Origin of the sequence: Streptomyces sp. NPDC005784 (genome assembly GCF_042871525.1) — a bacterium.
Lineage (GTDB): Bacteria > Actinomycetota > Actinomycetes > Streptomycetales > Streptomycetaceae > Streptomyces.
The window spans coordinates 1-57,671 of sequence record NZ_JBIAIQ010000031.1 but is presented as its reverse complement, the minus strand read 5'-3'; the positions used below and the strand labels follow the sequence as shown (position 1 = coordinate 57,671).

The 57,671-nt window shown below is 70.7% G+C and carries 47 protein-coding genes, 1 tRNA gene and 1 rRNA gene (1 of these 49 running past the window's edge); 17 read left to right on the top strand and 32 right to left on the bottom strand.

The window, feature by feature from the left end:
* The 6 genes from hflX to miaA form a co-directional block, all read right to left on the bottom strand.
* Positions 1-243: the beginning of a GTPase HflX gene (hflX, locus tag ACFYR3_RS34345; protein WP_355850195.1), read on the bottom strand. The gene continues 1,254 nt to the left of window position 1, outside the view; 243 of the gene's 1,497 nt are visible here — the first part of the coding sequence; its start codon is at positions 241-243; the stop codon falls past the left edge of the window.
* Positions 244-510: 267 nt separating this feature from the next.
* Positions 511-2,007 carry a M1 family metallopeptidase gene (locus ACFYR3_RS34340; protein ID WP_389285818.1) on the bottom strand — a complete coding sequence of 499 codons (1,497 nt, stop codon included), beginning with the start codon at positions 2,005-2,007 and terminating at the stop codon, positions 511-513.
* Positions 2,008-2,550: 543 nt separating this feature from the next.
* On the bottom strand, positions 2,551-4,746 hold the full coding sequence (locus ACFYR3_RS34335; RefSeq protein ID WP_356784444.1) for an HD domain-containing protein: 2,196 nt from the start codon (positions 4,744-4,746) through the stop codon (positions 2,551-2,553).
* Between the two features lie 242 nt (positions 4,747-4,988).
* On the bottom strand, positions 4,989-5,858 hold the full coding sequence (gene dapF / locus ACFYR3_RS34330) for a diaminopimelate epimerase (RefSeq protein WP_355850186.1): 870 nt from the start codon (positions 5,856-5,858) through the stop codon (positions 4,989-4,991).
* A 144-nt stretch (positions 5,859-6,002) separates the two neighbouring features.
* On the bottom strand, positions 6,003-6,557 hold the full coding sequence (locus ACFYR3_RS34325) for a hypothetical protein (protein WP_355850286.1): 555 nt from the start codon (positions 6,555-6,557) through the stop codon (positions 6,003-6,005).
* 107 nt (positions 6,558-6,664) lie between these two features.
* Positions 6,665-7,603, bottom strand: coding sequence for a tRNA (adenosine(37)-N6)-dimethylallyltransferase MiaA (gene miaA, locus ACFYR3_RS34320; protein WP_355850183.1), 939 nt, complete (start codon positions 7,601-7,603; stop codon positions 6,665-6,667).
* A 182-nt stretch (positions 7,604-7,785) separates the two neighbouring features.
* On the opposite strand from miaA, the gene ACFYR3_RS34315 reads away from it, so the two are divergent.
* Together ACFYR3_RS34315 and ACFYR3_RS34310 are read left to right on the top strand one after the other, a co-directional pair.
* Positions 7,786-8,097, top strand: a complete 312-nt coding sequence (locus ACFYR3_RS34315) for a hypothetical protein (RefSeq protein ID WP_389285815.1) — start codon at positions 7,786-7,788, stop codon at positions 8,095-8,097.
* Positions 8,098-8,121: 24 nt separating this feature from the next.
* A complete protein-coding gene (locus tag ACFYR3_RS34310) occupies positions 8,122-8,385 on the top strand; it encodes an antitoxin (RefSeq protein ID WP_355850177.1) in 264 nt (87 codons plus the stop codon).
* A gap of 376 nt (positions 8,386-8,761) precedes the next feature.
* Here ACFYR3_RS34310 and ACFYR3_RS34305 read toward each other — a convergent pair whose 3' ends face one another.
* From ACFYR3_RS34305 to ACFYR3_RS34290, 4 genes are all read right to left on the bottom strand, one after another.
* Positions 8,762-9,532, bottom strand: a complete 771-nt coding sequence (locus ACFYR3_RS34305) for a class III extradiol dioxygenase subunit B-like domain-containing protein (protein ID WP_389285813.1) — start codon at positions 9,530-9,532, stop codon at positions 8,762-8,764.
* A 171-nt stretch (positions 9,533-9,703) separates the two neighbouring features.
* Complete coding sequence (gene miaB / locus ACFYR3_RS34300) at positions 9,704-11,230, bottom strand: tRNA (N6-isopentenyl adenosine(37)-C2)-methylthiotransferase MiaB (protein WP_355850171.1); 1,527 nt, start codon at positions 11,228-11,230, stop codon at positions 9,704-9,706.
* Positions 11,231-11,363: 133 nt separating this feature from the next.
* Complete coding sequence (locus ACFYR3_RS34295) at positions 11,364-12,242, bottom strand: alpha/beta fold hydrolase (RefSeq protein WP_355850168.1); 879 nt, start codon at positions 12,240-12,242, stop codon at positions 11,364-11,366.
* 80 nt (positions 12,243-12,322) lie between these two features.
* Positions 12,323-12,796, bottom strand: coding sequence for a MazG nucleotide pyrophosphohydrolase domain-containing protein (locus ACFYR3_RS34290; protein ID WP_355850165.1), 474 nt, complete (start codon positions 12,794-12,796; stop codon positions 12,323-12,325).
* An 82-nt stretch (positions 12,797-12,878) separates the two neighbouring features.
* Here ACFYR3_RS34290 and ACFYR3_RS34285 point away from each other — a divergent pair, with 82 nt between their 5' ends.
* Positions 12,879-13,877, top strand: coding sequence for a TAXI family TRAP transporter solute-binding subunit (locus ACFYR3_RS34285; protein WP_355850162.1), 999 nt, complete (start codon positions 12,879-12,881; stop codon positions 13,875-13,877).
* Between the two features lie 180 nt (positions 13,878-14,057).
* Here ACFYR3_RS34285 and ACFYR3_RS34280 read toward each other — a convergent pair whose 3' ends face one another.
* Complete coding sequence (locus ACFYR3_RS34280; RefSeq protein ID WP_355850159.1) at positions 14,058-15,464, bottom strand: HAMP domain-containing sensor histidine kinase; 1,407 nt, start codon at positions 15,462-15,464, stop codon at positions 14,058-14,060.
* A gap of 9 nt (positions 15,465-15,473) precedes the next feature.
* On the bottom strand, positions 15,474-16,160 hold the full coding sequence (locus tag ACFYR3_RS34275) for a response regulator transcription factor (RefSeq protein ID WP_355850156.1): 687 nt from the start codon (positions 16,158-16,160) through the stop codon (positions 15,474-15,476).
* A gap of 285 nt (positions 16,161-16,445) precedes the next feature.
* Here ACFYR3_RS34275 and ACFYR3_RS34270 point away from each other — a divergent pair, with 285 nt between their 5' ends.
* The 8 genes from ACFYR3_RS34270 to ACFYR3_RS34235 all read left to right on the top strand — a co-directional run bounded on the left by ACFYR3_RS34270 (position 16,446) and on the right by ACFYR3_RS34235 (position 23,185).
* Positions 16,446-17,222 carry an amino acid ABC transporter ATP-binding protein gene (locus ACFYR3_RS34270; protein WP_355850153.1) on the top strand — a complete coding sequence of 259 codons (777 nt, stop codon included), beginning with the start codon at positions 16,446-16,448 and terminating at the stop codon, positions 17,220-17,222.
* A 103-nt stretch (positions 17,223-17,325) separates the two neighbouring features.
* Positions 17,326-18,168, top strand: a complete 843-nt coding sequence (locus ACFYR3_RS34265; RefSeq protein ID WP_355850149.1) for a glutamate ABC transporter substrate-binding protein — start codon at positions 17,326-17,328, stop codon at positions 18,166-18,168.
* Between the two features lie 187 nt (positions 18,169-18,355).
* Positions 18,356-19,024 (top strand): amino acid ABC transporter permease, encoded by a 669-nt coding sequence (locus ACFYR3_RS34260; protein WP_355850283.1) that lies wholly within the window; start codon positions 18,356-18,358, stop codon positions 19,022-19,024.
* The gene (locus ACFYR3_RS34255; RefSeq protein ID WP_389285809.1) at positions 19,021-19,914 is read left to right on the top strand and encodes an amino acid ABC transporter permease; all 894 of its coding nucleotides are present in this window, start codon (positions 19,021-19,023) and stop codon (positions 19,912-19,914) included. The genes ACFYR3_RS34260 and ACFYR3_RS34255 overlap by 4 nt, the downstream gene beginning before the upstream one ends.
* Before the next feature lie 198 nt (positions 19,915-20,112).
* Positions 20,113-21,882 (top strand): FAD-dependent monooxygenase, encoded by a 1,770-nt coding sequence (locus tag ACFYR3_RS34250; RefSeq protein ID WP_355850143.1) that lies wholly within the window; start codon positions 20,113-20,115, stop codon positions 21,880-21,882.
* A 149-nt stretch (positions 21,883-22,031) separates the two neighbouring features.
* Positions 22,032-22,118, top strand: coding sequence for a putative leader peptide (locus ACFYR3_RS34245; RefSeq protein ID WP_355850280.1), 87 nt, complete (start codon positions 22,032-22,034; stop codon positions 22,116-22,118).
* A gap of 186 nt (positions 22,119-22,304) precedes the next feature.
* The gene (locus ACFYR3_RS34240; RefSeq protein ID WP_389285857.1) at positions 22,305-22,778 is read left to right on the top strand and encodes a cysteine dioxygenase; all 474 of its coding nucleotides are present in this window, start codon (positions 22,305-22,307) and stop codon (positions 22,776-22,778) included.
* The gene (locus ACFYR3_RS34235; RefSeq protein WP_356784431.1) at positions 22,775-23,185 is read left to right on the top strand and encodes a rhodanese-like domain-containing protein; all 411 of its coding nucleotides are present in this window, start codon (positions 22,775-22,777) and stop codon (positions 23,183-23,185) included. Before ACFYR3_RS34240 ends, ACFYR3_RS34235 begins: the two co-directional genes overlap by 4 nt.
* Positions 23,186-23,542: 357 nt before the next feature.
* Here the strand turns inward: ACFYR3_RS34235 and recX are convergent, their stop codons facing one another.
* Both recX and recA read right to left on the bottom strand, forming a co-directional pair.
* Positions 23,543-24,475 carry a recombination regulator RecX gene (gene recX, locus ACFYR3_RS34230; RefSeq protein WP_356784429.1) on the bottom strand — a complete coding sequence of 311 codons (933 nt, stop codon included), beginning with the start codon at positions 24,473-24,475 and terminating at the stop codon, positions 23,543-23,545.
* A gap of 3 nt (positions 24,476-24,478) precedes the next feature.
* Positions 24,479-25,603 carry a recombinase RecA gene (recA, locus tag ACFYR3_RS34225; protein ID WP_355850131.1) on the bottom strand — a complete coding sequence of 375 codons (1,125 nt, stop codon included), beginning with the start codon at positions 25,601-25,603 and terminating at the stop codon, positions 24,479-24,481.
* A 390-nt stretch (positions 25,604-25,993) separates the two neighbouring features.
* On the opposite strand from recA, the gene ACFYR3_RS34220 reads away from it, so the two are divergent.
* A complete protein-coding gene (locus ACFYR3_RS34220; RefSeq protein WP_356784428.1) occupies positions 25,994-26,773 on the top strand; it encodes a hypothetical protein in 780 nt (259 codons plus the stop codon).
* A 19-nt stretch (positions 26,774-26,792) separates the two neighbouring features.
* Here ACFYR3_RS34220 and ACFYR3_RS34215 read toward each other — a convergent pair whose 3' ends face one another.
* Both ACFYR3_RS34215 and ACFYR3_RS34210 read right to left on the bottom strand, forming a co-directional pair.
* Positions 26,793-28,004, bottom strand: a complete 1,212-nt coding sequence (locus ACFYR3_RS34215; RefSeq protein ID WP_389285806.1) for an AI-2E family transporter — start codon at positions 28,002-28,004, stop codon at positions 26,793-26,795.
* Positions 28,005-28,064: 60 nt separating this feature from the next.
* On the bottom strand, positions 28,065-28,259 hold the full coding sequence (locus ACFYR3_RS34210) for a DUF3046 domain-containing protein (protein WP_266763371.1): 195 nt from the start codon (positions 28,257-28,259) through the stop codon (positions 28,065-28,067).
* A gap of 80 nt (positions 28,260-28,339) precedes the next feature.
* Between ACFYR3_RS34210 and ACFYR3_RS34205 the strand changes: the two genes are divergently transcribed.
* Complete coding sequence (locus ACFYR3_RS34205; RefSeq protein WP_355850124.1) at positions 28,340-29,293, top strand: hypothetical protein; 954 nt, start codon at positions 28,340-28,342, stop codon at positions 29,291-29,293.
* 88 nt (positions 29,294-29,381) lie between these two features.
* Here ACFYR3_RS34205 and ACFYR3_RS34200 read toward each other — a convergent pair whose 3' ends face one another.
* The 3 genes from ACFYR3_RS34200 to ACFYR3_RS34190 all read right to left on the bottom strand — a co-directional run bounded on the left by ACFYR3_RS34200 (position 29,382) and on the right by ACFYR3_RS34190 (position 31,378).
* On the bottom strand, positions 29,382-29,690 hold the full coding sequence (locus tag ACFYR3_RS34200) for an AzlD domain-containing protein (protein WP_355850121.1): 309 nt from the start codon (positions 29,688-29,690) through the stop codon (positions 29,382-29,384).
* 82 nt (positions 29,691-29,772) lie between these two features.
* Entirely contained in the window at positions 29,773-30,513 is a 741-nt protein-coding gene (locus ACFYR3_RS34195; protein ID WP_389285804.1) for an AzlC family ABC transporter permease, read from the bottom strand.
* Entirely contained in the window at positions 30,476-31,378 is a 903-nt protein-coding gene (locus tag ACFYR3_RS34190; RefSeq protein WP_389285802.1) for an AraC family ligand binding domain-containing protein, read from the bottom strand. Before ACFYR3_RS34190 ends, ACFYR3_RS34195 begins: the two co-directional genes overlap by 38 nt.
* A 161-nt stretch (positions 31,379-31,539) precedes the next feature.
* On the opposite strand from ACFYR3_RS34190, the gene ACFYR3_RS34185 reads away from it, so the two are divergent.
* The 3 genes from ACFYR3_RS34185 to ACFYR3_RS34175 all read left to right on the top strand — a co-directional run bounded on the left by ACFYR3_RS34185 (position 31,540) and on the right by ACFYR3_RS34175 (position 38,330).
* Positions 31,540-36,573 carry an ATP-dependent helicase gene (locus ACFYR3_RS34185; RefSeq protein WP_389285800.1) on the top strand — a complete coding sequence of 1,678 codons (5,034 nt, stop codon included), beginning with the start codon at positions 31,540-31,542 and terminating at the stop codon, positions 36,571-36,573.
* A 32-nt stretch (positions 36,574-36,605) separates the two neighbouring features.
* Positions 36,606-37,478 (top strand): DNA-formamidopyrimidine glycosylase family protein, encoded by an 873-nt coding sequence (locus ACFYR3_RS34180; protein WP_355850114.1) that lies wholly within the window; start codon positions 36,606-36,608, stop codon positions 37,476-37,478.
* 90 nt (positions 37,479-37,568) lie between these two features.
* The gene (locus ACFYR3_RS34175) at positions 37,569-38,330 is read left to right on the top strand and encodes an SDR family NAD(P)-dependent oxidoreductase (protein WP_355850111.1); all 762 of its coding nucleotides are present in this window, start codon (positions 37,569-37,571) and stop codon (positions 38,328-38,330) included.
* Here ACFYR3_RS34175 and ACFYR3_RS34170 read toward each other — a convergent pair.
* The 10 genes from ACFYR3_RS34170 to ACFYR3_RS34125 all read right to left on the bottom strand — a co-directional run bounded on the left by ACFYR3_RS34170 (position 38,278) and on the right by ACFYR3_RS34125 (position 53,378).
* Positions 38,278-38,583 carry a hypothetical protein gene (locus ACFYR3_RS34170; RefSeq protein ID WP_355850109.1) on the bottom strand — a complete coding sequence of 102 codons (306 nt, stop codon included), beginning with the start codon at positions 38,581-38,583 and terminating at the stop codon, positions 38,278-38,280. The genes ACFYR3_RS34175 and ACFYR3_RS34170 overlap by 53 nt on opposite strands.
* A 101-nt stretch (positions 38,584-38,684) precedes the next feature.
* Positions 38,685-39,155, bottom strand: a complete 471-nt coding sequence (locus ACFYR3_RS34165; protein ID WP_389285798.1) for a Dps family protein — start codon at positions 39,153-39,155, stop codon at positions 38,685-38,687.
* A gap of 257 nt (positions 39,156-39,412) precedes the next feature.
* Positions 39,413-39,778 carry a helix-turn-helix domain-containing protein gene (locus ACFYR3_RS34160; RefSeq protein ID WP_389285796.1) on the bottom strand — a complete coding sequence of 122 codons (366 nt, stop codon included), beginning with the start codon at positions 39,776-39,778 and terminating at the stop codon, positions 39,413-39,415.
* 109 nt (positions 39,779-39,887) lie between these two features.
* Entirely contained in the window at positions 39,888-40,433 is a 546-nt protein-coding gene (locus tag ACFYR3_RS34155; RefSeq protein WP_355850103.1) for a CinA family protein, read from the bottom strand.
* Positions 40,430-41,206 carry a CDP-diacylglycerol--glycerol-3-phosphate 3-phosphatidyltransferase gene (pgsA, locus tag ACFYR3_RS34150; RefSeq protein WP_389285794.1) on the bottom strand — a complete coding sequence of 259 codons (777 nt, stop codon included), beginning with the start codon at positions 41,204-41,206 and terminating at the stop codon, positions 40,430-40,432. Before pgsA ends, ACFYR3_RS34155 begins: the two co-directional genes overlap by 4 nt.
* A complete protein-coding gene (rimO, locus tag ACFYR3_RS34145; RefSeq protein ID WP_355850097.1) occupies positions 41,203-42,678 on the bottom strand; it encodes a 30S ribosomal protein S12 methylthiotransferase RimO in 1,476 nt (491 codons plus the stop codon). The genes pgsA and rimO overlap by 4 nt, the downstream gene beginning before the upstream one ends.
* Positions 42,679-42,770: 92 nt before the next feature.
* Positions 42,771-43,628, bottom strand: a complete 858-nt coding sequence (locus tag ACFYR3_RS34140; protein WP_355850094.1) for a RodZ domain-containing protein — start codon at positions 43,626-43,628, stop codon at positions 42,771-42,773.
* A gap of 334 nt (positions 43,629-43,962) precedes the next feature.
* On the bottom strand, positions 43,963-46,701 hold the full coding sequence (locus ACFYR3_RS34135; RefSeq protein ID WP_355850091.1) for a DNA translocase FtsK: 2,739 nt from the start codon (positions 46,699-46,701) through the stop codon (positions 43,963-43,965).
* A 172-nt stretch (positions 46,702-46,873) separates the two neighbouring features.
* Positions 46,874-47,557: a response regulator gene (locus ACFYR3_RS34130; RefSeq protein ID WP_355850088.1), complete on the bottom strand. Its 684-nt coding sequence runs from the start codon at positions 47,555-47,557 to the stop codon at positions 46,874-46,876.
* Positions 47,558-47,882: 325 nt separating this feature from the next.
* Positions 47,883-53,378 carry a HAMP domain-containing protein gene (locus ACFYR3_RS34125; protein ID WP_389285791.1) on the bottom strand — a complete coding sequence of 1,832 codons (5,496 nt, stop codon included), beginning with the start codon at positions 53,376-53,378 and terminating at the stop codon, positions 47,883-47,885.
* Between the two features lie 391 nt (positions 53,379-53,769).
* Here ACFYR3_RS34125 and ACFYR3_RS34120 point away from each other — a divergent pair, with 391 nt between their 5' ends.
* Entirely contained in the window at positions 53,770-56,517 is a 2,748-nt protein-coding gene (locus tag ACFYR3_RS34120; RefSeq protein WP_389285789.1) for a SpoIIE family protein phosphatase, read from the top strand.
* A gap of 81 nt (positions 56,518-56,598) precedes the next feature.
* Here the strand turns inward: ACFYR3_RS34120 and ACFYR3_RS34115 are convergent.
* From ACFYR3_RS34115 to rrf, 3 genes are all read right to left on the bottom strand, one after another.
* Positions 56,599-56,671, bottom strand: a tRNA-Thr gene (locus ACFYR3_RS34115).
* Positions 56,672-56,812: 141 nt separating this feature from the next.
* Complete coding sequence (locus ACFYR3_RS34110; protein ID WP_355850274.1) at positions 56,813-57,475, bottom strand: DegT/DnrJ/EryC1/StrS family aminotransferase; 663 nt, start codon at positions 57,473-57,475, stop codon at positions 56,813-56,815.
* 113 nt (positions 57,476-57,588) lie between these two features.
* Positions 57,589-57,671 (bottom strand): 5S ribosomal RNA (rrf, locus tag ACFYR3_RS34105); the annotation flags it as partial.

Sequence of the window (57,671 nt, the reverse complement as noted above, 5' to 3'; positions counted from 1 at the left end):
GACGCGCTCCAGGCGGAGCTGTCGGTACTCGACCTCGGTGACGTCCTCGAGTTCGGTGGAGAGGCCCGCCACGCGGCGCAGGGCCGCGCGCTCGGAGCGTTCGAACTGCTCGCCGTCCCGGTCTCCGTCGATCTCATGGCTCCAGGCGACGTCCTCTTCCATCAGGGCATCGGCCCGAAGACCTTCGGGGTAGTTCTGCGCGGAATTCTGCGCGTCCTGGGAAGGGGAAGAAGAGGAGGTCATTGGATCCTTACGTAGCTGGGAAAGCCGCGGGCCGACGAAAGTCGTCCGTCACAGGGAACAACGCCCGGGGCCACCGGGAGATTCCCGGTTCGGGCCGGGGCAACCCTCCAAAGGGGGCCGGGTCGCCGGCTCGAAGATGGTCGCATGGCACGGCCCGTCTCGTCACGCGACTTATCGGGACCCGCCGGACACCCGCGGGCAGCACTCCCGCTGGGTGCCGCCGGGCGCCCGGTCGCGTCGATGCACGCGCCGCGGGGCGCAGCTTTCTCACGCGCGCTTGCGTGCCTTCGGGGCGTCGCTCTTCCAGTCCGGGTGCCCCGGCATCGGCGGTGTCTTCTTGTCGTACAGCCACGCCTTGAAGAACCCGGTCAGATCGCGTGCGGCGACGGCGCTGGCGAGGTCCACGAAGTCGGCCGTCGAGGCCACGCCGTCGCGGTTGACGCCGACCCACGTCCGCTCCAGGCGCTCGAAGGCCGGGCGGCCGATCTCCTGGCGCAGCGCGTACAGGGCCAGGGCAGCGCCGTCGTAGACGTTCGGGCGGAAGATGCTGATCTTGTGGCCGGGCTTGGGCCCCTTGGGCTCGGCGGGCGGTCCGCCGGAGGCGCGCCAGGAGTCGGACAGCCGGTAGGCCGCCTTCATCCGCTTCTCCATCGGCTTGTTCGCCTTCTCCTCGGCGTACAAGGCTTCGTACCAGGTGGCGTGCCCTTCGTTGAGCCACACGTCGGACCAGGTGCGGGGGGTGACGCTGTCGCCGAACCACTGGTGCGACAGCTCGTGCACCATGATCGACTCGACGTACCACTTCGGGTACGCGGGCTCGGTGAACAACTCCTTCTCGAAGAGCGAGAGCGTCTGCGTCTCCAGCTCGAAGCCCGTCTGCGCCTGGGCCATCAGCAGCCCGTAGGTCTCGAAGGGGTACCGCCCGACCTTGCTCTCCATCCAGGCGATCTGGCCGGGGGTCTTGCGGAGCCACGGTTCGAGGGCCGCGCGGTCGGCGCTGGGGATCACATCCCGTACGGGCAGCCCGTGCGGCCCCTGCCGGCGCAGCACGGCGGAGCGGCCGATGGACACCTGGGTCAGCTCGGTGGCCATGGGGTGCTCGGTCCGGTACGTCCAGGTCGTGGCCCCGCGGGCCCGGTGGGTGCCCTCGCGAAGACCGTTCGCGACGACCGTGTACACGTCGGGGGCAGTGACGTGGATGGTGAACATCGCCTTGTCGGAGGGGTGGTCGTTGCACGGGAAGACCAGGTGCGCGGCGTCGGCCTGGTCGGCCATCGCGAGCCCGTCCTTGGTCCGTACCCAGCCGCCGTCCTGGCCCTTCGCGCTGATCGGGTCGCTGGTGTGCCGCACGGTGATGCGCAGCGGGCTCCCTGCGGGCAGCGACTCGGCCGGTGTCACCACGAGATCGTCGCCGGCCTTCGCGAAATCGGCCGGGACTCCGTTGACCTCGACCGATCGCACCGTTCCGTGCGCGAAGTCGAGGTTGACGCGGTCGAGCGGGGCGGTGGTCAGAGCGTCGATCGTGGTGACGGCCTTGAGCGGCTTGTCGTTGCTGCCGGAGTAGGTGAAGTCGAGGTCGTACGACTCGACGTCGTACCCGGGGTTGCCGAGGGTGGGGAAGAGGCGGTCACCGACCCCCAGGGGCACGGCCGGGTCCGGGGCGCTCGCGGCGATCAGGCAGACGGAGACGGCCGAGGCGAGCAGGGCCGCCGTGACGCGGCGACTCCTCGGGCGTGCGGGCGTGGGGGTGGGGTTGAGCGGCATGGACCACCGCTACCAGCGCGCGCCGGTTCCGCGCCGACGACTCGCGCCCGGCCCACCCGAACGGGTCGGTCCGGAGACTCGTTGGGGCCAGCGTCGTGCGGCAGCCGACGGGTGCCGGCCCGCGGCAGCCGCCGTCGGGCGCCCAGCGCCTGGCGCCCGGTGTCCGGCGCCCGACTGGGCCACGAGCGCCCGGCGCCTATTGGGGGGCCGTCGCCCGGTGCCTACGGGACGCCCGTCGTGCGGTGCCCAGGGCAGCGGTCGTCCGGTGCCTACGAGGCGGCCGTCGTACCGTGCCTGCAGGGCCTCCGTCATCCGATGTCTGCAGGGCCTCCGCCGCCCGGTGCCTACAGGGCGCCCGTCGTGCGGTGCCCACTGGGCAGCGGTCATCCGGTGCCTGAGAGGCTCCGTCGTCCGGTGCCCGCTGGGCAGCGGTCGTCCGGCGCCTACGGGGCTGCCGTCGTACCGTGCCTGCAGGGCCTCCGTCATCCGGCGCCTACTGAGCGGCCGTCATCCGGTGCCTGCGGGACTGCCGTCGCCACGTGTCTACTGGGCTGCCGTCGCCGGATGTTGGGCTCGGCTCACGTCGTACACGCCGGGTACATTGCGCATCGCGCGCATCAGGCCCTGGAGGCGGGCCGCGTCCGGGAGTTGGAGTGTGTAGGTGTGGCGCACGCGCTGCTGGCTCGGGGGTTCGACGGTCGCGGAGACGATGGCGACCCCCTCCACCGCGATGGCTTCCGTGAGGTCCGCGAGCAGGTGCGGGCGTCCGAAGGACTCGGCGACCAGGGTGACGCGGCACTCGGTGGTGTCCCCCCAGCGCACACCGACCTCCGGGCGCCCCGCGCTCTTCATCCGCGCCGCTCCGGCGCACTCCACGCGGTGCACGGTAACCACTCCCCCGCGTACGGCGAAGCCGGTCACCTCGTCGGGCGGTACGGGCGTGCAGCAGCCGGCCATGCGGACGGATGCGCCGGGCGGGTCGGCGACGGCACTCGCGGGGCGGGCGACCTGTGCCTCGGTGGGGCGGGCCGGGGCCTCGGCGGACGGCCTGGGGCCCGTGGCGGAGGTTCTGGACGCCTCCTCGGCGCCGGGTGCGGGGTGCGTGGCCATCCAGCGCTGGATGGCGATCCGCGCGGCGGCCGTGTGCGCGTGCTCCAGCCACTCCCTGGACGGCTCGGAGGCGGGGTCCTGGCCCATGAGGAGCTGAACGGTGTCGCCGTCCTTCAGGACCGTACTCAGCGTCGCCAGGCGGCCGTTGACGCGGGCGCCGATGCAGGCGTGCGCGTCCTCGCCGTACTGCGCGTACGCCGCGTCGACGCAACTGGCGCCCTCCGGAAGGCCCAACGAGCCTCCGTCGGCGCGGAAGACGGTGATCTCACGGTCCTGGGCGAGGTCTTCGCGGAGCGTCGACCAGAACGTGTCCGGGTCCGGGGCGCCCTGCTGCCAGTCGAGCAGCCGGGAGAGCCAGCCGGGGCGGGTGGGGTCAGCGCGTTCGCCGTCGAAGGGGCGTTCGGCACCACCGTCGGGCTGTTCCTCCGAGGGCGGCGCGTAGGGATTGCCGAGCGCGATGACTCCGGCCTCGGCGACCTTGTGCATCTGGTGTGTGCGGATGAGGACTTCGGCGACCTGGCCGTCGCCGCGGGTGACGGCCGTGTGCAGCGACTGGTACAGGTTGAACTTGGGGACGGCGATGAAGTCCTTGAACTCCGACACCACCGGGGTGAGACAGGTGTGCAGTTCGCCGAGGACGCCGTAGCAGTCGGCGTCCTCGTTCACGAGCACCAGGAGGCGTCCGAAGTCGGCGCCGCGCATGGGGCCGCGCTTGCGCGACACCCGGTGCACGGAGACGAAGTGCCGTGGCCTTATGAGGACTTCGGCCTGGATCCCGGCGTCCCGCAGGACCACGCGTACCTCCTCCGCGATCTCCGCGAGCGGGTTGCCGTCGCGGCTGTCGTTCTCGGAGATGAGCTCCCGGGTGTGCGCGTACTCCTCGGGATGCAGGATCGCGAAGACGAGGTCTTCCAGTTCGGTCTTGAGTGCCTGCACGCCGAGGCGCTCGGCGAGCGGGATCAGTACGTCCCGGGTCACTTTGGCGATCCGCGCCTGCTTCTCGGGGCGCATGACGCCGAGGGTCCGCATGTTGTGCAGCCGGTCCGCGAGTTTGATCGACATCACCCGGACGTCGTTGCCCGTCGCGACGAGCATCTTCCGGAAGGTCTCCGGTTCGGCGGCGGCGCCGTAGTCGACCTTCTCCAACTTGGTGACGCCGTCGACCAGATAGCAGACCTCGTCGCCGAACTCCGCACGCACCTGATCCAGCGTCACTTCCGTGTCTTCAACGGTGTCGTGGAGCAGGGAGGCGGTCAACGTCGTGGTCTCGGCGCCGAGTTCGGCGAGGATCAGCGTCACGGCGAGCGGGTGCGTGATGTACGGCTCGCCGCTCTTGCGCATCTGGCCGCGGTGCGAGGACTCCGCGAGCACGTACGCCCGGCGCAGGGGCTCCAGTTTGGCGTCGGGATGGTGGGCGCGGTGGGCCTCGGCCACATGCCCGATCGCGTCCGGCAGCCGGTCGCGGGTCGCGGGCCCGAGCAGTGCGGCCCGCCCCAGCCGACGCAGGTCGATCCGGGGCCGCGCCTTCTTGCGGTGCGCCGGGGGCACCGCCGGCTCCAGCGAGGCCGAGCGCTGGGGGGCGGGCGTTGCAGGGCCTGGCGTCGCGGGATTCGTCGCCTCCGCACTCATGGGCACCTCCGGCTGCGTAAGACCGGCGGACGGGTGCCCCATGGCGTACTCGGCTCAGGGGATGGTGTCGATCCCCCGTCCGGGCCGGTGCTTGATGCTACCGACCCCACCACGCCCAGTTGACCGCCTCTCGCCGAGCGTGAAACGGATCACCCATTCGAGCGAAGGTTTTTGGGTTTACCGTTTCGAACTTCTGGAAGAGACGGCATGGACGTCCGACGAGTGACGTCGGCCGCGCGGGCTCAGCGCAGGGCGCCGTCCAGCCACTCCGCGTCGATCTCGCCCTCGGCGACGATCACCGCGGGACCCGTCATCTCGATCTCGCCGTCCGCGCGCTCGGTGATCACCAGGCGTCCGCCGGGCACGTCGACGGTGTACGTCGCCGGGGTGCCGGTCACGGCGGGGTCGGCGTTGTCGCGGCGGGCCGCGGCGACGGCCACGGCACACGCGCCGGTGCCGCAGGAGCGTGTCTCGCCGGAGCCGCGCTCGTGGACCCGCAGGGCGACATGGCGCGGCCCCCGGTCGACCACGAACTCGACGTTGACCCCGTCCGGGTAAGCCGAGGCCGGGGTGAACGGCGGCGGCGTGAACAGATCGCCGGCGTGCGCGAGGTCGTCCACGAAGGCGACGGCGTGCGGGTTGCCCATGTTCACGTTGCGCGCGGGCCAGCTGCGCTCGCCGACGCTCACCGTGACCCCTCCCTCGGGGAGGAGCGCCTTGCCCATGCCGACGGTGACGTCTCCGTCCTTGGCGATGTGCACGGGCTTCACTCCCCCGCGCGTGGCGACCGCGATGTCGCCTTGGGCCACATATCCGGCGCGGTGGAGGTAGTGGGCGAACACACGCACTCCGTTGCCGCACATCTCGGCGACCGAGCCATCGCCGTTGCGGTAGTCCATGAACCACTCCGCCTCGGCCGCCATCTGCTTGGCCTCGGGGTGCGCGGCGGACCGCACGACGTGCAGCAGACCGTCGCCGCCGATGCCCGCGCGGCGGTCGCAGAGAGCGGCCACAGCGGCGGGAGGCAGGTCGATGACGTTCTCCGGGTCCGGGACGATCACGAAGTCGTTCTCGGTCCCGTGTCCCTTGAGGAAGGCGATCCGCGTGCTCATTCCTCGATCGTACGGGGTCGGTACGACAGTCCGGCCGGCGCGGGGCGGTGTCGGAACGGCACTCCCGTCCACTCCGGGACGAGGTCTCCCGCAACACGCCCGGCCCGGATCGGGCCCGCGTCCTGGTGGACCGGGCCCGTGGGGTCAGCGCAGTCGGGCCACTCGCCCCACGGCGAGCACGGCCACCGCGGCGACGACCACGATGTACGCGATCACCACCCGCCAGTCGGCGCGTCGGCCGGAGCCACGCGGCGGGAAGCCGGGCAGGGCGTAGCCGACCCGGCGGGCGGCCATCATGCCCCAGCCGGCGGCGCACAGGCAGATCAGCAGCCCGAGCATGGCGACCACGGCACCGCCGTCTCCGAACTCGAAGGCGAGCGGGAAGGCGAACATCAGGGAGCCCGTCGCGGCCAGCGCCACGATGGGCGCGAGCTGCCAGATGCGCAGCAGACGCTGCGGGCGCAGCTCGACCTCGACCTCCGGCTCGGGGGACATCGCGCCGGGCTCGGGGCCGTCGGCGATCACCCCGCCGGGGGTGTCCTCGGGGCCGTCGGAGCTCAGTCGCTCTCCGCCCAACTCCGGCTCGACGCCGGGATCGGCGTCCGGGTCGATGCTCAGACGAACTCCGTCCGGATCAGCACCGTACTCAGTGCCTCGTGACTCAGTGCCTCGTGCAGTGTCGCGAGGGCCGGCCTCCATCGCCACGCGCCCTCCCAACTCGGACTTCACTGGTCGATCGAAGCTTGATGATGGCACGGCACCGGAGGCCCGGATGACGGCCGGAGCGTCCCGATGCCATGACGTGATCAGGCTGTGACCGGTCGTTCGACCAACGCCAGTGCGAGTTCCGGGAGTTCCGTGAGGTCCGCCGCAGCCCCACTTAGCCAATGCACCCTGGGGTCGCGCCGGAACCATGAATCCTGACGGCGCGCGAAGCGCTTGGTGGCGCGAACGGTCTCGGCGCGGGCCTCGTCCTCGGTGCACTCCCCGGCGAGCGACGCGAGGACCTGCTGATACCCGAGCGCGCGTGACGCTGTGCGCCCCGCGCGCAGGCCGTGCGCCTCCAGAGTGCGTACTTCGTCCACGAGCCCGGCCTCCCACATCCGGTCCACCCGGCGCGCGATGCGCTCGTCGAGCTCGGGACGCGCCACGTCGACACCGATCTGGAGGGTGTCGTACACGGAGTCGTGGCCGGGCAGATTGGCAGTGAAGGGCTTGCCGGTGATCTCGATGACTTCGAGCGCGCGGACGATACGACGGCCGTTGCTGGGCAGGATCGCCTGGGCGGCGCCGGGGTCGGCCATGGCGAGCCGCGCGTGCAGCGCTCCGGAACCGCGCAGAGTCAGCTCCTCCTCCAGGCGGGCGCGCACCTCGGGGTCGGTGCCGGGGAACTCCATCTTGTCGACGGCCCCGCGGACGTAGAGTCCGGAGCCGCCCACCAGGATCGGCCAGCGCCCCTCGGCGAGCAGCGCGTCGATGCGGGCGCGGGCGAGCCGCTGGTACTCGGCGACGCTGGCCGTGACCGTCACGTCCCAGACGTCCAGGAGGTGGTGCGGGATGCCGCCGCGCTCGTCGGGCGTCAGCTTGGCGGTGCCGATGTCCATCCCTCGGTACAACTGCATCGAGTCGGCGTTGACCACCTCGCCTCCGAGGTGTCTGGCGAGGAAGACGCCCAGATCGGACTTTCCTGCCGCGGTCGGTCCGACGACGGCGATGACCCGGGGGGCGGGGGGTGCGCTACTCACGGTCCCAGTCTCGCAAACCCGGGGACCTCTCCTCCAACGAGCTACGTGACGCCAGGGGTCCGGGTTCGTTCCCTCTTGCGAGGTTCCAGCCGCCGGTTTCGAGAACCGGTGATCCGGGTGACGCAATGAGACTCACCGGGCAACGCGGAATTTCGCCCTCACGAGTAACGTATGGAGCGGATATGAGCGTTTTTGAACGGCTTCTCCGGAGGTCAAAGGCTACGGAGGAGGCGCCCGCAGAGGTGCGGGCCGCCGCGCAGCCGGCCGCCGCCGAGGCGGAGGTGTCGGTGGCGGTGGAGGCGCAGGGGTCGTCCGAGGCGCAGGGGTCGTCCGAGGCGCAGGGGTCGTCCGAGGCGCAGGGGTCGTCCGAGAACGAGGGCGTGGCGACGGCGGGGACCGCCGGGGCCGCCACCACCGAGGACGTCGACATCCCCAAGCAGCAGACCGCCGAGCAGGCCGCCGACAACGAGGCCGGCAAGGGCTCCCGCACGTAATTGTCCCGAGAGGGAAGGCGAACCATGGGTCTGATGGACAATCTGAAAGCCAAGCTGGAGCCCGCCAAGGACAAGGTCTCCGGGCTCGCGCAGCAGCACGGGCACAAGGTCGCTCACGGCCTCGACAAGGCCGCGAAGGTGGTCGACGAGAAGACCAAGCACAAGTACAGCGACAAGATCCAGACGGGCACGGGCAAGGCGAAGGACGCCATGGACCGCCTCGCACACAAGGACGGCGGCGGAGCCGCGAGCCCGCCGGACATGCCGACCCCGCCTCAGACGTCCTGAACAACCCGCACGTCGACGGACGGCCGCGAAGCGCTCAGACTGCTTCCGGCCGTCCGCCGTGTCCGGGCCGCCCTGGCCGTCCGCCGTGTCCGGACCCCCATGGCTGACCGCTCGACGGGGCCCCCGTCGCCGACCGTTCCACCGGGCCCCCGTCGCCGACCGCTCGTCCGGGCCTTTACACGGCTGACGGCTCGTCCGGGCGGCGACGGCTGACGCGGTGTCCGGGGCCGGTGCGGCTGACGGCGCGTCGGCGCGTCCGTCCCCGGGAGCCGGCGGCGAGTGCGTGGGGCGCACGCCGGCCGCACATCACGCCCGTACGGCCCAAGGCGCCGTGACGTTCTCGTCGCGGCTCCGGCACCAGCACCGGCTCCGGCTCCTACGACCAGGCCGCCACCAGGTATCCCACCCCGTACGGAGCATCGTCGTAGAGCAGGGCGCCGCCGAGCCCGGCGCCCTCGGCCGCGCCCGCGAGGACCTGCCAGGGGGCCCGCCCCGCGGCCTTCAGCTCGTACGCCAGGGAGGTGTCCAGCGCCTTGAGGGCTGCGACGTCCGCCGCCCCGAGCGCCCGCGCGGCCTCCGCGTCGAAGTCCGCCGCTCGCTCGTCGAGATAGCCCGGCGCCTTGAGCGTCCTGCACGCGCTGGCGTCACCCATCACCAGCACGGCCACCCGTCCGGCCCGCCCGCCGATGTGCTCCCCGGCCTGGATGCACCGCTCGGTCTCCAGGGACTCCCCGACTCCGAGCCCCTCCACCGGGGCGTCGGACCAGCCGGTGCGCCCCAGCAGCCAGGCGGCGACGGCGAGGGAGGTCGGCAGTTCGCGTTCCGAGGCATCGGCACTCGCCCCGGCCGCGTCGGGGTTCACGCTCGCCCCGTCGGGGTTGGCGCGCGCCGCGTCCGGGCGACCGAGACATACGTCGAGGTCGACCCCGAAGCCGCTGAAGGAGCCGCGTGTGCCCTCCGGATGCGGTCCGCGGCCGCTCTCCTCGGCGGGGCCGACGACCACCAGCAGGTCGGGACGGGAGGCGGCGAGCACACCCAGCGCGTCCGTGCAGGCCGCCCGCGCGGCGTCCAATTCGGGTGCCGCGCCGACGGCGACGTCGGGGACGAGCAGCGGAGGGCAGGGGCAGACTGCGGCGGCTACAAGCATGAGCCGCAGCGTAACGCCGCCCACCGACGATCTGCCCTGTTCCCACCCCGTTTCCACGGACGGGCGGGCGTGAACACGCCACTGCCCGCCCTGCGGGCGTCCGGCGTCCCGCTGCCGTCCCGACCCGTCGGTCGCAGCCGCTGCCGCTGCCCGCGGCGGCGTCCCGACCCGTCAGTCGCAGCCGCAGCCGCTGCCCGCGGCGACCGGCAACGGCTCCGGGGCGCCGATCTTCGGCAGGCCCAGCATGACGCCCGCCGGCTTGGCGGTCTCGGCGGCGTTGCGCTTCTCCCAGGCGTCCCCCGCGCGCGTACGGCGCACGTCCAGGACGGCGCCCTCGGCGAGCAGGTGGTGCGGGGCGGCGTACGTGATCTCGACGGTGACCACGTCGCCGGGGCGGACCTCTTCGTCGGGCTTCGTGAAGTGGACCAGCCGGTTGTCGGGGGCGCGGCCGGACAGACGGTGGGTGGCGCCGTCCTTGCGGCCCTCGCCCTCGGCGACCATCAGCTCCAGGACGCGGCCGACCTGCTTCTTGTTCTCGTCCCAGGAGATCTCCTCCTGGAGGGCGACGAGACGCTCGTAGCGCGCCTGGACGACCTCCTTGGGGATCTGCCCCTCCATGGTGGCCGCCGGGGTGCCGGGGCGCTTGGAGTACTGGAACGTGAAGGCCGCCGAGAAGCGGGCCTCGCGGACCGCGTGCAGGGTCTGCTCGAAGTCCTCCTCCGTCTCACCGGGGAAGCCCACGATGATGTCGGTGGTGATCGCCGCGTCCGGGATGGCGGCCCGGACGTTCTCGATGATCCCGAGGAAGCGCTCCTGGCGGTACGAGCGGCGCATCGCCTTCAGGACGGTGTCCGATCCGGACTGCATCGGCATGTGCAGCTGCGGCATCACGTTCGGCGTCTCCGCCATGGCGGAGATCACGTCGTCGGTGAAGTCGCGCGGGTGCGGCGAGGTGAAGCGGACGCGCTCCAGCCCCTCGATCCGCCCGCAGGCCCGCAGCAGCTTGCTGAAGGCCTCACGGTCGCCGATGTCGCTGCCGTACGCGTTGACGTTCTGGCCGAGGAGGGTGATCTCGGAGACGCCCTCGCCGACCAGGGCCTCGATCTCGGCCAGGATGTCGCCGGTCCTGCGGTCCTTCTCCTTGCCGCGCAGCGCCGGGACGATGCAGAAGGTGCAGGTGTTGTTGCAGCCGACGGAGATCGACACCCAGGCGGCGTACGCGCTCTCGCGGCGGGTCGGCAGCGTGGAGGGGAAGGCCTCCAGGGACTCGGCGATCTCGATCTGCGCCTCCTCCTGGACGCGGGCGCGCTCCAGGAGGACGGGCAGCTTGCCGATGTTGTGCGTGCCGAAGACGACGTCCACCCAGGGCGCCCGCTTCACGATGGTGTCGCGGTCCTTCTGGGCGAGGCAGCCGCCGACGGCGATCTGCATGCCGGGGCGCTTCGTCTTCATCGGGGCCAGGCGGCCGAGGTTGCCGTAGAGCTTGTTGTCGGCGTTCTCGCGTACGGCGCAGGTGTTGAAGACGACGACGTCCGCGTCGCCGTCCGAGCCCTCGGACGCCCGCACGTAACCGGCCTCTTCGAGCAGCCCGGAGAGCCGTTCGGAGTCATGGACGTTCATCTGACACCCGTAGGTGCGCACTTCGTACGTCTTGGATTCCTGAACGTCCACTGCCTGACTCCGGTCGCCGCTGCTCATGTGACAAGGGTAGGCGGTGCCCGGAGTACGTCCGGACGTCGGAGCCCGTGCACCCGCCGCCGCCGCCGAACGCGGCCCGTCGCCCGTCACGCGACGTGCGGCCTCCGGCACCCGGTGTGCGAAATGTGGCTGATCACTCGCCCAGTCCGACGAACCGCTCCGCGACCGTCCTCGCGGCCGTTCCGAGCAGGATCGTGTAGTGGTTGGAGCCGTCCAGCAGCTCGGCGGGGAGGCTCCCGGACCGGCCGGTCCAGCGTTCGACGACGGACGCCTGCAGCATGGGCGGCTCCTGGCCGAGCAGTCCGAGCGGCGCGTGCAGCAGCAGCGCCGGGACGCGGAGCCCTGTGAGGTCGGCGGCGAACAGGTCGGCGGACGTCAGCAGATCGCGCCCGTCGTGCCGCACGGCCTCCTCGCGCGCCTTCGAACGCCGGGCGCCCCGGGGCCCTGTGACGTCGTAGCGCACGTACGTCTCGATGTCCGCGTTCCAGTGGGGGCCGAGCGCCGGATGCGCGCGGAAGAAGTCGACGTAGGCCCGGTCGGTCTCGTACGTCCGGCTGAGGCGGGCCAGCGCGGGGCCGAGGGTGTCGTCGAGGATCGCGTCGAGGTCGGCGCCGGGCGGCACGGGCAGTGGCAGTCCGCCGTCGACGAGCAGCAGCCGGTCGAACAGCCCGGGCCGGCGCGCGGCCGCGCGCAGCGCGGCGTACGCGCCCATCGAGTGCCCGGTCAGGGCGACCGGACCGCCCGCGCCCAGGGCCTCCGCCAGGCGGCACAGATCCAGGGCGTGCCGGTCGAGGCCGTACGGGCCCGGGGTGCCCGCGCTGCCGCCGCGGCCTCGCAGGTCGGGCGCGAACAGGCTCCACCCTTCGGGGAGTTGACGGGCCATGGCACGAAAGGACATCCCGGACGCGGTGATGCCGTGCGCCGCGAGAGCGATCCGCGGCCCCCTGCCGAACCGCAGGACACGGAGGGTTCCGCCCTCGACGGGCAGATCGAGTTCGGCCGGCTCGTTCATGCGATCTCCTGGTCGTCGCTGGTGGGTCCCCGACGGTGGCGGCGGACGTGCAGCCTCCCCCGTCGGGGCGCCCCCGGGTGTTACGCGTCGGGCGCGCGCCACCCCTGCCGCCGCAGCACCTCCGACACGTCCGGTGCCCGGTAGTGCTCGCCCTTGAGTACCTTCCCGTCGGCCCTGCGGGTCACGTGCCCGTCGGGGCCCAGCTTCGTCATGTTGGCCCGGTGGATCTCGGCGATCACCGCGTCGAGGTCGATCCCGTGGACGAGGGCCGTGCCGTACGCCACGTACACGACGTCGGCGAGCTCGTGCGCCAGCCGGTCGAGCGGGCCGTCGACCGAGACCTCGGCGACCTCGGCCGCCTCCTCGGCCAGCAGCTCACCGCGGTGTGCGGCGAGCTCCGGGGAGACCTCCGTCGGGGCGGCGCGGACTTCGAGACCGAAGGCGAGATGGAACTCACGGACCAGGGAAGCCGGGGAAGCCGGGGAAGGTACCGGGGAGCCGGGAGCTACCGGAGAAGCGGGCGGCGGGATCTGCGACGGGGAGGACGACTGCATTCGGCGAGCCTACCGATCCGCCGGAACCCCTTCGTGGGACCGGCCCTGGCCAGGACCGCCCGGGGCTGGCAGGATCGCGCGCATGTTCCAGGCACTCCCCCGTATCGGCCGGCGCCGCGCGCTGTTCGGCTCGACGGCCGTCCTCGCGGTGGTCGGGCTGCTGCTGTGGTGGCTGCTGCCGCTGGGCGAGGAATCCCCGAGCGGGACGATCACCTTCAGTACGGGCACCCGGACCGGGGTCTACCAGATGTACGGCAAGCTCCTCCAGGGCGCCATCGCCAAGGACATGCCCCACCTGAACGTGAAGCTGGTGAGCAGCGACGGATCTCAGCAGAACGTCCGGCGGGTGGCCACGGGCGAGGCCGACTTCACCATCGCGGCGGCCGACGCCGTGGAGACGTACATCCTGCAGAACAAGCCGGGAGCGGGCCGGCTGCGCGGCTGCTCGCGGCTCTACGACGACTATGTGCACCTGGTGGTCCTGCGCTCCTCGCCGGTGCGGTCCGTGGCGGACCTGAAGGGCAAGAGGGTCGCCGTCGGACCGGGCGGTTCCGGGGTGCGGTTGATCGCGGACCATGTGCTCCAGGCGGCGGGTCTCGACCCCGACACGGACATCAAGCCCCTCCCCGACGGCATCGCGGACATGCCCAGCCTGCTCGAGCACCACAAGATCGACGCCTTCTTCTGGTCGGGCGGCCTGCCGACCAACGCCGTTCAGGAGCTCTCAAGGACCAACGACATCCGGCTGGTGCCGATCGGCAGCGACCTCGTCGAGAAGCTGCACGAGCAGGGCGGCGCCTCCCGCTACTACCGGTCCGCGGTGATGCCGGCCGACGCCTATCCCGAGGCGCAGCGCGGCTCCTCGGTGCAGACGCTGGCCGTGGCCAACTTCCTGATCACCCGGGAGGACGCGGACCCGAAGCTCACCGAGGAGCTCACCCGCACCGTGATTGCCAGCCGCGACCACATCGGCGAGTTGGTGCACGCGGCCCAGCTGGTGGACCTGCGCACGGCGATCTACACGGACCCGCTGCCCCTGCACGAGGGCGCGCGCCGCTACTACCGGTCGATCAAGCCGTAGCGGTACCGCGGCGCCGAGGGCCACTGAGCCGCGGTGCCACTGGCTGCAGAGAAGCAGCTCCGCCGACCGCAGAAGCCGCGCCGCCACCGGCCACAGAAGAAACAGCTCCGCCAGCCGCTGAAGCCGCGCTGCCACCCGGTTCCGGCGAGGGCCGCCCCGTGCAGCGCCCCCCGCGATCTGTCAGGTCACCGGCCCCGACCTCGGTACCGTCACCGTCACCCGCAGGCCGTGCGGCTCGTGGTGGTCGTACGCGATGGAGCCGCCGCCCGCGGCGAGCAGGGCCCGCGAGATGGACAGGCCGAGGCCCGAGCCCTTGACGTTCTGGTGGACCGCGCTGCGCCAGAAGCGGTCGCCGATGCGGGCCAGGTCATCGTCGCCGAGGCCGGGGCCGCCGTCGGTGACCACGACGGTCGAGGACTCGCCGTTCGAAGCGACCGTCACCTCGACGCTCTCCCCCTCGGGCGTGAACTTGACCGCGTTGTCGATCACCGCGTCCAGGGCGCTGGACAGCGTGACGGGGTCGGCCCACGCGGTGGTGGGCGGACAGTTCCCCGCCAGCCGTACGCCCCTGCTCTCGGCGACCGGCTGCCAGGACGCCACGCGCTCGGCGGCCAGCGCGCCGATGTCGGTGAGACGCACATCGGCCTCGGCGTGCTCGGCGAGCGCCAGGTCGAGCAGGTCGTCCAGCACCTGGGTGAGGCGCTTGCCCTCGGTGCGGACCGAGGCGATCTCCTCGTTGCCCTCGGGGAGTTCGAGGGCGAGCAGCTCGATGCGCAGCAGCAACGCCGAGAGCGGGTTGCGCAGTTGGTGCGAGGCGTCGGCGACGAAGGCACGCTGTTGTTCCAGCACGTCCTCGACGTTGTCCGCCATCTCGTTGAACGACCGTGCCAGGCGCTGGAGTTCGGGCGGTCCGCCGGCAGGCGCGACCCGGGACTTCAGACGGCCGGTCGCGATGTCGTGAGTGGTGGCGTCGAGAACACGCACAGGCTTGAGCACCCAGCCGGTGAGGCGCAGCGCGGCGCCGAGCGCGAGGAGCATCGCGGCGATCTCGCCGGCGCCGATGATCAGCCAGCCGTGCAGGGTCTTGGAGCGCATCTGCCCGGTGGGCGAGTCGGTGACGACGACGCCGATGACGTCGCCGTCCCTGATGACCGGGGAGGCGACGACGAGACGGTGGTGCTGCCAGGGCCAGACCTGTTCGGGGTCGTGGCTGCGGCGGCTGACGAGCGCCTCGCTGAAGGCGTCGCGGGCCACGCCGGTCCTGGGCAGGAGCCAGGTCTCCGGCGCGTTGGCCATGGGCTTGTCGTTGCGGTAGAAGACGCCGGCCCGGATGCCGTACACCTCGTAGTAGCGGGCGAGTTCGGTGCGCAGGGTCTCGCCGCGTTCGTCCGGGAAGCCCCCCTGGGAGCGGCTCGGAGGCTCGGTGACGTACTGGGCGAGGGCAGCGAAGCGCGCTGTGTCGTCGATGCGGTCGACGACCACGCGCTGCTGCTGCGCCGCCGCGACGCTCACCGCGAGCGGGACGCCGAGCGCGAGCAGCACGGCCGCCATCAGGACGATGAGCAGCGGGAGAAGACGTGTGCGCACCCGTGCCCGCTACGAAGCCGGGGCGACGAGCCGGTACCCAACGCCGCGTACGGTCTCGATCAGCGCCGGCATCCGCAGCTTGGAGCGGAGCGAGGCGACATGCACCTCCAGGGTGCGCCCGGTTCCTTCCCAACTGGTGCGCCAGACCTCGCTGATGATCTGCTCCCGGCGGAACACGACGCCGGGGCGCTGGGCGAGCAGCGCGAGCAGATCGAACTCCTTGCGGGTCAGCTGGACCGTCGAACCGTCCACGGTGACCTGGCGGTTGGGGAGTTCGATGCGTACCGGGCCGAGAAGCAGCAGGGTCTCGCCGGGGGACGAGGCGTCGTCGTGGGCGGTGCGCCGGGCGACGGCGTGGATCCGGGCGAGCAGTTCCCCGGTGTCGTAGGGCTTCACCACGTAGTCGTCGGCGCCGAGGTTGAGGCCGTGGATGCGGGACCGTACGTCCGCGCGCGCGGTGACCATGATCACCGGCGTGGCGGTCCGCTTGCGGATCTTGCCGCAGACCTCGTAGCCGTCCTGGTCGGGCAGTCCGAGGTCGAGCAGGACGACACTGAAGCCGTCGCTCTCCGGGACCAGTGCCCGCAGGGCCTCCTCGCCACTGCGGGCGTGGGTGACGTCGAAGCCGTGCCGTGCCAGCACCGCGGACAGGGCGGCGGCGACGTGATTGTCGTCCTCGACGAGGAGCAGTCTCATTCCGACCCCCTCCGGTTCATCGGTCGTACGATCTCTTTTATGGAGCTTGGTGCACACTGCGCGTGCACCAAGGAAGTCACGCCGATGGACAAGGACGGCGTCAAGGGGCTCCGGGTTGCTCGGGGCTTCCGTTACCCAGCCGGTACGCGCGTCTGTACGGACTGCTACGACACGTGTCCGATTGCTACCGGATCGTGATGCTCAAGTTCCCCTCAGATGTAATGACGCTGGTCATGCGGCGTCACTACTGTCCTCCGAAACCGAGGAGGACGGAGCCCAAAAGCGATGACCGAAGTATCGGTGGCCAAGGACGCCATGGCCGCGACCGACGAACTGGTCGTCCTGAAGAGCGTCAACAAGCACTTCGGCGCGTTGCACGTGCTCCAGGACATCGACCTGACGATCACCCGTGGCGAGGTCGTCGTGGTCATCGGGCCCTCCGGGTCCGGGAAGTCCACCCTGTGCCGCACCATCAACCGCCTGGAGACGATCGATTCGGGTGACATCTGGATCGACGGCAAGCCGCTGCCCGAGGAGGGCAAGGGGCTCGCCCGGCTCCGGGCCGATGTGGGCATGGTCTTCCAGTCCTTCAACCTCTTCGCGCACAAGACCGTGCTCGAGAACGTGATGCTGGGGCAGATCAAGGTCCGCAAGACCGGCAAGCAGGCGGCGGAGGAGAAGGCCCGCGGGCTGCTCGACCGCGTCGGCGTCGGTTCGCAGGCGGACAAGTACCCGGCGCAGTTGTCGGGCGGCCAGCAACAACGCGTCGCCATCGCGCGGGCGTTGGCGATGGACCCCAAGGTCATGCTCTTCGACGAGCCGACCTCCGCACTGGACCCCGAGATGATCAACGAGGTCCTCGAAGTCATGCAGCAGCTCGCCCGGGACGGCATGACGATGATCGTCGTCACCCATGAGATGGGCTTCGCTCGTTCGGCTGCCAACCGAGTCGTCTTCATGGCCGACGGCCGCATCGTCGAAGAGGCTGTGCCGGACCAGTTCTTCAGCAATCCGCGCAGCGACCGTGCCAAGGACTTCCTCTCGAAGATCCTGCACCACTGATGTCCCCGCGCGTGGGGATCCTGACGTCCCCACGCGCGGGGGACCACTCACGTCACCGCCCGTCGACGGCCCGTACTTCACCCTTACTCGAAGGATGTTCACCATGAAGCTCCGCAAGGCAGCCGCCGTCTCGGCCGCCGTACTCGCGCTCGCCGTGACCGCCACCGCGTGCGGTTCGAGCGACAAGAACGACAGCGGGTCCTCGCCCTCGGGCGGCGGCAAGATCAAGGTCGGCATCAAGTTCGACCAGCCCGGTCTCGGCCTGCAGCAGCCGGACGGATCCTTCGCCGGTTTCGACGTGGACGTCGCGACCTACGTGGCCAAGCAGCTCGGATACAAGCCCAGCCAGATCGAGTTCATCCAGACCAAGAGCGCCGACCGCGAGAACGCGCTCGCCCGCGGCGACGTCAAGTTCATCGCGGCCACCTACTCGATCACCGACGAGCGCAAGCAGAAGGTCGACTTCGCCGGCCCGTACCTGCTGGCCCACCAGGACCTGCTCGTCAAGACCGGCTCGAACATCTCCAAGGGCACGGACCTCAACGGCAAGAAGCTCTGCTCCGTGACCGGTTCCACCTCGGCGCAGAACGTCCAGAAGACGATCGCTCCGAAGGCCAACCTGCGCGAGTACAGCGGCTACTCGGAGTGCATCGCGGGCCTGCAGAGCGGCGCTGTGGACGCGGTGACCACCGACGACTCGATCCTCGCGGGCTTCGCCGCACAGGACAAGTACAAGGGTCAGTTCAAGCTCGCCGGTCTCAAGCTGAGCAACGAGAACTACGGCATCGGCGTCAAGAAGGGCGACACCGCGACGGTGAACAAGATCAACGCCGCGCTGGAGAAGATGGTGAGCGACGGCTCCTGGCAGAAGGCGGTCGAGAAGAACTTCGCCCCCGCCGGCTACAAGAACGAGCCGGCCCCGAAGATCGGCGTGATCGTCAAGTAGCACAAGGGACTTGACTGCCGTCGAGTAACGCAGGGGATCACCGGGTCACGCAGGAACCCTCGGGCGCGGGAATCCGCGGTTCCCGAGGGGTTGTGCAGGTGTGCCGCCGCCCGCCGCGATCACGGCGGCGGCACACCGCGGCCACCCCGTCCGTCACGTACGCCACCACCCGGAAGCGCGGGAGATCGTGTTCGACTTTCTTCAAGGTTATGACGTCCTGGGGGCGTTCTGGATGACGGTGAAACTCACCGTCATCTCCGCCCTCGGCTCCCTGGTCCTGGGCACCCTGCTGGCCGCGATGCGGGTCAGCCCGGTCCCGCTCATGCGCGGCTTCGGCACCGCCTACGTGAACATCGTCCGGAACATCCCCCTGACGGTCATCATCGTCTTCAGTTCGCTCGGCCTCGCGGACATCTTCGGTGTGACGATGGGCGCCTCCGACGACTTCAAGCTCCAGGGCTTCCGGCTCGCGGTGCTCAGTCTCGTCGGCTATCACGCGGCCTTCGTCTGCGAGGCGCTGCGCTCCGGCATCAACACCGTTCCGGTCGGGCAGGCCGAGGCGGCCCGCGCGATCGGGCTGAGCTTCAGCCAGACCCTCCGGCTCGTCGTGCTGCCGCAGGCGTTCCGTTCGGTCATCGTCCCGCTGGCGAACGTGCTGATCGCGCTGACCAAGAACACGACCGTGGCCGCCGCCATCGGCGTGGCGGAGGCCGCCACCCTGATGAAGACGATGATCGAGAACGAGGCCCAGACGGTCCTCATCGCCGCGGTCTTCGCCTTCGGGTTCGTGGTCCTGACCCTGCCCACCGGCCTCCTCACGGGCTGGCTGGGCAAGCGACTGGCGGTGAAGCGATGACCTCCGTTCTCTACGACGCCCCCGGCCCCCGCGCCAAGCGCCGCAATGTGCTCCTCTCGGTGCTCTTCGTCGTCCTGCTCGCCCTTCTCCTGTGGTGGGTCTGGACGGCGATGGACGACAAGGGCCAGCTGAAATGGTCCCTGTGGGAACCGTTCACCACGGCGGACGCCTGGAGCACGTATCTGTGGCCGGGTCTTCTCGGCACACTGAAGGCCGCCGCGCTCAGCATGGTGATCGCCCTCCCCCTGGGCGCCGTCTTCGGCATCGCGCGCCTGTCCGACCACCGCTGGGTGTGCGTTCCGGCAGGTGCCGTGGTCGAGTTCTTCCGGTCGATCCCGGTCCTGCTGCTGATGCTGTTCGCGAACGAGCTCTACGCCAAGTCCGCGAACATCGCGAGCGAGGACCGCCCGTTCTACGCGGTCGTCACCGGTCTGGTGCTCTACAACTCCTCGGTCCTCGCCGAGGTCGTACGGGCGGGCATCCTCGCGCTCCCCAAGGGACAGACCGAGGCCGCGTACGCGATCGGCCTGCGCAAGGGCCAGACGATGACCAGCATCCTGCTGCCGCAGTCGGTCACCGTGATGCTCCCGGCGATCGTCGGCCAGCTCGTCGTCATCGTGAAGGACACCGCGCTGGGCGGCGTGATGATCGGCTACGGGGAACTCCTCACCTCGCGCAGCACGCTCGCGGCCAACTACGCCAACGTCGTCCCGAGCTTCATCGTGGTCGCCGTCATCTTCATCGTCCTGAACTTCACGATCACCAGCTTCGCCTCCTGGCTGGAGGGCAGGCTGCGCCGAGGCAAGAAGACGACCGGCGCGGTGCTCTCGGCGAACGACGCGTCGATCGCAGGTACGGCGGCGACGGGAGCGGGTGGGGGCGGCGAATAGGGTCGCGGTCTGACGAATCGTCCGAAGAACAGTCGACCAGTGTGACCGGCGGGGCCAGTGGCATGATCGCCGCTGCCCCCGTCACTTGACGCAAGCAGCGGCAATGGGTTGCATACGTTCTGTGATCGTGCACCCCGCTCCACCTGCCTGTTCCCGTACGTCCCTCAGGACACAGCTCCGTGCAGGGGGCACCGCGCCGTGGACCCGGTGATCATCGTCGGTGCGGGGCCCGTGGGGCTCACGCTCGCCCTTGCGCTGGCCCGCCAGGAGGTCCCCTCCGTGGTCCTCGACGAGGGCCCCGGCAAGGACGAACTGCGGCTCGCGCGGACCGTGGTGCTGCGCGAGGACACGGTCGCGCTCGTCGAGCGGCTGACCGGTCTCCCCCTCGACGACGCGGGCTTCCGTTGGGCCGGATGGCGGTCGATGCGGCGCAAGCAGGTGATGCGCGAGATCGCTTTCGGCGAGGAGGATTCCGGGAGCGCGGAGGGCACGAACGGCACCGCCGATTCCCTGGGCGCCGAGACCGCGTGGGGCGAGGGTCCTCGGGGGGCCGTCGCCCCACGCGGCACCGGTCCGTCCCGGGGCGCGGAAGGCCCGGCGGACGTTGAGGAGTTCACCGCCCCGCTGCACATCGCCCAGCACGCGCTGACCGGCGCCCTGCGTGAGGCCATCATCCACGAGCGGCTCATCAAGGTCGCCGTGCACAGCCGCCTCGACTCCGTCGAGCAGGACGCCTCCGGCATCACGGCGCACACCCGGGGCCCCAACGGCACCTGGTGGCGGGGCAGTTACCTGGTCGGCTGCGACGGACCACGCTCGACGGTGCGCAAGCTCCAGGACATCCGCTTCCCCGGCCGTACCGCCGTCGAGCGGCACGCCGTGGCGGCCCTGCGCACGGAACTTCCCTGGCCCGGCGAGGCGTTGCTGCACCGGATGACACCGTGGCGGACCTCCGGCCCCTCCGCGGGCGAGGTGAGCGCGCGCCCGCTCGCCGAGGACGTGTGGCGGCTGGACTGGCTGTTGCCCCCGGGCAAGGACCTGGTCACGCCCGATCTGCTGGTGGCGCGCATCCGGGAGACCCTCGGAGCCTGGAGCGGGGGCACCACACCCGCGTACGAACTGCTCGACACCGGAGTCCACACCGTCCACCACCGGCTCGCCCGCCGCTGGCGCGTCGGCCGGGTCTTCCTCGCCGGGGACGCGGCCCATCTGCTCGGCGCCCTCGGCACCCAGGGCCTGGACGAAGGACTGCGGGACGCCGACAATCTCGCCTGGAAGCTGGGACTGGCCTGGCATCACGGCCCGCACAAGACACTCCTCGACAGTTACCAGGCGGAGCGGCGCGCCGTGGTCGCCGCCCGGCTGCGCGCCGCCGACCAGGCACTGCCCCTGCTGCGGAGCGGCGGCGGGCTGCGCGCCTACGTCCCCGGGTCCGCCCGCGGCCACGACGCGTTGCTCACGGACGGCCACCTCGGCCGCGGCCCGCTGGGCGCGCCGGGGGCGTACGCCGACTCCCCGCTCATGCCTCCGCCCGCCGAGTCGCACGCCCCCGTCGACACCGAGCCCGGCGCACCGGTCGTCGATGTGCGGGTGACCGCGGAGGACGGCTCGTTCGTTCCGCTGCGGGAGCGGCTCGGGCGCGGTGTCCTGCTCGTCGTGCTGATCGCTCCGGGTACGGGGGTGTGGGAGCGCAAGCACTGGGTGACGGCCGGCATCATGCCCCGGCTCGCCGCCGCCGTGACCGCGCTGCCGCACCCCGCCGAACTGCTCGTCGCGGAGGGCTACCCGGGTGCGGCGGCGCACACCGTGCTCCTGGTGCGCCCCGACGGGCACCTGGTCACCGCGCTCGGCGGGGTCCGCCCGGCCGACCTGTACGAGGCGGCCGAGGCGACCCTCGGCGGACCGGCGCAGGCACAGGCGGAGTCGGAGGCGGAGGCCGCCGCGGAGGCGACGGCGGGCAGGCCCTGAACGACAGTGGGCCGGAGCTGAGCGACAGTGGGCCGCAGTTGAACGCTCGGTAACCGTCCGACCTGGGGTTTCCCAGCTCCTAGGGCTTCCATGGTCCAAATAGTGACGGTGAGTTGACCGGTCTGCGCCACCATGGTGTACTCCGGATCGTGACCGACACCTGTGTGCGCCTGTGGCGGAGGGTCCATATGGACCTCGTCCGCTATGCGGGCTGCGTGTGTCGTCCGTCCCTCTGACTTCGCATCCTCAAAGTCCCGCGCGCGCCACTGTCGTGCCGCCGCGCGCTCGTCTCGCGAACTCTCAGGACGGTCCCAGTGTCTCTGTCACCCTCTGTCTCCACGCCTTCAGCCGTTCCCGCTGATGCCGCTGTCTCCGCTGTCTCCGCTGTCTCCGCTGCACCCCGTACCCCCACCCAGGCCGACCTGCTCGCCTTCGTACGCCGTACGGCCGCCGATGCCGAGCTGATCGCCTCGCTCCCCCTCGACCCCGAGGGCCGCACCTGGGCGCGGCTCGAAGGCCCCGGCGGCAGCGAGGCCTGGCTCATCGGCTGGCCACCCGGCAGCGGAACCGGCTGGCACGACCACGCCGAATCGGTGGGCGCCTTCCTCACCGCGTCGGGCGAACTCAAGGAGAACTCGCTCGCCGCCCGGCTGCCCGCCGACGGCTGGAAGACCCTGGAACTCACCGAGGAGATCGACCGGCAGCGGAAGCTGCCCGCGGGTACCGGCCGCGGCTTCGGCCGCCATCACGTGCACGAGGTACTCAACGAGTCCACCGAGGAGCACGCGATCTCGGTCCACGCCTACTACCCGCCGCTCCCGCAGATCCGCCGCTACAGCCGTACGGGCCAGATCCTGCGCCTGGAGCACGTCGAACGTCCGGAGGACTGGCAGTGAGCACCCGGCCGCCCGTGGGCATCGACGCGTTGCTGGAGCAGGTCCGCGCGGGCCTGGACCGGGTGGAGGCCGAGGAGGCGTTCACGGCCGTACGCAGTGGCGAAGCGCTTCTGGTCGACACCCGGTACGCCGCCCTGCGCGAACGCGACGGACTGATCCCCGGCGCGCTCGTCATCGAGCGCAACGAACTGGAGTGGCGGCTCGACCCCACGGGCAGCCACCGCGCCCCGGAGGCCACGAGCCATGACCTGCGGATCGTGGTGTTCTGCAACGAGGGGTACGCCTCCAGCCTCGCCGCTGATTCCCTGCGCCGACTGGGACTGCACCGGGCCACCGATCTGGTCGGCGGCTTCCAGGCGTGGAAGAGCGCCGGCCTCCCGGTGACAGCCGCCGCCCTGGAGAGCTGACCGCCACTCGCCCGCGCGGAAGAAGCTCACCGGCTCGTGCACGAATGACCGATCGAGCCGGCTGGGGCGAAGCCGGCCGGGATCGAGTCGGTAATTGCACGGGTGGCCGCGATCAAGTCAGCAAGCGCGCCAGTGACCGGTCGGACCGTGCACGGGTGCCGATCAAGTCGGTGCTTGCACGGGTGGCCGCGATCAAGTCAGCAGGCACGCCGGGGACCTGTCGGGTCGGATCGTGCACGGGGTGACCGTTCAAGTCGGTGCTGCACCAGCGACCGGTCGAGCCGACAGCGACCGCGAGCTGGAGGAACCGTCCTCGGACGGAGACCCGCGGGATCGCTCACAGCTAAGCCCGCGGGATCAGAACCCCTCGTCCCCGAGACCTTCCGTGTCCTCGCCCTCTTCCTCCAGGGCCCGGCGGACCACGCGCAGGGCCATTCCCTGGGGGTAGCCCTTGCGGGCGAGCATGCCCGCGAGACGTCTCAGTCGCTTGTCGCGGTCGAGTCCGCGTGTGGAGCGCAACTTGCGGGCGACGAGCTCACGCGCGGTCGCCTCCTCCTGCTCGGAGTCGAGCTGTCCGACGGCCTCGTCGATCAGCGTCGATTCCACGCCCTTGGTCCGCAGCTCCTGGACGAGCGCCCGTCGGGCCAGCCCCCGGCCATGGTGGCGGGACTCGACCCATGCGTCCGCGAAGGCGCTGTCGTTGATCAGCCCGACCTCCTCGAACCGTGACAGCACCTCGTCCGCCACGTCGTCCGGGATCTCGCGCTTGCGCAACGCGTCCGCCAGTTGCTTTCGCGTGCGCGGGGTCCCGGTGAGCAGGCGCAGACAGATCGCGCGCGCCCGCTCAGCCGGGTCCCCCGGGGACTCCCCCTTCTCGGCCCTCGACGAGGAGGGGGTGCCTCCGTCCTGCGGGTCGCCGGACGGCTCACCGAAACCGCCACGCCTTCGACGACCTCGTCCACCACGCGGTCCGCCCTCACCGCGTCCATCACGCCGGGAGGCCGCGTCCGGCGAACCGTGACCGCCCGGCAGGCCGTCACCCCACCGCGCGTCACCGCCCGTCGAACCGCTCCCGTCCGGATCACCGTCGTCCGGACCGGCGCCGTGGAAACCGTCGGCTCCGTAGAGCCCGTCGTCGGTGCCGTACGGCGGACCGCCGTACCCCCCGGCACCGCCGTACGACCTTTCCCCGTCTCCGGCCGGGCCGCCGGCTCCCCCGCCGTACCCCTTCCCCGTCCCCCCGGGGGCGAGGGGGTAGGCGTACTCGGCCCAGTCGGTTCGTCGTGTCATGGCCTAGCTCTTGGCCGCCGCGGCCCTGGACTTGGTGGTCTTGGCGGCCGGAGCGGGCACCGTCTTCGCGGCGTCGTCCGGCGCGGCCGAGACCGCCGCGTCCGCGCCCGGCTCGGCGGTGGGCGCCGTGGGCCTGACACCGACGCCCAGCTTCTCCAGGATCTTCTTCTCGATCTCGTTGGCGAGGTCGGGGTTGTCCTTCAGGAAGTTGCGCGCGTTCTCCTTGCCCTGGCCGAGCTGGTCGCCCTCGTACGTGTACCAGGCGCCCGCCTTGCGGACGAAGCCGTGCTCCACACCCATGTCGATCAGACCGCCCTCGCGGCTGATGCCGTGCCCGTAGAGGATGTCGAACTCGGCCTGCTTGAAGGGCGGCGCGACCTTGTTCTTGACGACCTTGACGCGCGTGCGGTTGCCGACCGCGTCCGTGCCGTCCTTCAGCGTCTCGATGCGGCGGATGTCGAGTCGCACCGAGGCGTAGAACTTGAGCGCCCGGCCACCCGTCGTGGTCTCCGGGGAGCCGAACATCACGCCGATCTTCTCGCGGAGCTGGTTGATGAAGATCGCGGTGGTCTGGGACTGGCTCAGCGCGCCGGTGATCTTGCGGAGCGCCTGGCTCATCAGACGGGCCTGCAGACCCACGTGCGAGTCGCCCATCTCGCCCTCGATCTCCGCGCGCGGCACCAGGGCGGCGACGGAGTCGATGACGATGAGGTCGAGGGCACCGGAGCGGACCAGCATGTCCACGATCTCCAGAGCCTGCTCGCCGTTGTCCGGCTGCGACAGGATCAGGTTGTCGATGTCGACGCCGAGCTTCTTCGCGTACTCGGGGTCGAGGGCGTGCTCGGCGTCGATGAACGCCACCTGGCCGCCGGCCTTCTGCGCGTTCGCCACCGCGTGCAGGGTCAGGGTCGTCTTGCCGGAGGACTCCGGGCCGTACACCTCCACCACTCGGCCGCGCGGCAGGCCGCCGACGCCAAGGGCGACGTCGAGCGCGGTCGACCCGGTGGGGATGACCTCGATGGGCTCATTCGGCCGCTCGCCCAGGCGCATCACTGCACCCTTGCCGAACTGTCGTTCAATCTGCGCGAGCGCGGCGTCGAGCGCCTTCTCGCGGTCGGTTCCTGCCATGGGTTCCACCCGGTTTGCTTGAGTCGATCGCTTCACGTCAAAGACGCTAACGCCTGCCACTGACAATGCGCCCCGACGCCCGTCCGGCCTGTGGATAACTCGGGCACATCTCCGTCGAAACCGTGCCGAATCCCCCGTCGAGAGCTCCGCCGGAACTTCCATGAGAATGGATGTTCGATTTTCGTGTCAAGCGCACCACGCGACACCTCCGAGACTACGTTCACGCTCCGACAACGCCCCGAAGATCCCACCGGTCCGGGCCACCGCACCCGCCCCGACGCCCTCCCGGACGCCACACCCGCCCCGGACCCGGGCTACTCTCCCGGGCGTACCGCCGGTGCCTTCGGCCGTACGACGACGCCACCCGGCCCATCCGGCAGGCTGTGCGCCATGCGAACGACGAGGGCCCGTCCCCTGATACCGCCGAAACACTCGCTCCGGCCGGCCGAGTGGCTCTGCTGCGCAACGGGCGCCCTGCTCGTCCTCTCGGGCTGCCTGCATCTGCTGGTCTTCGCCGTCGACGGCGGCCCGTGGGACGGTCCCGTCTCCTGGCGCAAGCCCGTCACCTTCGGGCTTTCCTTCGGGCTGACCCTGATCGCGATCACCTGGGTCACGTCGTACGTACGGATGGAGGCGCGGCTGCGCACCGCGCTGCTCGTCGTGTTCGCCGCGGACTGCGTGGTGGAGGTCGGCGGGATCACCCTCCAGGCATGGCGTCGGGTGCCCTCGCATCTCAACATGGAGAGCGGCTTCGACACGGCGGTGTCCATGATGCTCGCGGTGGGCGGCGGGGTTCTGGTCGTGCTGCTGACCCTGTTCGCGGTCGCCTCGTTCCGGAGCCGGCCCACGGGCCCCCTCGGCATGCCGCTCGCCGTGCGCTCCGGGTTCGCGATCCTGCTCGTCGCGCTGGCCTCGGGCGCCGCGATGATCGCGCGCGGGGTCGTCCTCACCCGGACCGGCCACCAGGAGGCCGCGTACCACTCGACGGCTCCGCTCAAGCCGCTGCACGGGGTGAGCCTGCACGCCGTACTGGTGCTGCCCGCGCTGGCCTGGCTGCTGTCGCGCACCGACTGGAGCGACAAGGTCAAGGAGCGGGTCGTGTACGGAGCCGTCGGCTGCTACGCGACGGCCGTCGTCGTCGCCGGTGTCCACGCCGCCCTCACCTGGTGAACGCGTGGCGAGGACCCGCTCACCGGCCGAACTGCCCCCGCACACGCGCGAGGAGGCCTGCCGAACTGCGCGTACGGTGCCCGTGCACCCGCGGGTCGTCCGTGACGTCGTAGCGCTTCACATACGCCCCCAGGAACGCCTGCAAGGTGGCGACGGCAGGGATGGCGATCAGCGCGCCGACCGCCCCGAGGAGCGCGGTGCCCGCGATGACGGACCCGAAGGCGACCGCCGGGTGGATGTCCACCGTCCTGGAGGTCAGCTTGGGCTGAAGCACATAGTTCTCGAACTGCTGGTAGACCACGACGAAGACGAGCACCCACAGCGCGTACCAGGGGTCGATCGTGAACGCGATCAGCATCGGCAGGGCGCCCGCGAGATAGGTGCCGATGGTCGGGATGAACTGCGAGACCAGACCCACCCACACGCCGAGCACGGGCGCGTAGGGCACGCCCAGCGCCTCAAGCAGGATGTAGTGCGCCACCCCCGAGATCAGCGCCATCAGACCACGTGAGTACAGATAGCCGCCGGTCTTGTCGACGGCTATCTCCCAGGCGCGCAGCACCTCGGTCTGCCGGGCCGGCGGGAGCACCGAGCACAGCGCGCGCCGCAACCGCGGTCCGTCGGCGGCGAAGTAGAACGAGAACAGTGCGACCGTCAGCAACTGGAAGAGGCCGCCCAGCACCTGCCCGGACACGTCCAGGACGCCGGTGGCGCTGTTCTGCACGTACTTCCGCAGCCAGTCGGAGTGGAGCAGGCCTTCCTGGATGTCGACCCGCCTCAGGTCGGTGTGGAAGTGCATGTTGACCCAGTTGATGACCGAGTCGAGGTAGTCGGGGAAACCCTCGATCATCTTGATGATCTGGCCCGCGAGCATCGAGCCGAGCAGGGTGACGAACCCGGCGATCATGATCAACGAGCCCAGGAAGACAAGGAAGGTGGCCAGCCCTCTGCGCATGCCCCGTGAAGCCATCCAGCTCACCGCGGGTTCTATCGCGAGCGCCAGGAAGAACGAGATCAGGATGTTGATCAGCAGGCCGGTGAGCTGATGGAACGCCCAACTACCCAGCTGGAACACGGCTATGAGCGTGAGGGCGAGCACCATGGCACGCGGCAGCCAGCGCGGCATGCGCGCGCCCTGCCCGGCCGCGTCTCCGCCCGGCGGGTCGGGCGGCGTCGCGCCCAACGGTGATGCCTGCTGATCGACCTGCGTGTTCTCGTCTGTCGGGGCCACCCGGCAAGTCTGGCCCACGCCACCGACACCGGGTCCACGTCCCCCTGTCTTCGGTCCCCTTCAGCGGTTTTCGTACGGAACGTTCATGGTCGCGCACACCACACGCCACACGTCCTTGGCCTCCCAGCCCGCGTTCAGCGCCTCGTGGACGGTGCGCCCGCCGAGTTCCGTCATCACATGGTCGCGCGCGAACGTCTCGGCGTACCCCGCGCCGAAGTGATCAGCCATTCGCTGCCAGAAAACCGTCAACCGCATGACTTCAGTATCCCGCCCCTGAGAGTGGGCCCGAGCCGGGACCGCGTGCCGAGACCGCTTTCCGCCCTACGGTCTGACGCATGGCCGAAACCGGAGAATCCCCACTCCCCCAGACGCCCCCCGCGCACTCCCCACTCGCACGCGCCGAGCACTTCGTCTGGCTCACCGCACGCGTGCTGGAACAGCGCCGCTTCGCCTACCACTTCCTCGGCGGCGGAGCCGACGCGGTGGAGACCGCGCTGGCCGCCTACCGCAACGACGACGACGGGTACGGTCACGCGCTCGAACCCGATCTGCGGGGCCCCGTCAGCCAGCCGCTGCACACCGGGCACGCGCTGCGTGTACTCGACTCGATCGGCCGCTGCGGCGGGCAGCGCGTGGAGCGCGTGTGCCGCTATCTGACCTCCGTGTCGACGGCGGACGGCGCGCTGCCGGCCATCCGTCCCAGCCAGCGCGGCTATCCGACGGCCCCCTTCGTGCCGATCGTCGACGATCCGCCGAGCGAACTCCTCGCCACCGGCCCGGTGGTCGGCCTGCTGCACCGCAACGAGGTATGGAACGCCTGGCTGTTCCGGGCCACCGACTTCTGCTGGCAGGCGGTCGAATCCCTGGAGAAGTCCCATCCGTACGAGATCGAGGCGGCGGTCGCCTTCCTGGACTCCGCGGCCGACCGCCCGCGCGCGGAGGCGAGCGCCGACCGGCTGGGCCGCCTCGTCCGTGAGCAGCGGCTCGCCGCGCTGGACCCCGACCGCCTGGAGGCGTACCCCGTCCCGCCCGGTTACGCGCCGGGGGAGCACCACTTCCCGCACGACTACGCCCGGACCCCGGACTCGCTCGCGCGCGCGTGGTTCACCGACGAGGAGATGGCGCGTTCGCTGGACCACCTCGCGGGCGAGCAGGAGGAGGACGGCGGGTGGCCGATCCGATGGCGTCAGTGGGCACCGGGCACCGCCCTGGAGTGCCGCCCCATGGTGACGATCGAGGCGCTGCGCGCGCTCCGGGCGTACGGCCGGTCCATCACGTCCATCCTCTGAGGCCGCCGCCGGCCCGGCTGCCTGGGCGCCAGGCCGGCTTGTCCGCGTGCGCCGGCGTGCCCGGGTGTCGGCCCCGCGTGCCGGGAGGTCAGCCTGTGATCGCGCGGACCCCGGCCGTCACCACCACGGCCGCGGCGACGACCACCAGGAACGGGGCGCGCAGGATGAGCGCGACGGCCGCCGCCGCGAGCCCGGCGGCCTTCGCGTCGACGACGAGGACGCGCCCGTCGGCGAAGGTCTGCTGGGCCGTGAGGGCGGCCAGGAGCGCGACGGGCAGCAGAGCGGCGAGGCGCTGCACGAGCGGCCGCTCCAGTACGCCCGCGGGGATCAGCAGACCGATGAGTTTGACGGCGTAGCAGCCGACGGCGGTGGCGCCGATGGCGATCCAGATGTTCAACGGTCTTCCCCTGATATGTCCGATACGTCGTTCCGCGCGCCGGCCGGTGGCTTGTCCACCGCACCGGCCGGTGGCTCGCTCGCTACGCCGGCGGAGGCTCCGCGGCGGTCGTCGCGCCCCGGCGCCCCGTCACGTAGAGCACGGCGGGGGCGGCCAGGGCGGCCACCAGCACCGGGACTCCGGCGGGCAGCACCGGCAGCAGACCGAGCCCCAGAAGGATGGCGATTCCCGCGACGGCACGTTCCGCGGTGGTCTTCAGCATCGGCGCGAGCAAGGCCAGGAACACGGCGGGCCCGGCCGCGTCCAGGCCCCACGCGTCGGTGTCGCCGATGGCCTCGGCACCGGCCGCGCCCAGCAGGGTGGTGAGGTTCCACAGCAGGTAGAGGGACAGGCCGGTGACGGTGAAGCCGATCCGGACGCTGCGGCGGGTGGGCTGGGCGAGCGCGACGGCCGTGGTCTCGTCGATCACCCACTGCGCGGCGAACGGGCGCACCGCGCGCGGGAGGGCGAGGAGCTGGGACAGACGCAGCCCGTAGAAGGCGTTGCGGACCCCGAGGAAGAACGCGCCCGCGGCCGCGGTGAGCGGGTTGCCCCCGGCCGCGAGCGCGCCCACGAGCGCGAACTGCGACGCCCCGGTGAACACCAGGAGGCTGAGGGCGCAGGTCTGGAGCAGGGTGAGCCCGCTGCCGGCCGACGTCACCCCGAAGGCGAAACCGGACAGTCCGACGGCGACCCCTACTCCAAGGGCGTCACGGACGACGGCGGCATCGGGTTTTCCGCCTTCTTCACTGCGTATGTCTGCGAGAGCTGTCTGTTGTGCCACGCGTCGGACGGTACGGGGAGTCGCCCCCGGCGTCTTGTACGTTCTTGCGCTCCCGCTGGTAGGCGCCCGGGGGGACGCCCACGATCCGGCTGAAGTGGCGGTTGAGGTGCGGCTGGTCGGTGAAGCCGACGGCGACGGCCGCCTCGGCGGGCGCGGAACCAGCGTCCAGGAGGTGGCGTGCCCGGCGTACCCGCGCGTCGGTCAGCCAGGTGTGGGGTGGCATGCCGTAGGCGTCCCGGAACGCGCGCAGCAGCGCGAACGGGCTGGTGCCGAGATCGGCGGCGAGCCGCTCCAGGGTCGGTGGCTCGGCCATTCGCTCCTCCAGTACGCCACGCGCGTGTGCGGCGAGCCGGGCGCCCGCGGTGCGCACGGCCCGCTGCGGCAGCGGTCCTCCGTTCAGGCGCAGCAGCCGGGTCACGGCGACCCGCAGCAGGGTGTCGGCGGCCAGCGCGTTGCCCTCCTCCGCGGCCCGGAGCACCTGGTGGACCAGGCTCGCCGCGTAGGGGTCGTCGAGTACCGGACGGGTGAATCCGGGGGTGCCGCGAAGGGTGGTGGTCTCGGCGGCGATCTCGGCCACCGTGCCCGGTGAGGGGTACACGGCGCCGTACCTCCAGCCCTCGGGAACACCCGCGCGCCCGGTGTGCGGGGTGTCGGGGTTGACGAGTGCCAGGGAGCCCGGGCCCGCGTACTGGTCGGCGCCGCCGTGGTGGAAGACCTCGACGCCCTCGGTGACGGCGGCGATGACGAAGTTCTCGTGGGTGTGCCGCACGAAGATCTTCTCGACGTAGCGGGCCCGCAGCAGATCGACACCGGGCAGCTCCGCGTACTGCCAGTGCCGTGCCCGCTCCTGCCCCGAACCTGCCACGTCCTCATTCTCCGCCACCGCGCCAGGACCCACCGCAGACGCCCGCCTTGCCCCGCCTCGCCCCGACCCGCCCCACCCTGTCCGGCTCTGCTCCGCACTGCTCCGCCGAGGCGTTCTCGCAGGTCAGCGCGATTGTCAGTGGGCGGGTGCAGGATGGACGCATGGTCAGCTCCGCACACCGAGCCCTCGACGGCTTCTCCCCCGCGACCCGCGGCTGGTTCACGGGGGCCTTTTCCGCGCCCACCGCGGCCCAGGCCGGGGCGTGGGCGGCCATCGGTGCGGGCTCGGACGTGCTGGTCGTCGCCCCCACCGGTTCCGGCAAGACACTGGCCGCGTTCCTCGCCGCACTCGACCAGCTGGCCTCGACGCCACCGCCGGCGGACCCGAGGAAGCGCTGCCGGGTTCTGTACGTGTCACCTCTCAAGGCGCTCGCGGTCGACGTGGAGCGGAATCTGCGCAGCCCGCTGACCGGCATCCGGCAGGAGTCCGTGCGGCTCGGGCTGCCGGAGCCGGAGGTGAAGGTGGGCATCCGCTCCGGAGACACCCCGCCCGCCGAGCGCCGGGCACTGGCCACCCGCCCGCCGGACATCCTGATCACGACCCCCGAGTCGCTGTTCCTGATGCTGACCTCGGCCACGCGCGACGCGCTGACGGGCATCGAGACGGTGATCCTGGACGAGGTGCACGCGGTCGCGGGCACCAAGCGCGGCGCCCATCTCGCGCTCACCCTGGAGCGCCTCGACGAGCTGCTGCCGAAGCCCGCCCGGCGCATCGGCCTCTCCGCGACGGTGCGTCCCGTGGACGAGGTGGCGCGCTATCTCTCGCCGCAGCGCAAGGTGGAGATCGTCCAGCCGCCGTCCGGCAAGGAGTTCGACCTCTCCGTGGTCGTCCCGGTGGAAGACCTGGGCGAGCTGGGCGGATCCCCGGCCGCCGACGGCAAGGAGGGCGCGGAGAAGCCCTCCATCTGGCCGCACGTCGAGGAGCGGATCGCCGACCTCGTCCAGTCCCACCGCTCGACGATCGTGTTCGCCAACTCGCGTCGCCTGGCGGAGCGTCTGTGCAACCGGCTCAACGAGATCGCGTACGAGAGGGCGACCGGCGAGCCCCTGGAGGAGGCGCACGCCCCGGCCGAGCTGATGGGGGGCTCGGGCTCGGCTCAGGGGGCGCCGCCGGTGATCGCCCGTGCCCACCACGGTTCGGTCTCCAAGGAGCAGCGGGCGCAGGTCGAGGAGGATCTGAAGGCCGGCCGTCTGCCCGCCGTGGTCGCCACCTCCAGCCTCGAACTGGGCATCGACATGGGCGCGGTCGACCTCGTCATCCAGGTCGAGTCACCGCCGTCCGTGGCATCGGGGCTCCAGCGCGTGGGCCGCGCGGGTCACCAGGTCGGCGCGGTCTCCACCGGCGTGGTCTTCCCGAAGTACCGGGGCGACCTGGTGCAGGCGGCCGTGGTCACCGAGCGGATGCGCACCGGCTCCATCGAATCCCTGCGGGTCCCCGCCAACCCGCTGGACGTGCTGGCCCAGCAACTCGTCGCCATGACGGCCCTCGACACCTGGCAGGTCGACGACCTGCTCACCACGGTCCGCCGGGCGGCCCCCTTCGCCTCGCTCCCGGAGTCGGCGTTCACCGCCGTGCTCGACATGCTCGCGGGCCGCTATCCGTCGGACGCCTTCGCCGAGCTGAGGCCCCGCGTGGTGTGGGACCGCGTCGCGGGTACGGTGACCGGCCGCCCCGGCGCCCAGCGTCTCGCCGTCACCTCCGGGGGCACCATCCCCGACCGCGGGCTCTTCGGGGTCTTCCTCGCGGGGGCCGACCCCAAGAAGGGCGGTGGCCGGGTCGGCGAGCTCGACGAGGAGATGGTCTACGAGTCCCGGGTGGGCGATGTCTTCACCCTCGGCACCAGCTCCTGGCGCATCGAGGACATCACCCGGGACCGGGTCCTGGTCTCACCGGCGCCCGGCGTCCCCGGCAGACTGCCCTTCTGGAAGGGCGACCAGCTCGGGCGCCCGCTCGAACTGGGGCGCGCGGTGGGCGCGTTCCTCCGCGAGGTCGGCTCACTCCCCGAGGACGACGCCCGTCTGCGCCTGCTCGCCGCGGGCCTGGACGCCTGGGCCGCCGACAACGTGATCGCGTACCTGAAGGAACAACGCGAGGCGTGCGGTCACATCCCGGACGACCGCACGATCGTCGTCGAACGCTTCCGCGACGAGCTGGGCGACTGGCGTGTCGTCGTGCACTCCCCCTTCGGCGCCCAGGTCCACGCCCCCTGGGCCCTCGCCCTGGGCGCCAAGCTCTCGGAGCGGTACGGCATGGACGCCCAGGTCATGCACGCCGACGACGGCATCGTGCTGCGGCTGCCCGACGCCGACCTGATGGGCCTGGACCTGCTCGACCAGGCACCCGTGAAGGCGGGCACGGAGTACGACGCGGAGCAGGCGCCGATCGGCGCGGCGGACGTCGCCTTCGACAAGGGCGAGGTCAATCAGATCGTCACGGATCAGGTCGGCAGTTCGGCTCTGTTCGCCGCCCGCTTCCGCGAGTGCGCCGCGCGCGCCCTGCTCCTGCCGCGCCGCAACCCCGGCAAGCGCACCCCCCTGTGGCAGCAGCGGCAGCGCGCCGCTCAACTGCTGCAGGTGGCGAGCGAGTTCGGTTCCTTCCCGATCGTCCTCGAAGCGGTGCGCGAATGCCTCCAGGACGTCTTCGACGTCCCGGGCCTCACGGAGCTGATGGGCGACATCGAGTCCCGCAAGGTGCGGCTCGTCGAGGTCACCACACCCGAGCCCTCCCCCTTCGCCCGCTCCCTGCTCTTCGGATACGTCGCCCAGTTCCTGTACGAGGGCGACTCACCGCTCGCCGAGCGGCGGGCCGCCGCGCTGTCGCTCGACTCGCGTCTGCTGGCCGAGCTCCTGGGCCAGGCCGAACTGCGCGAGCTCCTGGACGCCGACGTCCTGACCGAGCTGGAGCGCGAGCTCCAGTGGCTCACCGAGGACCGCCGTATCAAGGACGTGGAGGGTGTCGCCGACCTGCTGCGACTGCTGGGGCCGCTCACGGAGGCCGAGTTGGCCGAGCGGGGCGCGGAGCCGCAGTGGGCGAAGGAATTGGCCGCAGCCCGCCGCGCCATCCGGGTCCGGATCGGCGGAGCCGACCACTGGGCGGCCATCGAGGACGCCGGCAGACTGCGCGACGCGCTCGGGACGGCGTTGCCCGTCGGTGTCCCGGAAGCCTTCACCGAACCGGTCAAGGATCCGCTCGGCGATCTCCTCGCCCGGTACGCGCGCACCCACGGGCCGTTCACCTCGACGACGGCCGCCGCCCGTTTCGGCCTCGGTACGGCCGTCACCGACGGCGCGTTGCACCGGCTCGCCGCGAACGGCCGGGTCGTCCAGGGGGAGTTCCATCCGGCGGGCATCGGGCAGGAGTGGTGCGACGCGGCGGTGCTGCGCAGGCTGCGTCGCCGTTCACTCGCGGCGCTGCGTCATGAACTCGAGCCGGTCCCACCGGCCGCACTCGCCCAGTTCCTGCCCCAGTGGCAGCACGTGGGCAGCGGTCACGGACTGCGCGGAATCGACGGACTGGTGCGCGCCGTCGAGCAGTTGCAGGGCGCGTCCGTGCCGGCGTCCGCGTTGGAGAAGCTGGTCCTGCCGTCCCGGGTCGCCGGATACACGCCCGCGCTGCTCGACGAGCTCACGGCCGCCGGGGAGGTGGTCTGGGCCGGGGCGGGTTCGCTGCCCGGCAAGGACGGCTGGGTCTCGCTGTATCTGGCGGACGCCGCCCCCCTGCTCCTTCAGGCCGCGCACCCCCTGGAGACGACCGCGCTGCATCAGTCGGTCCTCGACACCCTCTCCGGTGGCTACGGCCTGTTCTTCCGTCAGATCGCCGACCAGATCCGCGCCACCACGCACCCCGACGCCACCGATCCGCAGCTCGCCGACGCGGTCTGGGACCTGGCCTGGTCCGGGCGCCTCACGAACGACACGCTCGCACCGATGCGTTCCCTCCTGGGTTCGGGCCGCACCGCGGGGTCCACGGCCCATCGCGCCAAGCGCTCGGTGCCGCGCGGGCGCTACGGCTCTCTGACCGGAGGGGCGCGCCCCCAGTCGCGTACCGGTCCCCCGACCGTGGCGGGCCGCTGGTCACTGCTGCCCGAACGCGAGCCGGACCCCACCGTGCGCGCCCATGCCCTGGCGCGCACCCTGCTCGACCGGCACGGGGTGGTGACCCGGGGAGCCGTCGCGGCGGAAGGCGTCGAGGGCGGGTTCTCGGCGGTGTACCGCATCCTGTCGGCCTTCGAGGACAGCGGCCAGGCGCGGCGCGGCTATGTGGTCGAGGGTCTCGGCGCCGCCCAGTTCGCGATGGACGGCGCGGTGGACCGGCTCCGCGCGGCGGCGAACGCACGGGACCGGGGCGACAGCCTGTCCGACCCGGCCCTCACGGACAACTCCCCCGCCGCGCACGGCTTCCCGGACACTCCCGCTTTCCCGCACTTCGGCTCGGGCTCGGGCTTCGACGGCATGGGCCATGGCGACGATGTCGTGGACGGGGCCGATTTCCCAGACGGTTCGGGTTCCCTGAACGACCCCACCCTCGGCCTCGATTCCGGCCTCGGTTCCGGCTCCGGCCTCGACTTCGGCGACGACCACACCTTCTCCACCGACTCCGCCTTCCCGGCCGGCTCCCCCCACCCCGACGCCCCCCACCACCGGACCACCCCGTCCAACCGCAACGGCTCGCCGTACCCGGCAAGCAGCTCCGGCTACCCCGGCGGTGCGGGTTTCCCGGGCGCCCGCTCCCGTACCCGTACCGCCTCCCCGGCTGTCGTACTGGCCGCCGCGGACCCCGCGAACGCCTACGGCGCGGCACTCCCCTGGCCCGAACCCCCGACCGAAGCGGGCCACAAGCCGGGCCGCAAGGCAGGATCCCTGGTCGTCCTGGTCGACGGCGAGCTGGCTCTCTACATGGAGCGCGGCGGCAAGACCCTGCTGGCCTGGCCCGCGGACCCGGACGGCTCGGTCTCGCAGGACACACGCCTGTGCGCCGCGGCGGAGGCCCTCGCCGCCGCTGCCCGCGCGGGCTCGCTGGGCACGGTCACAGTCGAGCGTGTCAACGGCGCCTCTGCCCTCACCTCCCCCCTGGGCACCCTCCTGGAAGGAGCGGGCTTCATCGCCACACCGCGCGGACTCCGCCTTCGCGCCTGACCGGCCGGCCCCACCCGTGCCACCCTGGAGTCATGCCCGAAGGAGACACCGTCTGGCAGGCCGCGAGGCGGCTGCACGTCGCCCTCGCGGGCAAGGTCCTGACGCATTCCGACCTGCGGGTGCCCCGGTACGCCACGGCCGACCTCACCGGTCGCGCCGTCCTCGACGTCACCCCGCGCGGCAAGCACCTCCTCACCCGGATCGAGGGCGGTCTGACGCTGCACTCGCATCTGCGGATGGACGGTTCGTGGAAGGTGTACGAGACCGGCCGGCGCTGGAGCGGAGGTCCCGCACACCAGATCCGGGCCGTCCTCGGCACGGCGGACCGCACGGCGGTCGGCTACCGCCTGCCCGTACTGGAACTGCTCCGCACCACCGACGAGGCCCGCGCGGTCGGTCACCTCGGCCCCGACCTCCTGGGTCCGGACTGGGATCCGGGCAAGGCCCTTGAGAACCTTCTTCGCGACCCCGACCGCCCCCTCGGCGAGGCCCTCCTCGACCAGCGGAATCTCGCCGGCATCGGCAACGTGTACAAGAGCGAGCTGTGTTTCCTGCTCGGCGTCACCCCCTGGCTCCCCGTCGGCTCCCTGCCCACCGACCGCGCCGCCCAACTGCCGCTCCTCGCGAAGCAGTTGCTGGAGTTCAACCGCGACCGTCCGGCCCGCGCCACCACCGGACGCCGCGACCAGAACCTCTTCGTGTACGGCCGCGCCCCGCGCCCCTGTCTGCGCTGCGCGACGCCGATCCGTTCGGCGAACCAGGGCGACGGCTCCGGCGAGCGCCCCACGTACTGGTGCCCCCGGTGCCAGACGGGCCCCACCCCGCCGCCCGGCGGCCACCACACCGCCACGGCGCACCGCCCCACCGGGTACGCGTCACGGGAGCCCGGCCGACGGCACCTCTAGGGCCGCGCACCGGGCCGGGGGGGGCGAGCCGCGCATCAAGTCCCGCGCAACTAATTGACGACCCGTCAGAACTCCTCGTACCGTCCCTCCATGGCCCTCCCCGCGTACGACCTCACCGGACGCACCGCATTCGTCACCGGCGCGGCCGGCGGCATCGGCCGTGCGGCGGCACTCCTGCTCGCGGAGGCGGGCGCCACCCTGCACTGCGCGGACGTCGACGAACAGGGCCTGCACGAGACGGCGACGCTGATCAAGGGCCAGGGCGGCACCGCCCACAGCCACCCGCTCGACGTCACCGACCACGCCCAGCTGCAGCGGGCCGTCGCGTCGTGCGGCCGTGTCGACGTCATGGCGGCAATCGCCGGGATCATGCACAGCAGCCCGGTCCTGGAGACCCTGGACGAGGATCTCGACCGGGTGCTGAGCGTCAACTTCAAAGGAGTGCTGTACGCCTGTCAGGAGGCCGCGCGCTCCATGATCGCGAACAGCGTCCGGGGCAGCATCATCACCATGGCCTCGGGCGCGATCGACACCGGCGGCCCTGGCCTGTTGTGCTACAGCGCGGCCAAGGCGGCCGTCGTACAGCTGACGCGGACGCTGGCGACCGAGGTCGGCCCGCACGGCATTCGCGTCAACGCCGTGGCGCCCGGCTGGATCCGTACCCCCATGACCAACCGTCACGGCGAGCGGCAGGCACACACCGAGGCGTTCATGGCGCGGCTGTCACCGCTGGGCCGCGTCGGGGAACCCGAGGACATCGCCCACGCCGTGCTGCACCTGGCCTCGGACGCCTCGGCGTTCACCACCGGTCAGATCCTCCGCCCCAACGGCGGCGTCGCCATGCCCTGGTAGCCCCCGCCCGGCCGCTCCCGCGTCGGCGCCAGACCTCTCTCCAGTGGTCCCGCCATCGGTCCGACCCCACGGCGCCCACCGCCCGCGACTTCGGCACACAGTGAACCGGCAGCAGGCTGAGCCCCCACCCGCCCGCGGCGACCGCTCCTTCGAGCACCCCGGCATCGGGCGCCAGCGCGAGCCGGAGCACGCTGAGCCACCACAGCGCGCCGAGCACCAGGAAAGCCCCCCGGCGCACTATTCGCCCTGCCATGGCACCCTCCTCCGGCGCGGCACCGGGCCGCCGATCTCACGCGCGAGCAGGGCACACCGACGGCACGCGGAACCGGCCGGGGCACAGCGGCTTCCGGGCCGTCACCCGTTCTCCGCCTGGAACATCCAGTGATGCTTCTCCAGGTCGGCCGTGATCCCGATGAAGATGTCCTGGCTCACCGGGTCCGGGTCCCCGGTGGCGGCGACCCGTTCCCGCATCCGTGTGATCACCGCGCCGAGCGCCTCCACGAGCGTCCGCACGGCGTCGGTGTCCTTGATCCAGCCCTCGGACGTCGGCCCGATGCCGCTGCTCGACGCCACCGTCGCGGCCCGCCCGTCCGGGGGAACACCCAGGGTCGAGGCACGCTCCGCCACGGTGTCGGAGTGCAGTCGCGCGATGTCCACGACCTCGTCGAGCTGGAGGTGGACGGAACGGAAGCGGGGCCCCACCACGTTCCAGTGGACCTGCTTCGCCACGAGGGAGAGGTCCACCAGGTCGACCAGGGCACCCTGGAGCGCCTCGGCGACGGTCTTCAGGTCCGCGTCGGACAGGGAGCTCTTCACGACGTACATCCGCATCCTCCGATTCACGACGTCTCCGGCGACCCCGCCGCGCGACCGCACCGGTCCCGACGGTCGACGCCGGCCTCGCCGCGTCCCTCCACCATGGAGGCCGCGCCGCATACCGGCAAATGGACCCACAAGGGACTTCGAAGGGACTTCGGTGGAACGCGAAAACCCCGGCCCGGCTTCTCCGGGTTTCCCCGGAGAAGCCCCGGCCGGGGCTTGTCCTTCGCGTTCTCAGCTCAGGAAAGGCGAGCTGGTGAGCGTCAGGCGGCGACGACGTCGACCGCTTCGGCAGGCGCCTTGATCGTGACCCGTTCCGGTGGCACACCGGTCACCGATACGGAATTGAGCATCGGGCGACGCACCGGTGCGGTGGCCGCAGCCGACTGTGCCAGCTCGGCGAGGGCGAGCTCGTCGCTCACTTCCCGCATGAGCTCGGACATCCGTACGTCCAACGCGTCGCAGATCGCGGAGAGCAGCTCGGAGGATGCCTCCTTCTGCCCCCGCTCCACCTCGGAGAGATAGCCGAGTGAAACTCGGGCGGACGAGGAGACTTCGCGCAGAGTACGGCCCTGGCGCTGGCGCTGCCGACGCAGCACGTCACCCAACAGGCGACGGAGCAGAATCATCGGTGGCTCCCTCCTCGGACCGCGTAGCCGCATCCTTCACGCCCCACCGTACCGCCTTGCGCCGCGGCCGTGCGGGGAGCGATGTCGTGTTCACTCAGGGCTGCAAACATCAAAACCCCCCGTTCTGTTCCGTATCCTGTGCCCGCTCATTCCCGGTCTGTTCGCCCGCGAGCTCCTGAAGGAGCAGCGCGAGTACGCTGCGTACACTCTCCATACGGATTTCCGCCCGGTCGCCGTTCAACCGCAGCGGCGCCACTTTCCCGCCACGGGCGGTGATGAAAGATGCTTCGGAGGGCCCGTCGACGGCGACGTAGACCGTGCCGACCGGATGTCCGTCCTGGGGCTCGGGGCCGGCGACGCCGGTGGTCGCGATCCCCCAGTCGGCGCCGAGTGCCTTGCGCACCCCGGCCGCCATCTGGGCCGCGACCTGCGGATCCACCGCGCCGCGCTCGGCCAGAAGAGTGGCGTCGACACCCAGCAGTTCGTGTTTCAGTTCGGTGGCGTACGCGGTCACGGAGCCCCGGAACGCCTTCGAGGCGCCGGGCACCGCGGTGATCTCCGCAGCCACCAGACCACCGGTGAGCGACTCGGCGACGGCGAGCGTCTCACCCCTCACCGTGAGTAGTCGCACCACTTCAGTGGCCGTGGAACTCACCGCTCGGCCTCCGCGGCGGCCGCCCGCCGTTCGGCGATTCCGCGGCGGCGCAGCACAATGGCCTGTCTCACATAGTCGAGCCCGGTGACCAGAGTCAGAACGACGGCGACGGCCATCACCCAGAACCTCAGGGTGGCCAGCGCCCCCGTCAGCGGCAGGATGTACATGCCGACCGCCGTGCCCTGGGCCAGCGTCTTCAGCTTGCCGCCACGGCTCGCCGGGATGACCCCGTAGCGGATCACGACGAAGCGCAGCAGGGTGACGCCGAGCTCACGCCCGAGGATCAGGAAGGTGACCCACCAGGGCAGATCACCGAGGGCGGACAGGCAGACCAGCGCCGCGCCCATGATCGCCTTGTCGGCGATGGGGTCGGCGATCTTCCCGAAGTCGGTGACGAGGTTGTACGTGCGCGCCAGATGGCCGTCGAAGATGTCGGTGATCATGGCGACGGCGAAGGCCGCCCAGGCCCAGGCGCGCATCGCGGGGTCGTAGCCGCCGTCGGCCAGCATCAATGCCACGAAGCCCGGCACGAGGACGAGCCGGATCATGGTCAGGATGTTGGCGATGTTCCAGAGGCTGGCCTGATTGACGGCCGCAGCGCCCAGTTTCCCGCCCCGCGCAGGCTTCGCGCCCCCCGGAGTACCGGATGCGCCCGGAGCGCCGGATGCGCCCGGAGCGCCGGATGCGCCCGGAGCGCCGGATGCGCCGGGGGCGCCCGTCGCGCCTTTGGCGCCTGGGGAGCCGCCTGCCGCGGATGCCGGGACTCCGGTCATCTGGCCGCCTCCTCAGTACACGCGAGCGAGCCCGGAAGCGGCTCGGCCACCAGGTCGACACCTTCCGTACCGACCACCTTGGCCTCGACGATACGGCCCACGGTCAGTCCCTCGCCGCTCGTGAACAGCACCTGGCCGTCCGTCTCCGGCGCCTGGTGCGCGGCGCGGCCGTAGGCGCCGTCCTCGTCGTCCAGGGACTCCACCAGCACGTGCACGGTCTCGCCCACGCGCTCCTCGGCCCGCTGGGCGACCAGCTCCTCGGCGAGCCGGGACACGCGCGCGAGGCGCTCGGCGACGACGTCCTCATGCAGCTTGTTCTCGTACGTCGCCGCTTCGGTGCCGTCCTCGTCTGAGTACCCGAAGACGCCGATCGCGTCGAGGCGGGCCCCGGTGAGGAAGCGCTCCAGCTCCGCGAGGTCGGCCTCGCTCTCGCCGGGGAAGCCCACGATGAAGTTCGAGCGCACACCGGCCTGCGGGGCCTTGGAACGGATGGTGTCGAGCAGTTCGAGGAACCGGTCGGTGTCGCCGAAGCGGCGCATCGAGCGCAGCACGTCGGGCGCGGAGTGCTGGAAGGACAGGTCGAAGTAGGGCGCGACGTTCGGTGTCGAGGTCAGGACGTCGATGAGTCCGGGGCGCATCTCGGCGGGCTGCAGGTAGCTGACCCGCACGCGCTCGATGCCGTCGATCTCGGCCAGCTCGGGGAGCATCGTCTCCAGGAGACGGATGTCACCCAGGTCCTTGCCGTACGAGGTGTTGTTCTCGGAGACGAGCATCACCTCCTTGACGCCCTGCTCGGCGAGCCAGCGGGCTTCGTTCAGCACGTCGCTGGGGCGGCGCGAGATGAACGAACCGCGGAAGGAGGGGATGGCGCAGAACGTGCAGCGGCGGTCGCAGCCGGAGGCCAGCTTCACCGAGGCGACCGGGGATCCGTCCAGCCTGCGGCGCAGGGGCGCACGGGGACCGGAGACCGGGGCGACGCCCTCGGGGAGGTCCGAGGGGGTGCCGTGGCCGGGCAGGGCCACTTCCTCGCCGGCGCTCTGCCGCTCGGCCGGGCTGATCGGCAGCAGCTTGCGCCGGTCGCGCGGGGTGTGGGAGGCGTGGATGCCGCCGTTCAGGATGGTCTGGAGGCGGTCGGAGATGTCGGCGTAGTCGTCGAAGCCGAGCACGCCGTCGGCCTCGGGAAGCGCTTCGGCGAGTTCCTTGCCGTACCGCTCGGCCATGCAGCCCACCGCCACGACGGCCTGGGTTCTGCCGTGCCCCTTGAGATCATTGGCTTCGAGGAGGGCGTCGACGGAGTCCTTCTTGGCGGCTTCGACGAAGCCGCAGGTGTTGACGACGGCGACGTCCGCTTGCTCGGCGTCCTCCACGAGTTGCCAGCCGTCCGCCTCCAAGCGGCCTGCGAGCTCCTCCGAGTCCACCTCGTTACGGGCGCAGCCAAGAGTGACAAGTGCGACGGTACGGCGTTCAGGCATGGGCTCAAGACTACTTTGTCTCACCGACAGCCCACGTCGACGGGGTTGGCCGATCTTGGCCAACCCCGTCGACGGCGTGCTTCTGGGGACCCCTATCCGACCTGCGGGTCGCCCTTCGTGTACGTCAGACGCTCGACCGCGCCCGGCTGGAACTGGTCCTCGATCTTCTTGCCGTTGACGAACAGCTGGATGGCACCGGCGTCACCGAGGATGAGGTTGATCTTGGAGCTGTCCTGGAAGGTCTTGGACTCGCCCTGCTTCAGCAGCCCGTCGAAGAGCATCCGCCCGTTGTGGTCCTTGGCGGAGATCCAGCTGCGTCCGTCCGCGGCGCTGACCTGCACGGTCACCTTGTCCTGCGGGGCGGCCGCGATGGCACTGTCGGACGGGTCCGGCTTCGGGTCGGCGGGCTTGGTGGCCGCCGTGGACGGCGCGGCGGACTTCTTGGTCGTCGGCGTGGACCCCTCGGCGACCTGAGTCTTCGAGTCGTCTCCGCTGCCGCCGCCCTTGACCATGGTGAACCCGACGAAGCCGATCACCGCGACGATCGCGGCGACCATGGCGGCCGTCCAGTTCGGTCCGCGGCGCTCGGGACGGATTCGTTCCGCCTCGAAGAGCGGGGCGGCGGGCGTCGGCGCGGGACGTCCGCCGTGGTCGGCGTCGTACTGCGTGAGCAGCGGGGCCGGATCGAGCCGGACGGCGCGGGCCAGGGTCCGGATGTGCCCGCGCGCGTAGACGTCGCCACCACAGGGAGCGAAGTCGTTCTGTTCGATGGCGTGAATGATGGTGATACGGACGCGGGTGGCGTTACTGACGTCGTCGACGGTCAGACCGGCCTCGATGCGTGCCTGCTGAAGGGCACGTCCGATCGAGGGCCGCTCGGCCGCAGGGTCGTCTTCGAACGGACGCTCGTCTTCGGGGGAGTTGCCGTCAGGTGAGTTGACGATGGACACGGGGGCGCCTTTCGAGCGTGTAGCCACCTGTGCTGGAAGTTCAGTCTAGGGGGGGTACGAAAGGGTGGGGCAACCGGGCGGTAGGACTTTGTACGCCATCAGAATGGCCGGTCATCCTGATATAGGGACATGGTGGCGCCCCTTCGCTCAACTTGACGTGCGACAAGGCGAAACGGTTGCCCACCGACTCCTTACGGGTGAGTCACGTTCACATATCAGCCGGGTGCGGAACATGACGTTCCGCCATCCGGCCGACAGGCCGGCCGCTCCCTGAGCGACCGCCCCGCGCTCACCGCGCCGTTACCGGCTGTCCCGTCCCTCCTCGCCGAGGGCTCTACGCTTCTGCTTCCCCGCGCATCACGGCCAACACTCCATCCAGCTCGTCGGCCTTCACGAGAACGTCACGCGCCTTGGAACCCTCACTGGGCCCGACGATCCCGCGCGACTCCATGAGGTCCATCAGCCGGCCGGCCTTGGCGAAGCCGACGCGCAGCTTGCGCTGGAGCATCGAGGTGGACCCGAACTGCGAGGTGACGACCAGTTCGGCGGCCGCGCACAGCAGGTCGAGGTCGTCGCCGATGTCCTCGTCGATCTCCTTCTTCTGCTTGGTGGCCACGGTGACGTCGTCCCGGAAGACGGGTGCCATCTGATCCTTGCAGTGCTGCACGATCGCCGCGACCTCGCCCTCGGTGACGAAGGCGCCCTGCATGCGCGTGGGCTTGTTGGCCCCCATCGGCAGGAAGAGTCCGTCGCCCTTGCCGATGAGCTTCTCGGCGCCGGGCTGGTCGAGGATGACGCGCGAGTCCGCGAGGGACGAGGTGGCGAAGGCGAGCCGGGAGGGCACGTTCGCCTTGATCAGACCGGTGACAACATCGACGGACGGCCGCTGCGTGGCGAGCACCAGATGGATGCCGGCCGCGCGCGCGAGCTGGGTGATGCGCACGATCGAGTCCTCGACGTCGCGCGGCGCGACCATCATCAGGTCGGCGAGCTCGTCGACGATCACCAGGAGGTACGGGTACGGGGTCAGCTCTCGCTCACTGCCCTCGGGCAGCTTGACCTTGCCGTTCCTGATGGCCTCGTTGAAGTCGTCGATGTGCCGGAATCCGAACGCCGCGAGGTCGTCGTAGCGCAGGTCCATCTCCCGTACGACCCACTGCAGTGCCTCGGCGGCCCGCTTCGGGTTGGTGATGATCGGTGTGATCAGGTGCGGGATGCCCTCGTACGCGGTCAGCTCGACGCGCTTGGGGTCCACGAGGACCATCCGCACGTCCTCGGGGGTCGCCCGGACCATCACCGAGGTGATCAGGCAGTTGATGCACGACGACTTGCCGGAACCGGTGGCTCCGGCGACGAGGACGTGCGGCATCTTCGCCAGGTTGGCCATCACGTAGCCGCCCTCGACGTCCTTGCCGAGCGCGACCAGCATCGGATGGTCGTCCTCCGCCGCGTCGGCGAGGCGCAACACGTCACCGAGGTTGACCATCTCGCGGTCGGTGTTGGGGATCTCGATGCCGACCGCGGACTTGCCGGGGATCGGGCTGATGATCCGCACGTCGGGGCTGGCGACCGCGTACGCGATGTTCTTCGTGAGCGCCGTGATCCGCTCGACCTTCACGGCGGGGCCGAGCTCGACCTCGTAGCGGGTGACCGTCGGCCCGCGGGTGAAGCCGGTGACGGCGGCGTCGACCTTGAACTCCCTGAAGACGTTCTGCAGGGAGGCGACCACCGCGTCGTTGGCGGCGCTGCGTGTCTTGCCCGGGCCGCCGCGCTCCAGGAGATCGAGCGAGGGCAGCGAGTAGGTGACGTCCCCGGAGAGCTGGAGCTGCTCCGCGCGCGGGGGCAGCTCGCGCGGGGCGTCGGGCGCCGCCTTGGTGAGGTCGGGCACGACGGATTCGACCGGCAGGGCCTCCTGCCGGGGCCGCTTGGCGCCCGGTACGACCTTGGCGCGGGCGGCCGGTACCGGCGTCGTCTCCTCGTACCCGTCCCGCTCCACGCTGACGCCCTGCGTGAGATCGGCGACCAGGGGCGAGGGCGGCATCCCGTGCAGCACGGCGCCGTCCAGCGCCGCGGCGGCGGCCGCGGCGACGTCCACGGCGTCCATCGGCCGGTTCATGTCGGGCTGCTGCGCGCCGGGCCGCCGGGGACGGCTCCGGCGCCTGGTGAGCGCCTCCCGCTCGGCACTGTCGGGGTCGCACGTCTCGGGGGCGCGCGAGCGCCTGCGGGAGCCCGCCTGAAGTCCGTCGCGCCACTGTTCGTCGTAGCGCTCCTCGTCCGCGGCGAACGCGCCCTCGTCGAAGTCGGCCTGGACGATGCCGAGCTTCTGGCCGAGCAGCCGCAGCCGCTGTGGAATCGCGTTGACCGGGGTCGCCGTGACGACCAGCAGGCCGAAGATCGTGAGCAGCACGAGGAGGGGTACGGCGAGGACGTCGCCCATCGCGTACGTCAGCGGGGTGGACGCACCCCAGCCGATGAGGCCGCCAGCGTCCCTTATCGCCTGCATCCCGTCGCTGCGCGCGGGCGATCCGCACGCGATGTGCACCTGCCCGAGCACGCCGATCACGAGCGCCGAAAGACCGATCACGATGCGGCCGTTCGCCTCGGGCTGCTCGGGGTGCCGGATGAGCCGGGCCGCGATGGTGGCGAGCAGTATCGGGACAAGGAGGTCGAGGCGGCCGAAGGCACCGGTGACCAGCATCTCGACGAGGTCGCCGACGGGGCCGCGCAGATTGGACCAGGTACCCGCCGCGACGATCAGCCCGAGACCGAGCAGCAGGAGCGCGAGTCCGTCCTTGCGGTGCGCCGGGTCGAGCCCCTTCGCGCCCCGCCCTATCCCGCGGAAGGTGGCTCCGACGGCATGCGCGATGCCCAGCCACAGGGCGCGTACGAGTCTGTACACGCCCGCGGTCGGGTTGGGCGCCGGCGCGGGAGCGGGCTTCTTCGCCGCGGCCCTCTTGGCCGGCGCCTTGCCTGCGGCCGCTTTTTTCGCGGGGGCCTTCTTCGCCGGAGCCTTCGTCGGAGCGACCGCCTTCTTCGCGGGCGGCTTCTTGGCTGCGGACTGACGTGAGGCCATGTGTGTGAGGTTACCGGTGGAGACGACAGCGACACGTGTGCCTCCCCCAAGTTCTCGACTTCGCTCGAACAGGGGGAAACCCGGCTTCACCCGATCGTGTCACCCTCGCCAGGAGCGGAACTGACGCTTCCTCACGTCGTTCCATCGCTGCCCGGACGCGTCCGGGCGGGCTTCAGTTCTGCGAGGACACCGAGGGTGCCCCGCTCCCCGTACCCGGCTCCAGCGCGTCCAGTGCCCTGCGCAGTCCGGTGAGTTTGCGTTCGAGATGGGCCGCGGTCGCCACCGCCGCCGCGTCCGCGGAGTCGTCGTCGAGCTGCTTGGACAGCGCCTCCGCCTGCTCCTCGACGGCCGCGAGCCGTGCCGAGAGTTCGGCGAGGAGTCCGGCGGGCTCCTTGGCCGCGCCGAGCACCGCCTTGCCGCCACCCTCCAACTGGAGCCGCAACAGGGCTGCCTGCTCACGGAGTTGACAGTTCTTCATGTAGAGCTCGACGAACACCGAGACCTTCGCGCGCAACACCCACGGGTCGAAGGGCTTGGAGATGTAGTCCACCGCGCCGGCCGCGTACCCCCGGAAGGTGTGGTGCGGGCCGTGGTTGATGGCGGTGAGGAAGATGATCGGGATGTCCCGGGTCCGCTCCCGCCGCTTGATGTGCGCGGCGGTTTCGAATCCGTCCATGCCCGGCATCTGAACGTCCAGCAGAATGACCGCGAAGTCGTCCGTGAGCAGCGCTTTGAGCGCTTCCTCCCCGGACGATGCCCGTACCAGTGTCTGATCGAGCGCGGAGAGGATCGCCTCCAGCGCCAACAGATTCTCCGGCCGGTCATCGACCAGGAGGATCTTGGCCTTCTGCACCATGGCCCGCCCTCCTCGCCCCGGCATGGGGCCTCCCCTGTCCGCAGGACTTGGGGAAGCACCGGGCGCCGCCCCAGGGGACGACTCCCTTGCGCCGCCCGTCCTTGTGCCGGTCATGGTAGCTGCACCCCGCCTGTCGCCACACCCTGTCACCGTGATGTCACTGTGCACGTAGCAGAAACGCGGCGGGAGACCAGAAGGTTCCCCGTATCCCGTGCTTCTACACGGCTTCGGGCACAGTCCGTCATCCGATGCCATGTCGCCGTGCCGCACGGTGTCCTGGTGCCCAACAGCACGTGACGGCCACGCGTCAGCTCACCCGAGTGTGTCACCCCTCACGCATCCACTGCGCCATCACGGACAGCAGATGATCGGGATCGACCGGCTTGGTCACATAGTCGGAGGCACCCGACTCGATCGCCTTCTCCCGGTCGCCCTTCATGGCCTTCGCCGTGAGCGCGATGATCGGCAGTCCCGCGAACTGCGGCATCCGCCGGATCGCCGTGGTCGTGGCATAACCGTCCATCTCCGGCATCATGATGTCCATCAGAACGACCGTCACATCGTCGTGCTGCTCCAGGACCTCGATGCCCTCGCGGCCGTTCTCCGCGTACAGCACCGAAAGGCCGTGCTGCTCAAGGACGCTGGTCAGCGCGAAGACATTGCGGATGTCGTCGTCGACGATCAGCACCTTCTCGCCCTCGAAGCGGATGCCCCGGCCCTGCTGCGGTCCCGCTTCCTGCTGGCCCGCGGCCGTCCACGGCTCCTGTGCCGCGCCCGCGGCACCGTCCGGCTGTCCGGGGACGGCCGTGCGCTGCTCGGCCGTGGGCAGCGCCCTGCGGCGCCTCCTGAACAGTGCGGCGGGCCCGTTCTGGGCGTCCTGGTACGACTTCACCTCGGCCGGCATCCCGATGTCGTGCAGCTCTGCCTCGGAAGCCAGCAGCTCCCCCGCCTCCAGCGTCGGTGCGAGCTGCCCGTAGCCCTGCGGCGGCAGTTCGCTCGGGTGCAGCGGCAGATACAGCGTGAAGGTGGAACCGCGCCCCGGCTCGCTCTGGGCGTAGATCTCGCCGCCCAGCAGCCGCGCGATCTCCCGCGAGATGGAGAGCCCCAGACCCGTACCGCCGTACTTGCGGCTCGTCGTGCCGTCCGCCTGCTTGAAGGCCTCGAAGATCACCCGCATCTTGCTGGCCGCGATCCCGATACCGGTGTCGGTCACGGAGAACGCGATCAGATCGGCGTCCGCGTCCCGCAGCGACCCCGACTCCAGCAGCTGTTCCCTGATGGCCACCGGCACGTCCGCCCCGGCGGGCCGGATCACCAGCTCGACGGCTCCGGAATCGGTGAACTTCACCGCGTTGGAGAGCAGGTTGCGCAGCACCTGGAGAAGGCGCTGTTCGTCGGTGTGCAGCGTGGCGGGCAGTTCCGGCGAGACCCGTACGGAGAAGTCGAGCCCCTTCTCCGCGGTCAGCGGACGGAACGTGGCCTCCACGTAGTCGACGAGCTGGACGAGCGCGATACGGGTCGGCGACACGTCCATCTTGCCCGCCTCGACCTTCGACAGGTCGAGGATGTCGTTGATCAGCTGGAGGAGGTCGGAGCCCGCGCCATGGATCGTCTCGGCGAACTCGACCTGCTTCGGGGTGAGATTCGTGTCCGCGTTGTCGGCGAGCAGCTTGGCCAGGATCAGCAGCGAGTTGAGCGGCGTACGCAGCTCGTGCGACATGTTCGCCAGGAACTCGCTCTTGTAGCGCATGGACACCGCGAGCTGCTCGGCGCGCTCCTCCAGGACCTGCCGGGCCTCCTCGATCTCGGTGTTCTTGACCTCGATGTCGCGGTTCTGCTGGGCCAGCAGCTCGGCCTTGTCCTCCAGTTCCGCGTTCGAGTCCTGGAGCGCCTTCTGCCGGTTCTCCAACTCCGCGGAACGTTCCCGCAGTTGCTCGGTGAGCTCCTGCGACTGCCGCAGCAGCACCTCCGTCTTGGTGTTGACCGAGATGGTGTTGACGCTCGTCGCGATCATCTCCGCGATCTGGTTCAGGAAGTCCTTCTGGATCTGTGTGAAGGGCGTGAACGACGCCAGCTCGATGACACCGAGCACGGTCCCCTCGAAGAGCACCGGAAGCACGATGACCTGGGCCGGAGGCGCCTCTCCGAGCCCGGAGGAGATCTTCAGATAGCCGCTCGGCGCGTTCTCCACGAGGATCGTGCGCTTCTCCTGCGCGGCCGTCCCGATCAGCGCCTCACCGGGCCGGAACGACGTCGGCATGGAGCCCATCGAGTAGCCGTACGACCCGAGCATGCGCAGCTCGTACGCCTCCTCGTCCTCGGTGCCCGCGTCCTTGCCGTCGACCAGCGGCATCGAGAGGAAGAACGCCCCGTGCTGGGCCGAGACGACCGGCGTCAGCTCGCTCATGATCAGCGAGGCCACGTCGTCGAGATCGCGGCGGCCCTGCATCAGCGCGGAGATCCGGGCGAGGTTGCCCTTCAGCCAGTCCTGCTCCTTGTTGGCGATGGTGGTGTCGCGCAGGTTGGCGATCATCTTGTTGATGTAGTCCTGGAGTTCCTGGATCTCGCCGGAGGCGTCCACGTCGATCTTCAGGTTCAGGTCGCCGCGGGTCACCGCGGTGGCCACGCGCGCGATGGCACGCACCTGCCGGGTCAGGTTCCCGGCCATCTCGTTCACCGACTCGGTGAGGTCGCGCCAGGTGCCGTCGACATCTCGGACGCGCGCCTGACCGCCCAGCTGCCCCTCCGTGCCCACCTCGCGGGCGACTCGGGTGACCTCCTCGGCGAAGGACGACAGCTGGTCGACCATCGTGTTGATGGTGGTCTTGAGCTCCAGGATCTCGCCGCGCGCGTCGATGTCGATCTTCTTGGTCAGATCGCCCTTGGCGATGGCCGTGGTGACCATCGCGATGTTGCGCACCTGTCCGGTCAGGTTGGACGCCATCCCGTTCACCGACTCGGTGAGGTCCTTCCACGTACCGGCGACTCCCGGGACGTGCGCCTGACCGCCGAGGATGCCGTCCGTACCCACCTCGCGGGCCACCTTGGTGACCTGCTCGGCGAACGAACTCAGCGTCTTCACCATGGTGTTGAAAGTGTCGGCGAGCTGCGCGACCTCGCCGCGCGCCTCGATCGTCACCATACGGGTCAGATCGCCGTTGGCGACGGCCGCGGCGACCTGGGAGATGTTGCGCACCTGCATGGTCAGGTTGTTGGCCATCAGGTTCACGTTGTTACTGAGGTCCTTCCAGATGCCCGTGACACCGGGCACATGGGCCTGCCCGCCGAGGATGCCCTCCGTGCCCACCTCGCGGGCCACCCGGGTCACCTGCTCGGCGAACGACGACAGCTGGTCGACCATCGTGTTGACGGTGGTGACTAGTTCGAGGATCTCGCCCTTGGCGTCGACCGTGATCTTCTTTGACAGGTCTCCCATGGCGACCGCGGTCGTGACCTCGGCGATGTTGCGCACCTGGATGGTCAGGTTGTTGGCCATGAAGTTCACGGACTGGGTGAGGTCCTTCCAGGTGCCCGAGACACCCTGCACCTCGGCCTGCCCGCCGAGGATGCCCTCGGTGCCCACCTCGCGGGCCACCCGGGTCACCTGCTCGGCGAAGTTCGAGAGCTGGTCCACCATCGTGTTGAGGGTGTTCTTCAGCTCCAGGATCTCGCCGCGCGCATCCACGTCGATCTTCTGCGACAGGTCACCGCGAGCCACCGCGGTGGCGACCTGCGCGATGTTGCGCACCTGCGCGGTGAGGTTCCCGGCCATGCCGTTCACCGAGTCGGTCAGGTCGCGCCACACACCGGCGACACCGGGCACCTGCGCCTGACCGCCGAGCCGGCCCTCCGTACCCACGTCACGGGCCACCCGCGTCACCTGGTCGGCGAACGCGGAGAGCTGGTCGACCATCGTGTTGATGGTGTTCTTCAGCTCCAGGATCTCGCCGCGCGCGTCCACGTCGATCTTCTGCGACAGGTCACCCCGGGCCACCGCGGTGGTGACCTGGGCGATCTGCCGTACCTGCGAAGTCAGGTTCCCGGCCATGAAGTTGACGGAGTCCGTGAGTTCCTTCCAGGTGCCGGACACACCGTCCACGCGGGCCTGGCCGCCGAGCCGGCCCTCCGTACCCACGTCACGGGCCATCCGTGTCACCTGGTCGGCGAAGCTCGACAGCTGGTCCACCATGGTGTTCACGGTGACCTTCAGCTCCAGCATCTCGCCGGCGACCTCGACGGTGACCTTCTGCGACAGATCGCCGTTCGCGACCGCCGTGGTCACCTGGGCGATGTTGCGCACCTGGCCGGTCAGGTTCTGGAACGCCGTGTTGACGGAGTCCGTGAGGTCCTTCCAGGTACCCGCCACCCCCGGAACCTGGGCCTGGCCGCCCAGCTCACCCTCGACGCCGACCTCGCGCGCCACGCGCGTGACCTCGACACCGAAGGACGACAGCTGGTCGACCATGGTGTTGACGGTGTTCTTCAGCTCCAGCATCTCGCCGGCGACCTGGACGCTGACCTTCTGCGACAGATCGCCGTTGGCCACCGCGGTCGTCACGGCGGCGATGTCACGCACCTGGGTCGTGAGATTCCGGAAGACCGTGTTGACCGAGTCCGTGAGGTCCTTCCACGTTCCCGCCGCTCCCGGCACGTTCGCCTGACCGCCGAGCCGACCCTCGCCACCGACCTCGTTGGCGACGCGGGTGACCTCGTCGGCGAACGTCCGCAGCGTCTCGGTCATCTGGTTGATCGTCTCGGCGAGCTGCGCGACCTCGCCGCGCGCGGAGACGGTCACCTTCTGCGACAGGTCTCCGCTCGCGACCGCCGTGGTCACCTGAGCGATCCCGCGCACCTGGGCCGTGAGGTTGCCGGCCATGAGGTTCACCGAATCGGTGAGGTCCTTCCACACGCCGGCCACACCGGGCACCTGCGCCTGACCGCCCAGCTCGCCCTCGGTACCCACCTCACGGGCGACACGCGTCACCTCGGAGGAGAACGAGGACAGCTGGTCCACCATCGTGTTGACGGTGTTCTTCAGCTCCAGCATCTCGCCGGCCACGTGAACCGTGACCTTCCGCGACAGGTCACCCTTGGCGACGGCCGTCGTCACGAGAGCGATGTCACGCACCTGAGCGGTGAGCCGGTACGCCATCGTGTTGACCGAGTCCGTGAGGTCCTTCCACGAACCGGACATACCGCGCACCCGGGCCTGTCCGCCCAGCTTGCCCTCGGTACCCACCTCACTGGCCACGCGCGTGACCTCGTCGGTGAAAGTCGACAGCTGGTCGACCAGATTGTTGACGGTCCGCCCGACCTTCAGGAACTCACCGCGCAGCGGATGCCCGTTGCCGTCCGCGGCCTGCGCGCGCAGTTCCATCCGCGGCGACAGATCGCCCTCGGCGACAGCGGACAGTACCCGGCCGACCTCGGAGACAGGCCTTACGAGATCGTCCACCAGCGCGTTCGACGCGTCGATCGCGGCCGCCCAGGCACCTTCGCCGGCGCCCGTCTCCAGCCGCTCCGTGAGCTTTCCCTCACGCCCCACCACGCGCCGTACCCGCGACAGCTCACCCGTCAGGTGCAGATTGCGGTCGGCGACCTCATTGAAGACCGCCGAGATCTCGGACATCACGCCGTCACCGGAAACGGTGAGCCGCTTGCGGAAGTTGCCGTCCCGCATCGACAACAGGGCCGCCAGCAACCGGTTCAGGGCCGCCGTGTCCACCTCGGTGGTACCCGTGCGCGGTGTGCGCCCGCTGTTCAGGGACTGTCCGCCTTTCGCGCGCGTCCTACCGCCCCGCGTCGCTGCGCCAGACTCCACTGTGTCCCTCCCGCAAGGGTCGACCAATACTGCTCGGCGTACTCGGGTACTTCTGCTCGTGGTGCGGGGAAGGCATTCGACCTGCCCGGACCTTCTCCTGCAGCCTGCCCAGTGTTTCACCCCGGCTGAACCAGGCCATAACAGTTCGGCAGCTTCGCACATCGTCCGCACACCCTCGGGACGGAACTCCGGCCCTGGCCGAGGCAACCACATGCACCTACCGGAACGGAAACACCGGACCCCTCCAGGCGGAAACACTCGTGACCGGCATCCGCGGGGGCGGCGAAGGTAAGTAACCTTGCATGCGGCTGTCCAGCCGTGCCGGTCCCGTCCGGCCTGGGCGGTGGCACGAGTACGAGCGGGCAGGCAGGCATCGGAGGGGCACCGCACCATGACCACCGGACTGCATCCTGGAGGTACGCCTCAGGATCCCCGGCCGACGGGGAACCACGCTCTGCCCACGCAGGAGCGGGTCGGCCAGGGAACCCCCCATGCCGACGACCGGACAGGGAGTTCTGTGATCACCGCGCGCGCGGCCGCCAGTTTCGAACCCGTGGGACGGTCCGTCGCGACCGCCCGCTCGTTCGTCCGGGACACGCTCCAGGGCTGGGGCTTCGCCGACATCGTCGACGACGCCGTCGTTCTCACCAGCGAACTGGTCACCAATGCCGTCGTTCACGCGGGCACCTCCGCCGACGTTCTGTGTCTGCGCAGCGACGACGGTGTGCGCATCGAGGTGGCGGACCACTACCCGGAACGCGAGATCCCACTCCAGGCGACCGCCGTCAGCATGGGCAGCCCCGACCGCGAGGGCGGCCGCGGCCTCCAGCTGTGCGCGGCCCTCGCCGGCCGCTGGGGCGTCGACTACACGCCCACCCGCAAGCAGGTCTGGTTCCAGCTCGACCTTCCCGCGCGCGCGATCGGCACCCGCACCGCCGGCCCCTCGCTGCCCGCCGACCTCCTCCCCCTGGCCGACGGCCGGGTGCGCGTGGCGGTCGTCCAGATCGACCGAACGGGCGCCATCAACGCCTGGAACGAGGACGCCGAGGAACTCTTCGGGTACGCGGCCGAGCAGGTCACGGGCAAGCCGCTCACCGACCTCGCGGCCTGGCCGCACACCCCCGGCACCAGCACCGGCATCGTCGAGGCCCTCCAACTCTCCCGCTGGGAAGGCAGTTACGGCGTCCGCTGCGCCGACGGCCGCGTCACACCGGTGTACGCCTCGCACCTGCGGGTCCGCGACACGAGCGGCGAGCCCTCCACCGTCTGCCTCCTCGTACGCGACCACGAACGCGCCGTCCTGCAGACCCCGTTGCGCGGGCCCGCCTCCGACTCGGGCAGCCACTCCGAGGGCCAGGCCACGGATCCCTTCGAGGTCTTCATCGGATCGCCGGCCCCGGACGACCTCGACGGCCTGCTCCAGCGCACGGTGGAGCGGGCCCGCGACATGCTCGACGGCGACTCCGCCTTCCTGCTCCTCGCGACCGACGACGAAACGGAGTTGGAGGTACGCGCCTCGACTGGTCTGCCCTCCGCGCGCCAGCGCTTCGCCCGCGTCCCCGTCGAGGCCGGCCCCGGACGCTACGGCTCGGCCCGGATGCCCGCCGTCCACGAGGACCTGACGGTCGTCCCCGGTGCCGTACCGCTCCTCGGCGGCACCGGCATGCGCTCGGTCGTCACGGTCCCGCTGAAGGTCGAGGGCCGCCTCACCGGCTCCCTCGGCGTCGCGGCCGAATCACCCGGCCGTTACTCCAACGAGGAGGCCCTGCGCCTCCAGTTCGCCGCCGACCGCATCGCCCTGGCGGTGGAATCGGCCCGGCTCGGCGAGCTGGAACGCCTGCGCCGCGGCTCGCTGTCCTTCCTCGTCGAGGCCTCCGACCTGCTCGCCGGCACCCTGGACCGCGACCAGACGCTCGCCCTCATGGCCCAGATGACGGTCCCGACCCTGGCCACCTGGTGCGCCGTGTACACGATCGCCGACCAGGCCTCCGAGCCGTATCTCTCGTACGTCCTGCACGAGGACGAGGAACTCATCGACGGCCTCAAGGCGTTGCTCTCGAAGATCGCCCCGCCGGATCCGGTACCCACCCCCGGCGCCCGCGTCTGGTCGGCCCCGGCCGCGGCGGCTCACGAGGCGGCCCTGCGGACCTCCATGCGCAGTCTGGGCCTCGGCGAGCAGGCTTCGGTGAGTTCCGGCATCGGTACGACGCTGGCCACGGCCGCGGCGGTGGGCGGAGAGACCGTCGTCCTCCCCCTGGTGGCCCGCAACCGCGTCATCGGCATGCTGACCCTCGGCAAGCCGTCGGACGAGCATTTCCGCCAGGAGATCCTGGAGTTGGCCGAGGACCTCTCCCGACGAGCGGCCCTCGCCCTGGACAATGCCCGCCTGTACTCGGAGCGCACGGCCATCAGCCAGTCCCTCCAGCGCAGCCTCCTGCCCCCGGAACTCCCGCACATCGAGGGCGTCGAGGTCGAGGTCATCTACCGCGCGGCCGGCGAGGGCAACGAAGTCGGCGGCGACTTCTACGACCTCTTCCCGATCCGCGACGGCGCGTACGGCTTCGCCATCGGCGACGTCTGCGGCACGGGCCCGGAGGCGGCGGCGGTCACCGGCCTGGCCCGGCACGCACTGCGCCTGCTGGCCCGCGAGGGCTACGGCGGCCCCGCGGTCCTGGAGCGGCTGAACTCCGCGATCCTCGACGAGGGCGCCCGCAGCCGCTTCCTGACCCTGCTCTACGGCGAGTTGTGGCCCCAAGAGGACGGCAGCGCCGTCCTGAAGGTCGTCTGCGCCGGCCACCCGCTCCCGCTGCGTCTGCGCCAGGACGGCACGGTCGAACCGGCCGCCGAACCGCAGCCGCTCCTCGGTGTCATGGAGGACCTGGAGCTGTACGAGCAGACGGTCACGCTGGATCCGGGCGATGTCCTGCTCTGCGTCACGGACGGCGTCACGGAACGCCGCGAGGGCACCCGCATGCTCGGCGACGACGGCCTCGCGGACGTCCTCACCACATGCACGGGGCTGACGGCCGGCGCTGTTGCCGCGCGCATCATGCGCGCGGTCGAACGCTTCGCCTCCGACGCCCCGTCGGACGACATGGCGATTCTGGCGATGCGTGTCCCGGGCCTCCAGACGGACTGAGGCCCCACGGGCTGAGGCTCCGTCGGCTCCCAGGACATGCGAAAGGCCCCCGCCCACAAGGGCGGAGGCCTTTTCCGTCTGAGCCCCCCAACGGAATCGAACCGTTGACCTTCTCCTTACCATGGAGACGCTCTACCGACTGAGCTAGGGGGGCCTGTCGCCTTTTCGAGGTTTCCCTCGCGGCAACGAGATAGATCATACCCCGAATCGAACCGTGCTCCCAACCAGTCCGGCCCGGATCAAGCAGCCCGGATCAGAGGGCCCGGATCAACCGGCTCGGATCAGTGGGCCGGCATCAGAAGGCCGGTTGCAGCAATCCGCCGAGCGCGTTGCACACGGAGACAATCCGCTGCATCTCCCGCTTCGTCAACGCCCCGTCCACAGGCAGCGAAAGAGTCTCGTCGGCGGCCCGCTCGGTCTCGGGGAGCTGTACGTCCCGCCGGAACCCGGGCAAGCGGTGCACCGGCGTCTTCACCGGCACCCGGCACTCGACTCCCCTGGCCCGCACGGCCCGTGCGAAGGCGTCCCGGTCCGGACGCCCGTTCCCCGGCACCCGAACGACGTACTGCTGATAGGTGTGTCCGTCGCCGCTCACCGGTGTCCGTACGCCGCTCAGCCGGCCGTCGAGGTAGGCGGCCCGCTCTCTGCGCTGCGCGATCTCGTCGTACGGCGCCTCGGACTCGCCCTGCTCCAGCACCAGCAGCTCATGGCGCTGCCCCAGGTCCCGCAGCCGCACCATGTCGGCCGTCCGCCCGAAGCGGTGCACGACAACGAGCGCCGCCGTCTGGGAAGTTATGACGGCCTCGGTCGCGTGAGGGTCGAGGCAGTACGTCGCCGGGTCTATGTCGGCGAAGACGACCGTGGCGCCGGCCTGAGCCACGGCGTCGGCGACCTCCACGTTTCCGAAGGCCGGAACGATGACCTCGTCACCGGCTCCGACGCCCGCGGCTCTGAGCATTGCAGCAGTACCCATGGGGCGGATATTGGTCGTGCAACGTGAACGCAAAGTAACGCAAAACAAAAAAGAGCTGGTCCCCGAACCGAAGTTCGGGGACCAGCTCTTCAAAATTTGTTCGGCGGCGTCCTACTCTCCCACAGGGTCCCCCCTGCAGTACCATCGGCGCTGTGAGGCTTAGCTTCCGGGTTCGGAATGT

Bases quoted from the DNA above. Each gene is read 5' to 3' on its own strand.
- ACFYR3_RS34160 (WP_389285796.1), bottom strand. From the start codon at position 39,778: ATGATTCTGCTCCGTCGCCTGTTGGGTGACGTGCTGCGTCGGCAGCGC.
- ACFYR3_RS34170 (WP_355850109.1), bottom strand. From the start codon at position 38,583: ATGGCAGGGCGAATAGTGCGCCGGGGGGCTTTCCTGGTGCTCGGCGCG.
- ACFYR3_RS34315 (WP_389285815.1), top strand. From the start codon at position 7,786: ATGAGCGTTTTTGAACGGCTTCTCCGGAGGTCAAAGGCTACGGAGGAG.
- ACFYR3_RS34295 (WP_355850168.1), bottom strand. From the start codon at position 12,242: ATGAACGAGCCGGCCGAACTCGATCTGCCCGTCGAGGGCGGAACCCTC.
- pgsA (WP_389285794.1), bottom strand. From the start codon at position 41,206: ATGACCGGAGTCCCGGCATCCGCGGCAGGCGGCTCCCCAGGCGCCAAA.
- dapF (WP_355850186.1), bottom strand. From the start codon at position 5,858: ATGAGCACGCGGATCGCCTTCCTCAAGGGACACGGGACCGAGAACGAC.
- ACFYR3_RS34175 (WP_355850111.1), top strand. From the start codon at position 37,569: ATGGCCCTCCCCGCGTACGACCTCACCGGACGCACCGCATTCGTCACC.
- miaB (WP_355850171.1), bottom strand. From the start codon at position 11,230: ATGAGCAGCGGCGACCGGAGTCAGGCAGTGGACGTTCAGGAATCCAAG.
- ACFYR3_RS34290 (WP_355850165.1), bottom strand. From the start codon at position 12,796: ATGCAGTCGTCCTCCCCGTCGCAGATCCCGCCGCCCGCTTCTCCGGTA.
- rimO (WP_355850097.1), bottom strand. From the start codon at position 42,678: ATGCCTGAACGCCGTACCGTCGCACTTGTCACTCTTGGCTGCGCCCGT.
- ACFYR3_RS34110 (WP_355850274.1), bottom strand. From the start codon at position 57,475: ATGCTCAGAGCCGCGGGCGTCGGAGCCGGTGACGAGGTCATCGTTCCG.
- ACFYR3_RS34210 (WP_266763371.1), bottom strand. From the start codon at position 28,259: ATGCGGTTGACGGTTTTCTGGCAGCGAATGGCTGATCACTTCGGCGCG.
- ACFYR3_RS34310 (WP_355850177.1), top strand. From the start codon at position 8,122: ATGGGTCTGATGGACAATCTGAAAGCCAAGCTGGAGCCCGCCAAGGAC.
- ACFYR3_RS34135 (WP_355850091.1), bottom strand. From the start codon at position 46,701: ATGGCCTCACGTCAGTCCGCAGCCAAGAAGCCGCCCGCGAAGAAGGCG.
- ACFYR3_RS34305 (WP_389285813.1), bottom strand. From the start codon at position 9,532: ATGCTTGTAGCCGCCGCAGTCTGCCCCTGCCCTCCGCTGCTCGTCCCC.
- ACFYR3_RS34275 (WP_355850156.1), bottom strand. From the start codon at position 16,160: ATGAGACTGCTCCTCGTCGAGGACGACAATCACGTCGCCGCCGCCCTG.
- ACFYR3_RS34265 (WP_355850149.1), top strand. From the start codon at position 17,326: ATGAAGCTCCGCAAGGCAGCCGCCGTCTCGGCCGCCGTACTCGCGCTC.
- ACFYR3_RS34340 (WP_389285818.1), bottom strand. From the start codon at position 2,007: ATGCCGCTCAACCCCACCCCCACGCCCGCACGCCCGAGGAGTCGCCGC.
- ACFYR3_RS34120 (WP_389285789.1), top strand. From the start codon at position 53,770: ATGACCACCGGACTGCATCCTGGAGGTACGCCTCAGGATCCCCGGCCG.
- ACFYR3_RS34180 (WP_355850114.1), top strand. From the start codon at position 36,606: ATGCCCGAAGGAGACACCGTCTGGCAGGCCGCGAGGCGGCTGCACGTC.
- ACFYR3_RS34185 (WP_389285800.1), top strand. From the start codon at position 31,540: ATGGTCAGCTCCGCACACCGAGCCCTCGACGGCTTCTCCCCCGCGACC.
- ACFYR3_RS34130 (WP_355850088.1), bottom strand. From the start codon at position 47,557: ATGGTGCAGAAGGCCAAGATCCTCCTGGTCGATGACCGGCCGGAGAAT.
- ACFYR3_RS34285 (WP_355850162.1), top strand. From the start codon at position 12,879: ATGTTCCAGGCACTCCCCCGTATCGGCCGGCGCCGCGCGCTGTTCGGC.
- ACFYR3_RS34205 (WP_355850124.1), top strand. From the start codon at position 28,340: ATGGCCGAAACCGGAGAATCCCCACTCCCCCAGACGCCCCCCGCGCAC.
- ACFYR3_RS34165 (WP_389285798.1), bottom strand. From the start codon at position 39,155: ATGTACGTCGTGAAGAGCTCCCTGTCCGACGCGGACCTGAAGACCGTC.
- ACFYR3_RS34270 (WP_355850153.1), top strand. From the start codon at position 16,446: ATGACCGAAGTATCGGTGGCCAAGGACGCCATGGCCGCGACCGACGAA.
- ACFYR3_RS34335 (WP_356784444.1), bottom strand. From the start codon at position 4,746: ATGAGTGCGGAGGCGACGAATCCCGCGACGCCAGGCCCTGCAACGCCC.
- recX (WP_356784429.1), bottom strand. From the start codon at position 24,475: ATGACACGACGAACCGACTGGGCCGAGTACGCCTACCCCCTCGCCCCC.
- ACFYR3_RS34220 (WP_356784428.1), top strand. From the start codon at position 25,994: ATGCGAACGACGAGGGCCCGTCCCCTGATACCGCCGAAACACTCGCTC.
- recA (WP_355850131.1), bottom strand. From the start codon at position 25,603: ATGGCAGGAACCGACCGCGAGAAGGCGCTCGACGCCGCGCTCGCGCAG.
- ACFYR3_RS34255 (WP_389285809.1), top strand. From the start codon at position 19,021: ATGACCTCCGTTCTCTACGACGCCCCCGGCCCCCGCGCCAAGCGCCGC.
- ACFYR3_RS34325 (WP_355850286.1), bottom strand. From the start codon at position 6,557: ATGGAGGCCGGCCCTCGCGACACTGCACGAGGCACTGAGTCACGAGGC.